General features: G+C 37.9%; 43 protein-coding genes and 1 tRNA gene (1 of these 44 running past the window's edge). 30 read left to right on the forward strand and 14 right to left on the reverse strand.

The features are described 5' to 3' along the window. Positions 1-650 precede the first annotated feature (650 nt). Positions 651-1,013, reverse strand: a complete 363-nt coding sequence (locus IW22_RS18590) for a helix-turn-helix domain-containing protein (RefSeq protein WP_034729525.1) — start codon at positions 1,011-1,013, stop codon at positions 651-653. Positions 1,014-1,315: 302 nt separating this feature from the next. On the opposite strand from IW22_RS18590, the gene IW22_RS18595 reads away from it, so the two are divergent. Next, positions 1,316-1,630 carry a hypothetical protein gene (locus IW22_RS18595; RefSeq protein WP_034729527.1) on the forward strand — a complete coding sequence of 105 codons (315 nt, stop codon included), beginning with the start codon at positions 1,316-1,318 and terminating at the stop codon, positions 1,628-1,630. Positions 1,631-1,660: 30 nt separating this feature from the next. Here the strand turns inward: IW22_RS18595 and IW22_RS18600 are convergent, their stop codons facing one another. After that, a complete protein-coding gene (locus IW22_RS18600; protein WP_034729530.1) occupies positions 1,661-2,509 on the reverse strand; it encodes a putative phage abortive infection protein in 849 nt (282 codons plus the stop codon). Between the two features lie 219 nt (positions 2,510-2,728). Here IW22_RS18600 and IW22_RS18605 point away from each other — a divergent pair, with 219 nt between their 5' ends. Both IW22_RS18605 and IW22_RS18610 read left to right on the forward strand, forming a co-directional pair. After that, the gene (locus IW22_RS18605; protein ID WP_034729534.1) at positions 2,729-2,956 is read left to right on the forward strand and encodes a hypothetical protein; all 228 of its coding nucleotides are present in this window, start codon (positions 2,729-2,731) and stop codon (positions 2,954-2,956) included. A gap of 211 nt (positions 2,957-3,167) precedes the next feature. Beyond that, positions 3,168-3,252 (forward strand) — tRNA-Ser (locus tag IW22_RS18610). A 111-nt stretch (positions 3,253-3,363) separates the two neighbouring features. Here IW22_RS18610 and IW22_RS18615 read toward each other — a convergent pair. Continuing rightward, positions 3,364-4,470, reverse strand: coding sequence for an NAD(P)-binding domain-containing protein (locus tag IW22_RS18615; protein WP_034729537.1), 1,107 nt, complete (start codon positions 4,468-4,470; stop codon positions 3,364-3,366). A gap of 294 nt (positions 4,471-4,764) precedes the next feature. On the opposite strand from IW22_RS18615, the gene IW22_RS18620 reads away from it, so the two are divergent. From IW22_RS18620 to IW22_RS18630, 3 genes are all read left to right on the forward strand, one after another. Beyond that, positions 4,765-5,598, forward strand: coding sequence for a helix-turn-helix domain-containing protein (locus IW22_RS18620; RefSeq protein WP_228384068.1), 834 nt, complete (start codon positions 4,765-4,767; stop codon positions 5,596-5,598). A 67-nt stretch (positions 5,599-5,665) separates the two neighbouring features. Continuing rightward, entirely contained in the window at positions 5,666-6,661 is a 996-nt protein-coding gene (locus IW22_RS18625) for a DUF6268 family outer membrane beta-barrel protein (protein WP_034729543.1), read from the forward strand. Between the two features lie 659 nt (positions 6,662-7,320). Next, positions 7,321-8,235 (forward strand): NAD(P)H-binding protein, encoded by a 915-nt coding sequence (locus IW22_RS18630; RefSeq protein WP_034729547.1) that lies wholly within the window; start codon positions 7,321-7,323, stop codon positions 8,233-8,235. Between the two features lie 240 nt (positions 8,236-8,475). Here IW22_RS18630 and IW22_RS18635 read toward each other — a convergent pair whose 3' ends face one another. Both IW22_RS18635 and IW22_RS18640 read right to left on the reverse strand, forming a co-directional pair. Continuing rightward, on the reverse strand, positions 8,476-9,204 hold the full coding sequence (locus IW22_RS18635) for an NAD-dependent epimerase/dehydratase family protein (RefSeq protein WP_034729550.1): 729 nt from the start codon (positions 9,202-9,204) through the stop codon (positions 8,476-8,478). 111 nt (positions 9,205-9,315) lie between these two features. Then, positions 9,316-10,503 carry an MFS transporter gene (locus tag IW22_RS18640; protein WP_081873979.1) on the reverse strand — a complete coding sequence of 396 codons (1,188 nt, stop codon included), beginning with the start codon at positions 10,501-10,503 and terminating at the stop codon, positions 9,316-9,318. Between the two features lie 88 nt (positions 10,504-10,591). Here IW22_RS18640 and IW22_RS18645 point away from each other — a divergent pair, with 88 nt between their 5' ends. From IW22_RS18645 to IW22_RS18670, 6 genes are all read left to right on the forward strand, one after another. Beyond that, positions 10,592-11,437: an AraC family transcriptional regulator gene (locus IW22_RS18645; RefSeq protein WP_034729553.1), complete on the forward strand. Its 846-nt coding sequence runs from the start codon at positions 10,592-10,594 to the stop codon at positions 11,435-11,437. A gap of 388 nt (positions 11,438-11,825) precedes the next feature. Next, entirely contained in the window at positions 11,826-12,938 is a 1,113-nt protein-coding gene (locus IW22_RS18650) for a hypothetical protein (protein WP_034729556.1), read from the forward strand. Between the two features lie 228 nt (positions 12,939-13,166). Continuing rightward, positions 13,167-14,150, forward strand: a complete 984-nt coding sequence (locus tag IW22_RS18655) for a hypothetical protein (protein ID WP_034729559.1) — start codon at positions 13,167-13,169, stop codon at positions 14,148-14,150. Between the two features lie 688 nt (positions 14,151-14,838). Continuing rightward, positions 14,839-15,372, forward strand: coding sequence for a helix-turn-helix domain-containing protein (locus IW22_RS24465; protein ID WP_165571907.1), 534 nt, complete (start codon positions 14,839-14,841; stop codon positions 15,370-15,372). Between the two features lie 99 nt (positions 15,373-15,471). Further along, positions 15,472-16,587, forward strand: a complete 1,116-nt coding sequence (locus IW22_RS18665) for a nuclear transport factor 2 family protein (protein WP_034729561.1) — start codon at positions 15,472-15,474, stop codon at positions 16,585-16,587. Positions 16,588-17,116: 529 nt separating this feature from the next. Beyond that, positions 17,117-18,439: a hypothetical protein gene (locus IW22_RS18670; RefSeq protein WP_034729564.1), complete on the forward strand. Its 1,323-nt coding sequence runs from the start codon at positions 17,117-17,119 to the stop codon at positions 18,437-18,439. A gap of 81 nt (positions 18,440-18,520) precedes the next feature. Here IW22_RS18670 and IW22_RS18675 read toward each other — a convergent pair whose 3' ends face one another. Continuing rightward, a complete protein-coding gene (locus IW22_RS18675) occupies positions 18,521-21,586 on the reverse strand; it encodes a M60 family metallopeptidase (RefSeq protein WP_034729567.1) in 3,066 nt (1,021 codons plus the stop codon). A gap of 648 nt (positions 21,587-22,234) precedes the next feature. Between IW22_RS18675 and IW22_RS18680 the strand changes: the two genes are divergently transcribed. Next, the gene (locus IW22_RS18680; RefSeq protein ID WP_034729570.1) at positions 22,235-22,846 is read left to right on the forward strand and encodes a DUF6134 family protein; all 612 of its coding nucleotides are present in this window, start codon (positions 22,235-22,237) and stop codon (positions 22,844-22,846) included. Between the two features lie 11 nt (positions 22,847-22,857). Here IW22_RS18680 and IW22_RS18685 read toward each other — a convergent pair whose 3' ends face one another. The 4 genes from IW22_RS18685 to IW22_RS18700 are packed head-to-tail and all read right to left on the reverse strand — an operon-like array spanning position 22,858 to position 27,085. Beyond that, positions 22,858-24,447: an MFS transporter gene (locus IW22_RS18685; RefSeq protein ID WP_034729574.1), complete on the reverse strand. Its 1,590-nt coding sequence runs from the start codon at positions 24,445-24,447 to the stop codon at positions 22,858-22,860. 2 nt (positions 24,448-24,449) lie between these two features. After that, on the reverse strand, positions 24,450-25,496 hold the full coding sequence (locus IW22_RS18690; protein WP_034729577.1) for an HlyD family secretion protein: 1,047 nt from the start codon (positions 25,494-25,496) through the stop codon (positions 24,450-24,452). 10 nt (positions 25,497-25,506) lie between these two features. Further along, on the reverse strand, positions 25,507-26,841 hold the full coding sequence (locus IW22_RS18695; RefSeq protein ID WP_034729579.1) for a TolC family protein: 1,335 nt from the start codon (positions 26,839-26,841) through the stop codon (positions 25,507-25,509). After that, complete coding sequence (locus IW22_RS18700; protein ID WP_034729581.1) at positions 26,828-27,085, reverse strand: hypothetical protein; 258 nt, start codon at positions 27,083-27,085, stop codon at positions 26,828-26,830. The genes IW22_RS18695 and IW22_RS18700 overlap by 14 nt, the downstream gene beginning before the upstream one ends. 89 nt (positions 27,086-27,174) lie before the next feature. Here IW22_RS18700 and IW22_RS18705 point away from each other — a divergent pair, with 89 nt between their 5' ends. From IW22_RS18705 to IW22_RS18720, 4 genes are all read left to right on the forward strand, one after another. Further along, complete coding sequence (locus tag IW22_RS18705; RefSeq protein ID WP_034729584.1) at positions 27,175-27,963, forward strand: helix-turn-helix transcriptional regulator; 789 nt, start codon at positions 27,175-27,177, stop codon at positions 27,961-27,963. Positions 27,964-28,609: 646 nt separating this feature from the next. Next, entirely contained in the window at positions 28,610-30,100 is a 1,491-nt protein-coding gene (locus tag IW22_RS18710; RefSeq protein WP_165571908.1) for a tetratricopeptide repeat protein, read from the forward strand. 107 nt (positions 30,101-30,207) lie between these two features. Continuing rightward, positions 30,208-31,074, forward strand: a complete 867-nt coding sequence (locus IW22_RS18715) for a helix-turn-helix domain-containing protein (RefSeq protein WP_034729589.1) — start codon at positions 30,208-30,210, stop codon at positions 31,072-31,074. A gap of 72 nt (positions 31,075-31,146) precedes the next feature. After that, positions 31,147-32,202, forward strand: a complete 1,056-nt coding sequence (locus IW22_RS18720; protein WP_051891305.1) for a hypothetical protein — start codon at positions 31,147-31,149, stop codon at positions 32,200-32,202. A gap of 110 nt (positions 32,203-32,312) precedes the next feature. On the opposite strand, the gene IW22_RS18725 is transcribed toward IW22_RS18720, so the two are convergent. The 3 genes from IW22_RS18725 to IW22_RS18735 all read right to left on the reverse strand — a co-directional run bounded on the left by IW22_RS18725 (position 32,313) and on the right by IW22_RS18735 (position 34,059). Next, the gene (locus IW22_RS18725; protein WP_034729591.1) at positions 32,313-32,642 is read right to left on the reverse strand and encodes a DMT family transporter; all 330 of its coding nucleotides are present in this window, start codon (positions 32,640-32,642) and stop codon (positions 32,313-32,315) included. Positions 32,643-32,798: 156 nt separating this feature from the next. Beyond that, the gene (locus tag IW22_RS18730) at positions 32,799-33,428 is read right to left on the reverse strand and encodes a DUF6506 family protein (protein ID WP_034729594.1); all 630 of its coding nucleotides are present in this window, start codon (positions 33,426-33,428) and stop codon (positions 32,799-32,801) included. Between the two features lie 70 nt (positions 33,429-33,498). Beyond that, a complete protein-coding gene (locus IW22_RS18735) occupies positions 33,499-34,059 on the reverse strand; it encodes a Crp/Fnr family transcriptional regulator (protein ID WP_034729597.1) in 561 nt (186 codons plus the stop codon). Positions 34,060-34,191: 132 nt separating this feature from the next. Here IW22_RS18735 and IW22_RS24470 point away from each other — a divergent pair, with 132 nt between their 5' ends. From IW22_RS24470 to IW22_RS18795, 13 genes are all read left to right on the forward strand, one after another. Then, entirely contained in the window at positions 34,192-34,350 is a 159-nt protein-coding gene (locus tag IW22_RS24470) for a hypothetical protein (RefSeq protein ID WP_165571909.1), read from the forward strand. A 739-nt stretch (positions 34,351-35,089) separates the two neighbouring features. Then, positions 35,090-36,676, forward strand: a complete 1,587-nt coding sequence (locus IW22_RS18740) for a histidine kinase (RefSeq protein ID WP_034729769.1) — start codon at positions 35,090-35,092, stop codon at positions 36,674-36,676. Between the two features lie 112 nt (positions 36,677-36,788). Then, positions 36,789-39,371 (forward strand): zinc-dependent metalloprotease, encoded by a 2,583-nt coding sequence (locus tag IW22_RS18745; protein ID WP_034729600.1) that lies wholly within the window; start codon positions 36,789-36,791, stop codon positions 39,369-39,371. A gap of 6 nt (positions 39,372-39,377) precedes the next feature. After that, positions 39,378-42,707: a SusC/RagA family TonB-linked outer membrane protein gene (locus IW22_RS18750; protein ID WP_034729603.1), complete on the forward strand. Its 3,330-nt coding sequence runs from the start codon at positions 39,378-39,380 to the stop codon at positions 42,705-42,707. A 12-nt stretch (positions 42,708-42,719) separates the two neighbouring features. Further along, on the forward strand, positions 42,720-44,039 hold the full coding sequence (locus IW22_RS18755) for a RagB/SusD family nutrient uptake outer membrane protein (protein ID WP_034729606.1): 1,320 nt from the start codon (positions 42,720-42,722) through the stop codon (positions 44,037-44,039). 74 nt (positions 44,040-44,113) lie between these two features. Beyond that, positions 44,114-44,878, forward strand: coding sequence for a LytR/AlgR family response regulator transcription factor (locus IW22_RS18760; RefSeq protein WP_034729608.1), 765 nt, complete (start codon positions 44,114-44,116; stop codon positions 44,876-44,878). A 21-nt stretch (positions 44,879-44,899) separates the two neighbouring features. After that, positions 44,900-45,334, forward strand: a complete 435-nt coding sequence (locus IW22_RS18765) for a hypothetical protein (protein WP_034729610.1) — start codon at positions 44,900-44,902, stop codon at positions 45,332-45,334. Between the two features lie 253 nt (positions 45,335-45,587). Then, positions 45,588-46,682 carry a hypothetical protein gene (locus IW22_RS18770; protein ID WP_051891314.1) on the forward strand — a complete coding sequence of 365 codons (1,095 nt, stop codon included), beginning with the start codon at positions 45,588-45,590 and terminating at the stop codon, positions 46,680-46,682. A 473-nt stretch (positions 46,683-47,155) separates the two neighbouring features. Next, a complete protein-coding gene (locus IW22_RS18775) occupies positions 47,156-49,243 on the forward strand; it encodes a type VI secretion system Vgr family protein (RefSeq protein WP_051891306.1) in 2,088 nt (695 codons plus the stop codon). 2 nt (positions 49,244-49,245) lie between these two features. Beyond that, on the forward strand, positions 49,246-50,637 hold the full coding sequence (locus IW22_RS18780; RefSeq protein WP_051891307.1) for a hypothetical protein: 1,392 nt from the start codon (positions 49,246-49,248) through the stop codon (positions 50,635-50,637). A 3-nt stretch (positions 50,638-50,640) separates the two neighbouring features. Then, positions 50,641-54,981, forward strand: coding sequence for a DUF6531 domain-containing protein (locus IW22_RS18785; protein ID WP_051891308.1), 4,341 nt, complete (start codon positions 50,641-50,643; stop codon positions 54,979-54,981). Positions 54,982-54,984: 3 nt separating this feature from the next. Continuing rightward, positions 54,985-55,347 carry an Imm10 family immunity protein gene (locus IW22_RS18790; RefSeq protein WP_034729613.1) on the forward strand — a complete coding sequence of 121 codons (363 nt, stop codon included), beginning with the start codon at positions 54,985-54,987 and terminating at the stop codon, positions 55,345-55,347. A gap of 346 nt (positions 55,348-55,693) precedes the next feature. Further along, a complete protein-coding gene (locus IW22_RS18795; RefSeq protein WP_034729616.1) occupies positions 55,694-56,674 on the forward strand; it encodes a S41 family peptidase in 981 nt (326 codons plus the stop codon). A gap of 75 nt (positions 56,675-56,749) precedes the next feature. Here IW22_RS18795 and IW22_RS18800 read toward each other — a convergent pair whose 3' ends face one another. Then, positions 56,750-57,671 carry the 3' portion of an FAD-dependent oxidoreductase gene (locus IW22_RS18800; protein WP_117616594.1) on the reverse strand. The gene runs 209 nt beyond the window's last position, so only the last 922 of its 1,131 coding nucleotides appear in the window; its start codon lies beyond the right edge, outside the window — the gene reads right to left on this strand; its stop codon occupies positions 56,750-56,752.

The raw sequence follows: 57,671 nt of genomic DNA on the forward strand, positions 1-57,671 counted from the left end.
CGTTACCGAAAAAGAAAGATTTCTGTTTCTACTGAAATCTTCAGCATTAACTATAAATCTTTTCTTTGTAAAACTATGAGAAATTTCGCATTGAAGAGAAGATAAAATATCATTAATATTTTTTCGTCTAGGTTTAACTGATTGATTCACTGTTAAATATACGAAAAAAAGATAACATAAACAAGGTGAATCGTCTGAAAATCAAAATATTAGACCCTTAACTTAATGACATTGGGCTTTAGCCCGTTTAAACTGAAGTAAAATTTCATTCGGCTTTAGCCAAAACCTAATGTTTTTTTTGATCTCCCGCAGATTTCTCAGATGACGCAGATTGTGACGTCCGTTTTGAAGGTTTCAGCCTTCAGGCAGCTCTAAACTGCCTCCTGATGGTCTGTAAACGGGCTCTCTCCGGTTCTTGAAGTGGTTGCAGGCTCTTTGTAAGTGTCTTTAGGCCGTTACTGAACGATCTGGGCCCGGTTGATGAACGGGTTTTACCCACTTATGGAAGGGGAGATACCCCTTGGGTAAGGGGGTAGAGGGACTTAGGTAAGGGGCTGTCAATGGTTATGGGAGAGGGTGGAGGCTTAAAAACAAAAAAAACTGCTTCCGGTGGAGCAGTTTTATTTTATAATGAGTTCTGTTGTGCAGACCTATTTTCTGGATTTTAATTTCTTATTTTCCGCGGTTAGGGCTTCTATCTGTTGTTTCAGGAGGTTGATGTATTCCTGCTGATTTTCTAAGATATAATCGGGGATATTGTAATGGTTGTTAAGAATCGCAGTTCCGGAATTGGTTGACGAGTCATTGAAATTGACGGTATTACCCGGTTTCTCTTCTTTAATGTCTTCTACCTTTACGTCCAATGCATTAGCCAACTTCTCCCACTCATCATCAAATATTCTCACATCACCGCTTTCTTTACGGCTGTAGTTGGATACATCAGTAGCGATAATATTGGACATATACTCCTGCGTATAGCCTCTTTGCTTTCTTAGAGTTCTTAGCTTTTCCATAGAGTGGGGTGTGTTTTGTACAAATATAGAAAAAAATGTGTGGTCTGTAGGTTGTGGAAGTTGTAAAATGTGAAATTAGGTGAGAGAAATTTAAGAATACTGATTTTCTGTAATGTGTGTAATTATAAGAAAAAAAAAGTAAATAATTACATATTTATTAAGTCATAATCGTCACTAATCTAAATTTATATTAAGTATTAAAAAATTGGCTGAATAATATTTTTTTAAAAAATAAATTTACAGTCGCCCTTACTAGAAGAACGGATAATTACTTTTGATTATAATTTAAAAATAATACCATCATGGGAAAACGAACAGGAAAATATGGAAGAGAGAAAATGTCCCAATTATCAAAATACGCACAAATACAAAAGTGTTTAAATGATAATAAAGATCGCCGTTGGCTTACGAAATGGGCGCCATCAGTTGCTTCTATTTGGTTAATATTGGTTATCTCAATACTTTGTCTTAACAATAAGTACTTGTGCTTATCTGATGAAGTACTTGTAAGATTACTTGAAACAACTACATTAAATATATTAGGGCTATCAGTTATTGTACTTAAGAGTTATTTTCTTCCAGCAAAGAAAAATAATTTGCCAGAAGATTATGATTAATAAAAAATAGCCTCCAATTAAGGGTACTACTTATTTTAATTCTTCAATATATTTAAAAGCTGTTTTTTTATATTGAGATAATGGCTTAAGGTTAATTAGTAAGTCTTCATCAATATTATTAAAAAGTGTATACTCTTCAATTAGAGGCTTAAATTTCTCGCTACCATTTTTATGAAGACCATTATATAAAAACAATATAATTTCATGACTGGATAATTGTGCTCTTGCAATTGATATATATTGTCTTTTATCAATATCTGATGTATTATGTATTAATTTTATTATATGATAAAATGTCCTATAATAATGTGCAAGATGTGCTTTGTATGTATGATATTCATCATCATAAAATTTTAATATTTCATCTGTGGAATAATTATTTATTTGATCAGCTAAGCTATCGTTTGTGTTTCCACTTACTAATGCTTTATTTCTAGCTTTATGATGAATTAGGTCAGAAATTCTAGTGTAAGCTGATCTTCCTTCATATACATTCCCACTGTTTTTTATTATTGTATTGTTTGTAATTGAATTGAATAATGAAATCATTTGGAAGAAAGTGTTTTCAAAACGTTGAATTCTTAATGTTTCATTTTGAGTAATGAATTCTTGCCTAGTCTCTTTTAATTCTTCTCGTTGAAGCTTGAGTTCATGACTTTGCAAGTATATGGTAATGATTATTCCAGCAAATGCTAATCCTGAATAAACTGCATTTACTGATCCAAACATATCTCCAAATGTACCTCTAATTTCAGTACCCCTTCCTCTTAAAAGAAAATATGTAGCAAACCACATTCCTAGTACTACAATAGCTACTCCAATAGAAATCCAACCAATATAAAGCTTTTTATTCTCTTCATTTTTTTTGTTATTCCCCATTTTGTTAGTTTGCAACAATATACAAAATATAGGAAAATAAGCAAGAAGTACCTTAATAGAGATGTTTTCCAATCTTATGGTCTTAATAATATTGTTTATACTTTATTGAAAATAATTTTCTATACTTTGAATCCTTGTTAAGCTAATTCTTTTTCTGGGTAAAAAACAGTCCCATAATTAAACTGAAATCCCTAAATTTATCCCCCAATCAAAAACCACATGCACAACAAAATCATAAAAATAAAACACGTCACAGGAACCTACACCATTGATATAAAGGAGGGAAAACTGAACGAAATGCAAACCCAGCTGGACAAATGTCTCAACGATGAACAGGGCGCCATTGTGGTGAAGGGAGAAAACGGAGATCAGTTTGTATATCCGGCGGATCTTCTGAAAAACAGCTTTATTTCTATAGTAGATAGGGAAGAAGTGAGGGGGCTCTAGGCAAAACCAAAGTCCCAAAGGTATTTTGAGACTACAGTTTTAGTTCAGGAACCGAATGCAGGGAGATTGTTTCAACAAATCACTGAAAATAATTCCCCTGATTTTAAGCCTATTATTAAGTTTCGTTAAAATTTATCAGGGAAAAGTTTTGCAGGAATATAAAATCGTTTTATATTTGCACCACTGAAAACAACGGTATAGCCGTGATTCAGGAGAGATGGCAGAGTGGTCGATTGCGATAGTCTTGAAAACTATTGACTGTAACAGGTCCGGGGGTTCGAATCCCTCTCTCTCCGCTGAAAAGCAAGAGTAAAACTCAAAAAATGCTTAAAAACTTTTTAAACCTGCAATTTTAATTAATTGCAGGTTTTTTTGTGAATAAAATTTTATTGAGCAACTCCAATCATTTATAATTTAAGAAATTCAATTAACTCTTTTACAGCTGCCCCACCAGCACGATTAGCCCCAATGGTAGAGGCAGAGGGGCCGTACCCAATTAAATGAATTCTTGGATCCTTGCTGACTTGTGTGGCCAGTCTTCCTGACATTTCAATTCCTCCCTTATCATTTAAAAGATGTAATGCAGCCAGATGATCCAGAGAATGACGAAAGCCGGTATTCCAAAAAATAACGTCGGCATCAATGGTCGTTCCATCTTCCCATCGCACCCCGTTTTCGGTAATTTCTTCAAACATAGGTTTTCTGTCTAAAACGCCATTAAGTAACATCTCTTCAATAGCTGGCGTAACGTGGATCCCCGTTACTGAAACAACCGAACTTGGAGGTAAGCCCTCGCGAACTCTTTTTTCGACTGATGCAACAGCCTCTCTTCGTAGTTCAATACTAAATTCCTCTTTTTTAAAATCTACAGGTCGTCGGGTTACCCAAGTGGTTGTAGTAACTTTTGAAATTTCACCAAGCAACTGAATGGCGGAGATTCCGCCTCCGACAATGATAACATGCTTTCCTATGAATTCTTGAGCACCCTTATATTCACCGGTGTGCAGCTGTCTGCCGAGAAACTTGTCCCATCCGGGATATTTTGGACAATTGGGTGTTTTCCATGTACCTGTGGCATTAATCAAACCACGGGCAGTGAACTGAACGCCATTGGTATGAATCATAAACCGTCCATTTCGATCCGTAACTTCACTTACCCGTACGGGACGAATCACAGGAAGATCAAACTGCTTTTCGTATTGTTCGTAATATTTTGGAAGAGCCAGATTTGCCTGTAATGAAGTATCCATCGTATCAACAGCATCGGCAAATGCCATTCCGGGAAGATCATTAATACCATTAACATTACTTAACGTTAGAGAGTCCCATCTATGCTGCCAGGCTCCACCGGAACCAAACTCATCATCCAAAACCACAAACCCCTTTCCCGGTTCTATTCCGCTTTTTCTAAGATGATACGCTGCCGACAATCCTGCCTGTCCTGCTCCAATTACCGCAATATCAACTTTGTAAAATAAATCTGGACGGATTTGCAAGTTTTTATCAGCTTCCATATAGTACTTGATTTTTTGACCTTACCGATTAATGTGCTTATTATTTTTCGCTTTATATGCTATCAACAGACTAAATGTATGAAATACCATCAACAATAACTAATATTTTAATTAAACGAATATAGGCCTGCAAAGCGGACTGACAATGGATTGATTGCTAAGTTATTGCTTCCATTAATAAGAAATCTTAATAAGGAAATTTATGGATGTTATTATATTTGTTGCTAGTTTTGTAAGGTGGTTAAAATAAAAAGAATAACTCCAACAGATTTCAGGGGACATTATATGCCTGAAATGTCGACTGATTTCCCAATATTAAAAACAGCGGTCCAGATTCATGATATTGGAAAAACATCAGGCTTTATTAAAGTACCTACGCCTTTACACAGGCCTCAGTACAATTTCATTGTTCATGTTACCAAAGGCAATGCAAAACAGCAGGTAGATGCAGATTTAATATCAATAAAAGAACACGAAATCTTATTGGTAAGACAGGGAAATGTCACCTCACTAAAGGAAGTGAGCCCGGATGCAACCGGTCATATTATTTTATTTGAAGACCAGACGCTTAACCAAATCCTATCAAAGCAGGAGCTCATCAAGCTGTTTTCAGTTAATAATATCATTCATTTGCCACAAGAAAATAGCATCTGGCTAACCTCTCTATTTGAACTTTTGAGTACTGAGATTTATTCTCAAAATGCAAACTTAGATATTTGCTATTCACTTCTGCAGGCTGGGTTGCAGAAAATTTTCAGTTCAGGAAGTGAACTGAAGAAAGCAGTTAACCGAAATGCTGAAATTACTTTCAATTTTAAAGAATTGGTATATAAACATTATATTGAACATAAAACGATTTTGTTTTACGCTGCTGAACTATCTGTTTCTGAAAATTATCTTCATAGGTGCATTAAAGAAACGATTGGAGAGAGTCCAAAAGAATGGATTAATAAAGTAAGTATTTTACAAAGTCAATTACTTTTACAGGATTTAACCAAGAGTATTTCCGAAATAGCTTTCGAACTTAATTATGGTGATCCCAGCTATTTTGGACGCCTGTTTAAGAAAATAAGCGGAGTAACCCCTTCAGAATACAGAATGACCTTTATGCAGGATTTGTCCGAGTAAAGAGTGATTTAGTTTTAAAGCATTTCCTGTTTTCAAACCACCTTTGTATTACTAAAATTCAAAGAAAATGAAAACATTGATTACTGTAAGAAATGCCATCAGGAAAGAGGTTGAAATGATTTTTTCCTTTAAACACATCGGGATTATCAAAAGATCCTGCCTTTGTTTAATTGGTTCGGCTTTCTTCCTTTCAAACAAAAGCCACGGACAGATTATTCAGGATGTCGCCGGTATTGCCGTCACGGCTCATCATAAAGTTAGCTTTAAAGATGTACCTTCAGAAAGTTCCCTGTCAGAAAATAAATTCCAACTCAATACTTATGACGCATGGTTAGCAACACCTCCTTTTGAAATTGGTAAAACAAGTGTTTTTAGTAATTTGAACTATCGGATGATGGATTTTAATTATGACAGAAATTCTATACAGGATGCCAATCGTATTGAAAGAATTCACGAGATAAAATCTGTCATTATAATTAAGCACCCACTTTCCGAAAAATGGTCGATTTTAGGAATAGCTATGCCCACTATTGCATCCGACTTTAAAAAATCGGTTTCTTTTGATGATTTAATTCTGGATGGAATAATCGGATTGTCAAAGAAATTCGGGAGGGAGTCGAACCTTGAAGTCGGACTCGGAGTTCATGTTTTACATTCTTTTGGAGAAACTTTGGTTACCCCGGGGATATCAATTGATTACCAAAGTACAGATAAAAAATGGTTAGCCCAGTTTTACTGGCCGAGATTAAACGTGCTTTACAGCCTAAGCCCGAATACACAAATAGGTTTGGCCGGATCGATCGATTGGACACGTTTCAACCTGAAAAATTATAAAGACTATCATCTTAAAGAAGTCGATTACGCTCAGTTTTCTACCATTCATGGAGGCCTTCAGGTTCATCAACGCTTAGTGGGTGGAATTTGGCTGCAGGCGCAAGCCGGAATGGGACTTTTAAATCGTTATGAATTGTTCGATACCCATCAAAAGACAGTCAATGATTTTTCTGCCTCCAATATGGCTTATGGGAAAGTTACTATTACCTATCGTATCGGCAGAAAATAAACAAATAAAAATAATCAAAACAATCATTTTCAGTTTCGTGACCATACCCTGTACCATGTATTGTCAGCGCCTGAAAATTAAGTGAATCAAAACCGATTTTCATCATCAATATCCAATGACAATCTTATGAACAGTACCCATTCTCTTCAGTCAGCTTTTAACTTTAGGGCCCTGATTACTGCAGCTCTGCCTGCTTATATTTTTCCCACTTTAATGTCTTTTATATCTGGTTTTCTGCTCCAGAACAACAATCTTATGACGGCCAGTTATAGCAGCATTGGTTTGTCTTCTTTATTGTCAACACTTTGCAGTTTTATCTTGCTTTGGCGGCTTGAGTCGCAACGAATATTAGTGCGAAACAAGCTGATCAGATCTTTGTTGATCATTGTACTGATGATGGGCTTAGGAACCTTATGTATATGGCTATTCAATTTACAGTACGAATGTTTTAATATTTTACTCTCCACCTTTTTGGGGGCTACCATATTTATCATTCGCGACCTTGTGATCAAACGTAACAGCTAAATCATTTATCCATAAAAACTCATCAACAGAAACATCTCAAACTTAGAAGAAATGAAGAATAAACTCAATAGAATACCCATGAAGAAAAGGGATAATGAACGTTTAATCCTTACTAAAAGAATCAATTTATTTCAATGAAAAAAATGAAACCAGTTATCGTTGTTTTTGGATGTACAGGTGCCGTTGGAACTGCTGTGATGCAGGAGCTCAAGGGTAGGGATTGCATGGTAAGAGGTGTTCTTCGAAACCCTGAAAGACCTTATCCGGTACCATTGGATAAAGGCCCATCGAATATAACCTATGTTAGTGCCGATTTAAATTCTATTAACCAGCTTAAAGAGGTTTGCAAAGGGGCAGATGTTTTGTTTCTTTTAACAGCAACTGGTCCCAATCAGGTAGAACATGAAATTAATATTATTGATGCTGCGAGGCAAAATGGTGTAAGACGAATTGTCAAGTTATCGGCTCCCATAGTTACGATGCCTGCCAAGGTAGAGGTGAGTCAATGGCATAGGAGAATAGATGAGCACCTTTGGCAGAATATGGATGAATTTTGCTGCCTTAGACCACATTCTTTTATGCAAAATTGGGAACGAAATACTTTTACCATTCAGTATTTTGGGAAAATTTACGGAGCACTTGGTACAGCACGAAGAAATTATATCGATTGTCGTGATGTAGCTGATATAGCGGTAAATTACTTGTTGACACCCGAAGAAATAAAAGAAAAATCTGTGGTTCTTACAGGTCCACAAGCCATTAGCCATATAGAAATGGCAGCAAAATTATCTCATGTAACCGGGCGCACCATTGAATATGTAAATGTAACACCAGATGAACTGTTTAACCAGTTAATCAACAGAGCTAAATTGCCCGTATGGCTGGCTAACCATATTGTGGAACTTGATGAGCTGGCCATAAAAATTCCTGAACCGGAAGGGGACAATATTACCGGCTTAATGTCAAGAAAACCACGTATTATGGAAGAATATTTACAGGAAAACAGACATTTGTTTAAACGAAAACCACTGTGGAAGTCTTTATTGTAAGATATGAATACGGAAGATTTGAAGCAATTGATACTATTCAAATGGAACTGAAGAAATAGGATGTTTAATAAAAAATAATGCCTGGCAGCAGTTTGATGAGATTGTGATAGTCCTGAAAACTATTGACTGTAACAGGTCCGGGGGTTCGAATCCTTCTCTCCGCAAAAGAAAACCTTAGAATAATTTATTCTAAGGTTTTTTTTATTTTCAAAAATTTTGCTTTTCAAACGTATTATAATTTTATTTTTTGAGCTTAAATAGATCAAAAGAATTATACTGGGGATCGTAACCCATTAAAAGTTTAGTCTTCTCAATGTCAAGCCGCTTATAGGTATTATTGGAAATGGCATTTACTATTTCAAATTTTATGTTTTTAGATTCAATGCATAGATGCAGGAGCTGATTTAAATCATCGGGATGCAGATAGGCGCTTAAATCCCTGGCATTCATTTCTGTGAAATCTTCCGGAAATTCATAGGCTCCAATTCTAAGACATATTGCACTTAAGTCACTGCTGAAACAATGGTAGGAAAGCAGGGCTTCTCCAAAACATTTAGAAACACCATATAAATTGCCAGGCTTTACAGGCATCTCGGTGTTAAGCTGAATGTCTTTTGGATAACCTTCTATCGTTTGTGCACTACTTGCATAAATAATTTTTTTACAACCCGCCGTAATAGCTGCATCAATAACATTCTTTGTTCCAATGATATTGGCGTCCAGTAAATCATCAAATGTGGCATCGGGATTGGCAATACCACCCAGATGAATAACAATGCTCACATTTTCACAAGCCTTTATGAGGTATTCCTTATCCGTAAGATTTCCTTGAAAATATTCAATGGATGCATCTTGAATCTTGGGAGGATGGAGATCAAAAATTCTAAATTTATATTGATCTGAAAAAGATTTGATAAAGTGGCTTCCAATTTTTCCGGAGCCGCCGGTAATTAATGTATTGTTAAGCATAAGTATTTGTTTATGAAATTATATAGGAAGTGTACGATATTGGAATAGTTGCAATTCCACTGTCATTGCTTGGATCAGTCAAAGGTTACCAGTGGAATAACTGTAAAACACTTAGCTATGTTCACATGCAGATGCTACCGGTTTCAATTGTTTTGCCTCTTCATTTTCTGTAATATTTTTAGGAAAGGTCACAAAACTCAGAAGAAAGGTTACCGTCAACAAAAGTATACTTACCCATAAAGTATAATGAACTCCGTAATAGGCACTGACTAATCCTCCAAGAAATGCACCTAAGGAAATTCCAATATTAAAGGATGAAGTCAATAAGCTATTGACAAATTCTAAAGAATGATGGGGAACAGACTGTGAGGTTCGGACATTGCATACCAAAAATCCGCAGGTATGGACCATTCCCCAAAAGGATACGAGTATAACCATGGGAATATAATAGCCTCCAAAATAGTAAGCAAGTATCTGTACGGCCACTAAAAGTACTAAGAACATCCTGGAAGCCAGGAGTACATTGCGGTTCAATGCTAATCCCATCAACCAGTTTCCCAATGTTCCCATTCCACCGAAAAGGAGTAACATCATACTGATCTGTGCACCGTCCATCTTGGTGATCTCTTCAAGGTAAGCAGTCAGGTAGGTATAACTCGCAAACATGGCAGCTAGCGTGGCGAGGGTAGAAACCAGATTAAGCCATAAAACAGGACTTTTCAAGACTGCCATCTTATTTTTGCCGGATATCTCAGGATTTGGCGGAATAGTCGGTATAAACAACAATAGGCCAATAAAAGCAATTAAACTGATAGCGCTACTAAGGAAAAATGAGGCTTGCCAGTTCTGGAAAAGATCTACAGCATAGGTAGTGAGTGGAATACCGAGTACCGTCGCCAAGCTTAATCCAAGCATAACTGTAGAAACGCCTTTTGCACCCCTTTCTTTGAAGGCAATGGCGATGGCGATATTCCAGAATAAGGGATGTAATATCGCGGGTAAGATACGGGCGATCATCAGGACGGTGAAATTAGTGGAAAATGCTGAAATTAAATTGGACAGAACAAATATACTCATGACCATACATAATAAAAGCTTCCGGTTTATTTTGGTCGTAAATGAGGTGATAAATGGGGAAGAAACCGCGACGGTGATCGCAAAAGCACTTAGTAGCCAACCAGCTGTATCGATGGATACGTCAAATTCCCGACTGATAGTCGGGAGGATGCCAACGATCCCAAATTCTGTTGTTATAATGCCAAAAGCGCCAAGTGCTAACGCGTAAATTGATGTTTTCATTTTTTATTACAATTAATATTTAGCAAATTTAAACAGAAATGTTTTTAAAAATCAGTACATATTCATGATAAATGGGTATTTTTGCCTTATGAAACGCGAGAATATCGATCAACTGGTTAAGGTGGAGTACCACCAGGCAGTACACTGTCCACTTCATGATAACAAGTTTTCCTTTTTTCAGATTGTCTATGTCATTTCTGGAAAGGGATTTCTTAAGATCAACAACAATATGGCTTCGTACAGCAAAGGAAGTCTGCTTCTACTGACACCCAATGATCAGCACTATTTGGAAGTCCTGGAATGTACGGATCTTTTACTTGTGAAGTTCAGCGAGCGGTATGTGAAAAACTATCCCTGGAACAGTATTAATTCGATGGAATGCATACTTTATGGTGCTTCCTTTCTGTCAGGATGTATTCTGCAAAATAAGCCTGACATTGTTTTGGTGAATTCAATTGTGGACTCACTGCTTCACGGCATACATCATCCGGATCTGTATCAGGATGAGCTGACGTTGAATTACGTCAATGCATTGATTGTCATCGCGGCAAGGAATATCTGCAAGATGAGGACAAAGCAGATTACGTCCAATACGGATAAAAGGGTGATTCAGATTATGGATTATATCCAGGGTAACATCCATGATCCTGCATTATTGAAAGTTTCCGCGATCGCTAAGAAATTCGGATTTTCCGAAACCTATCTGGGGAGTTATTTTAAAAAGCAATGCGACGAAACGATTCAAAACTATATACTGAATTATAAAATGCGCTTGATTGAACATCGTGTGCTGTTCAGTGATATGCGTGTCAATGAAATTGTCACGGAATTTGGTTTTTCTGATGAAAGCCACCTGAATAAATTTTTTAAGAAGCGACATCATATGAGTTTGACGGAATTCAAAAAAGTGAAAAGATCTAAAGCGCTGGTTTAATGATGATTCTGCCTTATTTAGTTTTCGAATATTGTGTTTGAATGGGTACTGTCTTTTAATGCAGGAGACAATATACCTGAATGTATTAATTGTAAAATTACGGACTATAATTAGGTTTATTATTTTCTATAAAAGTAATCTGGTACATTCAAATATATGATTACCTGTTTTTTTTAGAGCTCCTACTCATAATCTTTGGTATCCATGAAAGTTTTTTTATTAAGCGCCTAATTCATAAATAAATATTTATCTTAGCGGCCAATGTCACGAAATGTGGATATAGGTATTTTTTTTACGAGGTTTGTACATATCTTTTGTTTCGTGGAAAATATTGCTCGGCGTCATTTTGTAAAAACAGTAACCAAAAAATATTAATTTAAAAAAATCTATGAGTTCAGCCGAAGTAATAAATAATACAAAATGGTTTTCGAAATTTTCATTATCGTTTTTAGCCATTGTTGGCGCTACAAATACTGCTCTTTTTATAATCCTGCCTCTTTTACCTTATAAAATTTCACAGTTTATATTTCCTGTAGGATTTCTTGCGTTAGGATTGGCCATACTATTCTCAATTGGTTTTTCTATTTATTGGCACAGAAAAGAAAATAAAGGAACATTTAATTCAATACCATATATTTCCTGGTTTTCAATATTGCTACGGTATTGGATGGCGTTTCTACTGTTGGATTTTGGCTTTCAAAAAATATTTGAAGTCAACTTTAATTATTCATATCATATAAATGATTCTTTATCAGGCGTATTAACGGGGCCGGAATTAACCTGGAAGTATTATGGGTTTTCTTACGGGCTAGCTGTGATTTTGGCCTTTTTTCAAATAATTGGTGCTGTTCTTTTGTTATTCAGACGTACCACTTTATTAGGCATTACCATACTTTTACCTGTCATGCTGAACATTGTTTTGATTAATGTTTTTTATAGTATTGGCCCCATTACCTTATTTACATCTATCCTCATAACATTAGGTTTGATTAATCTGTTTTTACAGCAAAAAGTTGATATCATAAACTTCTTTAATCAATACAAAAACAGACTGCCATCCATTGGTAATAATTTTTCACGCTCAATCGCCCGTGTGTTATGTATTCTAATTCCTTTACTGTTTGTTATTTATTATAATTATGACGTTCATCTTTCGAAAAAATATTTTGGAAAATGGAAAGTCACATCCATGACACGTAATGGGAAATTGGTTAAAGAAAATCAATGGCAGCAGGATACTTTGGCCTGGAAAACAATTTATATTGAAGAAAGAGGAAAAATGTACTATTGTCCGAATCCATATATGTATGTAGATAGTACTTCACTGTTTATGAAATATCATCACGATGATAAAGAACAGAATTTTAAGGTAATATCCTACGAAAAGAACCCGAAAAAACCTGATACAATTCCTGTTCAGATTAGCAATTTTAGAAATAACTCAATGCAATGGAATATGATTTTCTACAAGGACACTATCCAAATGGAATTAAAGAAATAAAATCTTTAACAAAAAACGTTGCCAGCAGAAGTTTGATGAGATTGCGACAGTCCTGAAAACTATGGACTGTAACAGATCCGGGTTTCGAATCCCTGTCTCCGCAAAAGAAATCTTATTCTAAGTTTTTTTTATTTCTGAATGACATGTACTACTCACTTTAACAGCATACAAACGTTGAGAAGAACGAAAACGTAATATGCCATCTTTTATAATAAACAAGAAAAAAATATGATCAGAAAATTATCCTTTTTATCCCTTTTTATTGTTAGTTCCGCTTTTTCCCAGCAAAAATATGAAGACAGCATAAAAAACATTATTGAAAAAGACTTTGTGAACATTAAGGCAACGGATTTCAAAAATCTGGTTCCTTATGAAACTGAAAAAGGAATGGGGTATTTAAACTCAAAAAACAATAAAGTTGTTGTAAAGCCCAACTATTATCAGTTAGATTTTGCCAAACCCAATTTAAGAGGGAATTACGATAATATTGCCTATTTTGAAATCAACAAAACAACAAAGAAGATGGAAGTCTTTTTACAGAATTGGCAGATTTTTGAAGCTTCTCCAGGAAATGGCCCCATAAAAAAAGCATATTCAAAAGGGTTTTATGTAGTCAATAATTCAATTTTTTCTTTTTCAGACACTTATACGTACTGTCCGGAATTATTTAAATACAGGAATGAGGATTTTGCTATCGCCATTAAGGATAATACATATGCAGTCATAAAACCTGATGGTGAAACTTTAAAAAACCTTGATTTTGATTATTCAAGTTTGCAAATTGTAGACATAGGAAATGACAACATTTGGTTCAAATACAAAACGGTAGGTGGAGAACTGGGTTTCATCAATATGAATGGAGAGAAAAAACTTATAAATGACATCATCAGCAACAGCAGAAGTCAGACAGAAGGTTATTTTTCTTTTATTGATTCAGAACATTCTACAAGAAGAAAATATTATGGGTATTCTATTGAATCCAATGAGGAATCGTATGGAGTACTGGATTTGTTGACCATGACGTGGCTCATTAAACCACAGAAAGCACTTAAAATTGATGAAATTAATTACACAACAGATCAGAATGTAGACGAAAAATATGATTTAGAAGATAGAAAAAAATTAAAATTTTATTTTTTGGTTCGGGAAGAAAAAAAAGAAAGAGCATACTATATTGACGACAAATTAAAAAAATATGTACCCAAAAAATAAAACGGCGTTTACAGATAACGAAGTGGGACCCATACTGTTTAGCGTAAAAACACCCGATTCATAAAAAAAATACTTATCTCATTGATATTTTTATTAGTATTGTAAAAACTAATTCCACCGGTTGAGCGGGCCTATTGAAGTGAACGGCAAACCATCCCAAAAAGAAAGTATTTTCCAACTCATGAATATTGACGATCAAATATTATTTTTTTTAAGTGCCCTAGGTGTTTTTAATAGTGTTGTTCTGAGTTTTTATTTTTTATTCTTCAAGCACCACAAAGCCCAGTCTGATTTGTTTCTTGGGCTTTTATTATTGTCTTTAAGTGTAAGGATAGGAAAGTCCGTATTTTATAACTTCAATCCGCAGCTGTCAAAAACGTACTTGCAAATAGGTTTGTCGGCTTGTTTTTTAATTGGTCCTCTGTTGTATTTTTATATCAGATCAATACTGCAAAATCTTAATTATTCTTTTGCAAAATATAGTCTTACGCTAATCATTATCATCATAAGCGTGCTTGGTTTTCTTTTTCCATACAAGGATAACCCTGTCCTATGGAAAGGAATAATTTACTACCTGATCAATATTCAATGGTTTATTTTTATTGTACTCTCCATTTATGAAGCGATACATATTTTCAGGAAGTTGGTGACAAATCGCAAGCAAATCAGCTATCACGAAACCTGGGTGTTGTCGGTTATTTTTTGGGTTTCTGCTATTTGGCTTTCGTATACATTAGCCAGATATACATCCTATATTTCCGGATCCCTGGCTTTTTCCTTCAGCTTTTACATTTCCTTCCTTCTGATTTATTATGTGAAAAGCAAAACATCAGTTTCAGTGACTCATAAGGAAAAGTATATCAATAAAATAGATGAAAAATTAGTAAAGGAAATTCAGGAACAAATCAGTGTCCTTTTTGAAACGAGAAAAATATATACCAATCCGGATCTTACATTATCAATTTTAGCAAAAGAATTAAATATTCGCCCTCAATTGCTGTCACAGTTTATCAATGACAATTTGAAGAAAAGTTTTACCCAGTTCATCAATGAATATCGGATTGATGAAGCAAAACGGTTATTAAAAGAAAATACTCAGTTCAAAATAGATACAGTGGGCTTTGAATCCGGGTTTAATTCCAGCAGTACATTTTACAGTTCGTTTAAAAAAATCACAGGAATGACGCCTTCAAATTATCAAAAAGATAATTTATACTCCTAAAATATACATCCGGACTTCATATTCATAAATCTGGAACGTTTTAAAAATGAATCAATATAATTTTGAGAAACATTTTTAAAACGTTAAAATCCTAAGTTTATGAGAAAAATCTTTCTTTCCATCCTGTTTGCATTAGTATCCAATTTATGTTTTTCACAATCGGATCAGGTTCTGATTGAAAACTGTATTGAAAACTATATTGAGGGCACTTCCTATAATAAGCCCGACCATATCAGCAAGGCTTTTTATGCTGAAGCCAATCTTTTTCTGAGCCACAAAGAAAAACCTTTATGGATCGTTCCCATTTCAGAATATGTTAGCTGGTTTGAAAAAGGAAGTAAAGGCGTATTTAACGGTCGTTTAGGGAGAATCATCTCGATAGAATCTTATAATGATATTGCTGTTGCAAAAGCTGAAATACTCATCCCTGAAAAAAAACAGGAATTTATGGATATGTTCCTGCTCAAAAAAATTCAGGGCGAATGGAAAATAATCAGCAAATCTGCAAGCAGCAAAACAAGCAATAAATCCGGAAAAAAAATACTATTCATTGTTTCTAATGCCCATTATTACGGAAACTCAACCATTTCAACAGGAAACAGCTTTGCCGAAATCGTAAATGCTTATGATACTTTTGTTCATTCAGGGTATACTGTTGAGTTTGTAAGCCCAAAGGGTGGTGCTATTCCTTTGGGCTATATCAATACTTCTGACAGCCTGCAAAAGCAATATGTATATAACCGGGACTTTATGTACGCCTTAGAACATACGGTGAAACCTGAAGAAATTGATTATACAATGTACAAAGCCGTTCATTATATCGGAGGCGGAAGTGCCATGTATGATGTTCCTGAAAATTCAGCTATTCAACGGATTGCTATGCAGGTGTATGAAGATAATAATGGCATTATTTCTTCAGTATGTCATGGAACGGCGGGTATTGTTAACCTGAAAACTAAAAATGGTAAATTCTTAGTGGAAGGGAAAAAAATAAGCGGTTATCCTGACTCCTTTGAAAAACAGGATGGCGAATATTTTAAACAATTCCCATTCTTAATTCAGAAGACCATAGAAGAGAGAGGCGGTCATTTTAAATTTTCAAAGAAAAATGAATCGTATGTTGAACAGGATGGCCGGATTATCACAGGACAAAATTTTCAATCATCCAATGGTGTTGCCTTAAAAATTATTGAATGGATTGAGAAAAATAATTAGTAGAATTGATCAACACTCAAGAGATAACAACCTTTAGATTTAATCTGGAGGTTTTTTTTAATAATCAATTTCTTTGTGTCAAATTAAATTTTATCCCCAAAAATACTTGGAAACATCAACCCAATCATCTGTACTTATCTGTATATTCTGCGGAAGATTATTTTTAAACCATTAAGATCGATGAAGATGATAAGAAAAATTAAGAGAAAATCCGATGGATTTTTAAGCTATGCCACATCACTTAAAGCGAATTTAAACTTCATATTCTTAAAAGATTAACATAGAATTTTCATGGCTTGAATATTTTTCCTGCAGATTATGCAGATCAAGCAGCCTGATAAACGTAAACATCTGTGAAAATCCGTGGTTAATTATTAAAAAAAGCTTTCCCAGTTTTGAAATTGATCCTTTATAATCTCTGAACATTAAACTATTGATTGAATGATCTTTATTGTTTGCATAATAGATTTTAACAAAAAATTAAGTTATCGGAATTTTAAATTCTAACTTAGGTGAAATATTTGACAGCATGAAAAATAACTACCGAAAATCAAAAATTTATGAAAAAGGATGTTTACTGATCATCTTTTATTTATTTTCGTTTCTAATGCTCACTTCCTGTGAACAGAATGAACCGGAAGGGAATGGTACTTTGGGTGCGCCTGAAACCCAAAATCTGAAAAAAATGGGGGATATTACCCTGCAGAAAAATGTGATTATTCTGAATGAAGAATCGATATCGGCCATTTCTTCTACCGATAATCATAAAATTATATTCAGCAGATCTTCACCACAAACAGACAGTATCCACACGGGAAACATCATTACCGGAACCCAGTTAGAAGGGGATCAGGTACATACGATTCTGGCCAAAGTGACTTCCGTATCTAAGGTGCAGAATCAGATCTTCGTGCAAACGGAAAGCGCAAAACTTGAAGAATTTATTTATAGCGGAACCATCAGCGGAACCTATGACCCGGCTGAAAATAAGCCGATCAATATTAATGGAAAGATGGCTAATTATGTTCCTTTGCAAGGTTTTACGACTCCCAATCTGGTGAACGGCATTGAAAATCTTGAAAGAAAATCAGCAGACGCATCACAAAAACTGATCGAATTCAACCGTTTCAACTTTGATAAAACCATTCCTTTGCCTACCCAACAGGCAGGTCCTGTATCTATAGCATCCAATATCCATATAAAAGGAGGATTCACACCAAAAATTGATTATAAAATTGATTTTTCTTTCGGAAGATTAACCAATTTTGAAGTCAACTTTATCATGGATGAAATAGCCCTGCAGACTTTTGCGAATATTCAGGGAAGTTTAGGGTATACTGTCAGTGTAACAGATTATCTTAATATTCCTATTGCGCCAATAGTACTGGGACCTACAGGTCTAATATTGAGCCCGACCGTTTCAGCGGGTCCTTATGTGGGAATAGCCGCTACAGGAAAAGCACAGATTAAACTTCTTGATATTACCGGAAATGCCAATATTTTGGTGGGAAGAAATCCGTCCATGAATGTTTCACTGAAAAAAGAAGATGATCTGAGGATCACCAATCTGGAAGGCAACATTAATGCGGAGGCTGGAGTAGAAGCCAAAGGTGCTGTCGGCCTGATGTTTATCACCGTTCCTTTAGCCAATTCGGGTCTGAAAGGAAGAGTGTCTGCCGTTCCTTCGCTTGGGGTAGTTCTTATCCCTGAAAGAAAAGGTGTTATTGATTTGAAAGCGAGAATTCAGGCCAATCTGTTTTATGGATTCGGGGTCAATCCTTTCAGGTATGAAGGCACGTTTCCTCTTATCCAGAAAGAATATCCAATCTATCACAGGGATTTTTACTTTTAAAATAAGTTTTGCTATCCTTTATAAATTAAAAAAGCACAGACCAAAATCTGTGCTTTCTATTTTAAATAAGTTCAAAAAATATTATTTCCTGATGATCTTTGCCGTTTTAAAGACATTGCCCTTATCATCTTTAAGAGAAAGTAAATAAGTACCGGCTGGATACTTAGAAAGATCTGCATTGATCGATTTTTCAATAGATTCAAGACTTCCTTTTGAACTGAATAGTATTTTACCATCCATACCGGAAATCTGTGCACTGTAATTTCCTGAAGCATTTTTTAATTGAATATGAATGGAGCCATTCTGCTCCACAGGATTAGGATAAACAATCAATTCAAAATCTTTATTTTCCACTTCCGTAACTCTAAGTGTTGCAGGTGGCGTAGAAGGATAAACCAGAATTTTCTGGCCATCATAACCCACTGCATAAACAGCTGCCGCGTTAGAAGGGTAGTATACTTTTGTCGTCTGGTTGGTGATGTCACCCGTACCCGTTACAGATACATAAATCAATTGATTATTGGCATTGAATGTCTCATAGGCCACTGCATTTTTCCAGATACTGTGTTGTACCGTAAGATAATTATTACTTAAAGCAGCTCCCTGACCTGTCTGCCCGCTTAACGGAAGCTGGTTGCGGAAAGCCCCAATGCTGCGGGATGAAATATAATGCATCACCGGTGAAACAGGCTTCTGATAGTTCTTAGCCTGTATGGATGCAACAGTAGCATCAATCTGAGCCTGCGTAATCGTAAGCTGTCCGATACCGTAATCATCAATAGATCTGTTTATTGGTTTTAAAAACCCGGTTTTAATGAAGAATCCGGTTAAATCTTCCTGTACTGCATCGCAGGTATTTTTCACAAAATTCAGAAGCAATTCGCCATTTGAAACCCCTGAAGCATTATAACTTCTTGCTTTGTTGGCAACCGTCCCGAACCAGTGTGCATAATCTACTCCCGTATAATTGGTTGGATAATTTAAGGAAAGAACCGGCGCATTTCGTGAAGCTCCGGCCAGTTGATAATACAGTTCAAGCTGCCAGAAAGGCACCAGCACTTTAAAAACATCCGTATTGGCATTCCCCTGTAAAGCTTCCTGATTGATAGTGGTATTCAAAATGGCTCCGTTTATTCTTCCTCCCGCGATACTGGTCATTCCAGTGGCTGGTTCTACAGATTCTCTTTCCAGACGGGACATTCCATCGTTTTGTGGATTCATATGATAATCTACCCATGTACTGTGCATATTATTGGTAACTTCTGTAGTTCCAATCCATTTGATATCCGGTCTGATCTGATTGACATGTCCGAATTCATGCGCAAGCCCCCATAAGGACAATTGATTGACATCTGCCATACTTTCTTCGCCCCAGTCAGAATCCATATTGATCCCTAATCCTCCTGCATACCAGCCTCCGCCATTATTACTGTAGCTGAACATACGGTTTTTTGGAATTAAATTATATTTATACAATCCCATCACAAGCCACTCATTTTTTACAATAAGGTCGTATTTTGAAATAAGTTCTGAAGGATTAAAAGGAGCATAATTTTTCAGCATACTTTTTTTATAAACCAAATGAGAATGCTGTCCCACAACGTCAATCATATGATAGGCTGAATTCGTAAGATCCGTTTGCCAGTCACTTTGTGCAGAGGTCTGATAATGATAAAGGCCATTGACCTTACCGGAAACAATATTGATCTTAATATCAGCCAGTGACGTATTGGTATTATAATAACTGATGTACCCCAGACCACTGTTGGTCAGCTGAAATACATTCAAACCATTATGAAGTTCATAATAGGAGGTGGTACCGCCAAGAACGGTAGAAAAATCCTTCACCTGCAACGAAATACTGGCTCCTGACGGGATATTCTGCACAAACATAGCCACCTTATTTCCCTGTGCAAACACCATACCTGTAGGATTTTCAAAACTGTCGTAGCCGGTTCCCACTTTTAAATTACCTGTCGTAACAGCAATGGGTGGATAAACCTTATAATCCTGCACCCTGTATTTATTAATATAAGTTCTGTTGAAAAGACACTGCGCCAGGCCTTTATAAAACGGCGATGTCATCCCGTCGATATCTGCCTGAGTAACGGCAGGTTTTAATGCTGAATAAAGAGTGTTGGCAAAAATATTAGTGTAAGGATTTGCCGCTCCTGAAGAGCCCGCTGTGTAAAAGCCCATTTCAGCACAACTGGCAAAATTTCCCTGTCCGTTATTTACCGTAATTCTTACATTTAGAGGAGTAATCTGGCTTGGAAAATAGACATTCACAGGAGAAGAAGAATGCTGAAAATCAAACGACATCAGGGTAACAAAGGTGCTGTTTGCCGTAGTATTATAACTGATGCTCACACTTCCAAACCGACCGTTGTCGCCGCTGGTTCTGGGCGTGTATTTTAGATAATCAATAGGAGTAACTCCGTCTAATCTGTAATTTAACACTACCGGAAAAATAGTATTGCCATACGAAGAGTGATACAGCGTGTTTACATTATTATCATAAGACTTATCAATATTTTCTCCGGACTGATAAGATGATGCTGTAGTTCCTGAAGGAATGATGGTGGCCTTTATATCGTTGGCGCCATTTACACTTAGTTCTGAAGTATTGATGGTACAATCTGTACCGTCAGCAATTACAGGTTGTGTTTCAGAAAAGAATTTCATCTCGGCACAGCTCGAGAAGTTTCCTACACCGGCGTTTACCGATATTTTAATAATGTAAGGATTCTGGATAGCTGTTGGAAAAATAACTTCCTTATCCTGAGCATTGGTTGCCCAAATTAAATTATTGCTTACCGGAATGAAAGTATTGGGAGCCGCCTGCGTACTGTAGGAAATACTTACATTAGTCCACATACCATTGGTACCGGATTGTCTGGGCGTGTAAACCAGTTTTTTGATGCTGGTAACATTGGAGGTAAAATAGAATTTAAGCTCATCCGGAATACCGCTCTGAGACCATTTGGAATGATAAATAGTGGTATTGTCACCGTCAAGCAACTTTGCAAATTCAGCTCCGGACTGTGCCGGCTGCAAAGAGGTACCTGAATATACGGGAACCTGATAAAGCTGTGAAAATACAAGCGATCCCCATAAAACAAAGAAATACAATAGTAATTTTTTCATAATGATATATTTAAAGTCATAAGTTTGGTGTATTAAAAAAACTAATAATTTATGAGAACTATATGTCGGTGAATCTATAATTTCATAAATTTTCCATCCCTTCCTAATCAATTTTGATATACTGTTTCATCACATCCATATTTCCTAAAGTTAATCTATATATCCATGTTAGGGCTTGTCTTTTTTTTCATTATTTGATACTATATTGTCATTTTTCACAACATGTTGATGTATTTAAAAGGATTAGAAGAATTTTGTTTTTTGAATTTCAAATTTATCTTTAATATTTTCTTGTACGGATAGAGCAGATTAATAAAAGTGAAAATCTGCGTGAGATCTTTTTTTTAATCTGTGAATATCTATTCCCTTGCTCAGAATCAATAAAATTGATGTCATCTTTGCTTGCTTTATCAATGAGATCATAATTTTCTTTACATGCGATCCGGTTCAGGATTATAAATCTGAACGTAACTTTGTATTTAAGTTGCTTATTTTTAGTTTGTTGAGCTGTGTCTATTTAATGTGTTCACATTTATCCTGCGGAACATTTTAAGCTTTTCCCAAGCCTAATTTTGCATCATCTTCAAAATCTGTCAATATAAAAAACACTAAGACAACCCCTGATTATTTCTGAAAAATAAAAAAACAATGAAAACACTCCTGATTTTTTCAATGATGTTGCTCCATTCTTTTCAACCCGGTACAGCAACACCCACTAGCAAAGAATATCTGAATTATTCTATTATAAAAGATGATAAAACCATTGGTAATATCCGCGTGGAACGTTCTTTGAAAGACGATGTTACCGAATATCTTTTTGAATCCCGGGCTAAAGTGAAAATCCTTTACAGTATTGAAATTTACGACAAGATGGGAGTCACGTTTAAACAGAATATGATGCAGCAGGCCAAGCTGTACCGAACAATGAACGGGAAACTCAAAGTGAATAATACCGCAACATGGAACGGAAGTTTTTATAATCTTTCGGACAAAGATGGCGCCAGCGGTTCTTTGAAACAGTCTATTTTCAGCTCAACGGCAAGTCTTTATTTTAATGAACCCGGAAATATAAAATCTGTTTTTTCGGAAAAATTCCAGAAAATGATTCCTATTCAAAAGGTTAATTCCAAAAAATACAGGATTGATCTGCCAAACGGAAACACAACTACTTATACATACAGCAACGGAATTTGCACCTTAGTGGAAGCCAATACAGATTTTGCGAACCTGAAGTTTGTTCTTAATACCAAAACCTCTTAAAATAGGTGCCCCTAATAAGGTATATTTCCTTTTCTCAATCTAAGAACCACATTCTGAATTTGTGGAAGTAATAATAGTATCAGAATAACACACACCACACCAATGAGCATCAGATCATAATAATCCCGGGTGGCGCGGGCGAATATCTGCTGTCCTACCATTTGATTAAAATATCCGTTTGAAACGCCTTTTGCGGTATAAATATCGTTGCCGGCATTGATATATCGGTTTTGAATATCCAGTAAAGTAGCAGGCAATTGCGCGTTAGTTTCCGTTACTGTTTCCCGAAGCTTTTCCCTGACTGCAGATTTGGAAAATAATTGAATTTCGTTATTAAGAGCCATACTGGCTGTAAAACCAGTGAACCTCGCCAATATTCCGATAAGTGAAGCATTGAACGCAATCTTTGGTGGTGCTGCGGAGCTGGTGAATGAAACAATGGGAACAAATAAAACGCCCGTTGCAACTCCATAGATAAACATAGGCAGAATGAAGTCATTGGTTTCTCCCTGTACCGACACAAAAAGGATCATGTAGGCATAATACAATGCCATACAGCCAAAACCTACTATGATAATCCTGACCAAATTAAAACCCATCAGGATAAACCGGGAGGTAACCAACATACTCAGTATGGTTCCGGCAATTACTGCGATCCAGATTGGAATTGTACTTAGCGGATCATTACCCAAAATGATTTCAAGATACCCATAGGCAAGCCCGGTGCTTCCTTTGAAAATGTAAAATGTAAAAAGCAGCAGCAGGCCGATGACGAAATTCTTCACCCTGAAAATCTGTAAGTTGATCAGGGGCCGTTTAAGCCTTGATTCTCTCATAACAAACAGCATAAGGATGACTAAATTGCCAAGGCAGAGCAGAACGATTAATGAACTGTCAAACCAGCCCGATTGCCGCCCGTAGATCAGGATGTATCCTAAGATCAAAATAAAAGAGGCATAGAACAGATAGCCCACCCAATCTACCTGATAAAGCGGTATTTTTTTTGTAAACCTTGCTTTGCCATTCATCGTCAGCAGAACAATCAATGTCAGAAGGATGAGCATGATACCGAAACCCAAAAACAACCAGTTGAAGTCATAAAAATAAAGTACAGCACTGGAAAATATAGAATAGAACGGAACCGAAATCTGTATACTTCCATAAAGCAGACTGTACCCAATCACCCGGGCACGGGTAGACTCCAGCCTTGGAAAAGTGAGCTGCAGAACAATACCTGACATTAACGCACAGGTAACTCCCTGTACAAACTGACAAATCACAAATAGAGCCCAGTCTTTGGAATAAAAACAAACGACAGAACATACCGCATTGATAGCAAGTGCCGTCACCAGATATTTTCTTGGTGCAAAATACTTTACAATCCGAAAGTCCAGAGCTAAAAAAGCCACGGTTGAGCCATAGATAACCACCATGCCATATTGAACATCAGTAGGCTGTACCCCATAAAAGCCCATGACCGTTACAGGATTGCTATACAGAGAAAAGCTAAAAAGGCAGGTCATGAGAATGGCAAATATCACAGATCTTGCCATCCATTCGGATACCCATGGTTTGAAAACCGGAATTTGATGTGCTTGCATGATTAATCTTTTAAAACGTCCACATTAGCATTCATTCCTGCAGCGAGTCTGGCTAATTTTTCAGGGTTGTCGGTAAGCTTTATTCTGACGGGAATACGTTGTGTGATTTTTACAAAGTTACCGGTGGCATTATCCGGTGGTAACAATGAATAACGGGAACCTGTAGTTGGGGAAAGCGATTCGATGACTCCGCTGAATTTTTCGTTTGGAAAAGCATCTATGGTTATGGCTACCGGCTGCCCTGTCTTGAAATGGCCAACCTGTGTTTCCTTAAAATTTGCCATGACCCATTTTTCTTCAGCGTTGTTCACCAAAAATGCCAGCGTTTGTCCCGGCTGTATTAATTGACCTTCCTGAATGGTCTTTTTACCGATCTGCCCGTCAAAAGGTGCAGTAAGCACAGTATATTTAATGTCCAGTTCCTGACGTCCGAGCAGGGCTTCTTTAATTTTTATTTCTGCCCCTATGGCCTGACGCTGTGCACGCAGATCATGGAGTCTGGATTCGGCGACGTGTAAAGAAGCTTTTGTCTGATCATAATCGGATTGTGTGATTGCCAACGATGTGCTGATGTTCTCAAACTTTTGGGGTGTGGTAGATTCATCAGCCAATAGATTTTTATACCGGTCGAATTCTCTTTGCTGCTGGTTTAGCTTCGCTTTTGCCCCTGAAAGCTGGGCTTTGATGACTTCAATGCTCTTGATTTGTGTTTCTTCATTCGCCGCCAGAATAGGCAATTTGGCATGCGAACCCATCAGTTCTGCTGAGGCGGCATCTCTTTTCAGGCCGTACTCATCGAGCTCTATAACCACAAGTGTGTCTCCCTTTTTAACCAGCTGATTGTCTTTGTAATAAATTTTGCGGATGTAGCCGCCTACTTTTGCATTTACGGGTGATAAATACGCGTCTACCTGGGCGTCATTGGTTTGTTCATAGCGGTGTCCTTTTAAGAAATAGAGGATTCCCCAAATGCTGATTGCTGCCAATAAAGCGATTCCGAACCATTGAGTAAGGATCACAATTATTTTATCTGTCCTGTTTTTGTTCATAATTTTTGTATTAAATAATTCCTGCGATGGCCAGTAGCCGGATATGGCTGATTTTTAAATTGGTTTGTGCGGTGGTTAGATTAAATTTCGCCTCCAACAAGGCGTTTTCTGCTTCCAGAAGATCAGTCAGAAGGGATTCCTGATTGAGATAACTGTTTCTGATAACCCGAACGGTTTCGGTGGTTTTAGCGATGTTTTTTTCTGCCGTTTCTACGCTTTCCGATGCCTGTTGCTCTTGTAAATAGGCTTCTTTTACCTGAATGGAAATTTCATCCTTTTTGATATTGGCTTTTTCTTTGGCCTGACTGTTGGTGACCTGTGCGCGGGCAATGGTATGTTTGCTTTTGTATAGATTATCAACAGAAAACTGCACCATAATTCCTGTTTGGCCAAATCCCCATAAATCATTCGAGTAAGGATAAAATGAAATCTGCGGATAGGTATAATTATAATTGGAGTACAGGGAAACTTTAGGCAACAGAGTCGCTTTAATTTGTTTGATATTCATCTCACTTAATCTGATGTCGCTATTCACCATCTTATACTCTGGCGATTGATTGAGTGCTATATCTACGTAATCTTCGTAATGAGAATCTGTAATGGGATTCATTTCAAAACTGCTTTGATAGGGGATCTCAAGCTTTTCGTCATAACCGCGACCCATCAGGATGTTGAGACACTGTGTGGTAACAGCAATTTTCTTTTCAATATCGGAAAGGCTTAATTCCAGCTGTGACAATTTCACAGAGGTTCTCAGCACATCACTTTTTAAGACAATCCCGTTTTTGTGTAAACTTTCAATGAGTGACAGTTGTTTTTTCTCTGCAGCAACCTCTGCAGCAATAAAATCATGGAAGTTCAAAAACTTATACAGATCAAAATAAGCAACAGCAACATTGTATTTTACGCTGTTTTTTTGCAGATCAGCTTCATATTGCTTATGCGTTCTTTCCTCCTGCCTTATTTTGATATTTCTTCTGTCCTTACCACCATTGAAGAGATTGTAATTTAAGTTGTATCCTACGCCGTAGCCGTAGTTTTTTACAGGCACATCCTGTGGGGCTGAGAATAATCCGTTGTCGTAAATGAGGAATTTAGATTTGAGTTTTACGTCTCCAACTATTGAAAGTTCCGGAAGCAGACGGTCTTTGGCTTCCAGAATTTCTAATTGGCTTTGCTGAAGATTTAAATCCGATAATTTTAGCTGCCGGTTATGGGTTTCTGCGATTTTCCATAGGTCTTCCAAACCCAATTTACGGGCATTTTCTGTATCCTGAGCATTGAGTGATTGTGAGAATAACAGCAGTATAAGTCCCAAGATTGGAATTATTTTATATGGTTTCATGGATTTTCTTTTTATCAATGATTCTACATTCTCTTTTATTGAAGAGCCATTTTTTCACTATCTTTTTTAATTCATCGAAGACAATGGTTAAGTCCGTCATGGGCATGAACGGATAAGAGTAGTCAATCCGGTAGATATTATGTGCCTCATATTCTTCCACTGAGTGCGATACTGTATCATGACAAGGTTGGTCCTGTGCTCCGGGCTGGATGTCTTTATTCGGATGGATGGTGTTCTGTTTCATAATGACTGTATTATTTACACAGCAAAATTATTCATACGGGCAAAGTGTCTTTTTATATAATTAGCCTAATATTTGTTATATTTGGCCATATGGAAATTCTTAAGCAACTTATCGACAGTGTTGACCAGAATCCGGACTCTATTTTGGTCGTAAGGCAGCAAACCGAGCAGCGTTTGCCTTCCCATCAGCACGATAAGGCTCAGCTTCTATTGGTTTTTGGAGGAATAGCATACCTGCAGACAGACGAAAAGGATTTCTATATTCCGGCCCATCATTATATCTGGATCCCGAAAAATTATCCGCACAACCTAATGTTTAATACACAGGATCTGCATATTATCAATATCTATTTTCCGGGGAAAAGTCCCGGTGGTTTTTACGACGAAATGGGAATTTATCCGGTGAGTAAACTTTTATCTGAAATGCTTTCTTTCAGCGAAAAATGGCACGGCGATTATTACAGAGAATCGTGGGAATTCGAGTTTTTAACGACACTGAGAAATGTGTTGCCCAAAGAAAATCTCAAAAAGTTTTCGATCCAGCTTCCTACTACAGAAGATCAAAGGCTCAATGCTATTGTGGAGGGACTTCGAAATACACTTACTGAAAATCTTACTTTAGAAGAAACAGCAAAGCAATGGGGAATTAGCGTGAGAAGTTTGACCCGACTGTTTCAGACGAAACTTCATATCACCTTTATTCAGTATGTGAAAATGTTGAGGGTGATCCGGGCTATGGAACTGATCAAAGACAGCAACCTGAATATGACAGAGATTGCTTATGAAATAGGGTATTCCAATATATCTGCATTCAGCAATAATTTTTACCAGTTGACCAATATGAGACCCACTCAATTTAAGGCGATGTCTTCGTCATAAACAGATCTGGGAAGGGGAGTCTGTAAAGGTATTTGGTTATAATTCATCATAAATAAAATTGGACAACTTAAAAAATAAAAGATTTCCCGGCCCAGCATAATAGATTAATATACCGATGGAGTTTAGCTATCTTCTTTCTATTAAGTTGAGAGCAGAAATTCATTATGTTTGCAGGGTCAACTTTAAAGAAAAGATGAGTTAGGTCCTAAATATCGGAGATAGTGTAGAGATGAAATTAGGCTTATTATCTAAAGCTTGATTAGCATATTCCTGTTTGTTCTGCTTATTGGTTTAATTTATTATTATTTTTTGCTGTATTTATGTTTTTTATTAATAATTTTAAGTAATAATTAATGGTTTCGGCTTTATTTTTGAATGTTATTTTGTATTAGTACCCATACCGATGATAAAAAAATATTTTCTGCTCCTATTAGCGCTTATTTCTATATTGTCCTGCCATTCTGCCAGAAAAGATCAGGCAAATGAGTATTTTAGGACCACTGTTGAAGATATATTTTATAAACCGTATAAAAGAAATGAAATAATTGCGATTAAAAATAGAGAATTGGCAAAATATAAAAAGACAGGTGATCGCAAGTATTTGATCGCAAGTAGGTATGTGGAACTTTTTGAAAATAGAGAGGGAATGGAAGTAGAACAAATTCCCCACACTTATGATCTTTTGCTTTTTAATAATGACGAATATGATTTTATCACCATACGGCTTAATTATATGCTTGCTAACCAGTTTGAAAAATACTCCCCCCAAATTTCAAAAGAATTTCTGAATAAAGCCACTGTCTTATCTGAGAACACTAAAGAAAAATTTTCTCTGCCTCTTGTTTATGCTTTCAAAGGTGCATTATATTATAGAGCGAAAAATTACCAGGAAGCTATAGTCTATTATAAAAAGGGGCTTGAAAAGTTTTCTTCAAACCATAAAAATTTGGTATTGATTTCCTCAATGCATAATAATATAGGATTGGCCTATGAAAATATGGGGAAACTGGATCTTGCTGTGAAAGAAATGCAGATGTGCGTACAGATTTTAGAACGCATAAAAAATCGCAATACAGCACAGCAGGATTTTCTGGTCAATGTAAAAGCAAATATTGGATTTTGTTATTACAAATTAAAAAAGTATGATCTCGCAGAATCTCTTCTGCTTGAGGAATTTGATTTTAATAAAAATAAAAATAAGAATGATTTTACTGACGAAGATGCAGAGAATATAGTAGAACTGTTTAATTTATATCATGATACGGAGCAAAATGCCAAGATGCAGGAATTAATGAATTACGGGATGTCGATAGAATCTGAAATGAAAAATATTCCGGGTAAAATTCTGATTAATGAAATGTTTCAGTCTTATTATCTTAAAACCAATGATCGTGAGAAGCTGGAGAAGGTCAGTAAAAGACTGATTGAGCTTCATGCCGCAGATGATAGACAAAAACAAAAAGAATTCAACGAGGTTTCAGGCATCATGAGTAAGTATATCATCAAAGAACTTAATTTAAAACAAAAGGTTGCCATGGACCACCAAAAATTTAATAATAAGCTTGCGATGGCAGCAGCAGGTATTTTTATTATTATTCTTGGATGGACTATATACTTTATCCGAAATTCCAGTAAAAGAGAAAAAGAACTTGCAGAAAAAGAAAAAATAATTCTGATCAAAAATAAGAGAATCCTTGAGCAGGATGTCAAAGAGCAGGAAGAAAAGATCACAAGGATGCATCTTAATCTCAACCTTAAAGTAGAAACCGAAAGAACATTTTTAGAGTACATAAAGAAAATAAAAAAAACTAAAAATGGAGATTCTGAGCAGACCATTAATGAACTTTTTATAAGAATCAATAATCTGATCCAGATTGATAAAAGTAATATTGACTTGGTCAGTGAAAGCTCTGCTGAAAACAGACAGCTCATCAAAAAACTTTCCGCAGAATTCCCTGATCTTACCAATAATGAGATCAAATTTTGTATTTACTATAAACTGGACCTGTCTTCCAAAGAAATTGCTATTTTGGAAAACATTACGGAAGGAAGCGCCCGGGTGTACAAAACCAAGATAAAAGCCAAGATGAACATTGGAAAAGAAGCCAACTTAAACCTGTTTTTGAAAAATATGTAAACAATGAATCTCATCACTATTCTGCAGTGCATATTGTTTTTTCGGGAATACGGACAGCGGAAATTTGTACTTTTAGCTCATTTGTAAAGCAACAAGGATTGTAAAAAATGGCATCAATTACAAAAATTAAAACATATCATTTTCTCCCAGACAAATATGGTTCGGAACTGTTATTGGATATTGGACGTATTGAAACACTGAAAAATTATGTGCTGGATACCACGTTACACCAGCTTAGTTTCTACGAAATTCTTTTTATTGAAGAGGGAACGGGTACTATTACATTGGACGAAAACAAGATCGTAATAGCTCCGGGAACTGTGGTTTTTACAAGTCCGGGACAGGTGCGGTGTTGGGAAATTGAAGAAAAGGTAAAGGGCTATACGCTGTTTTTTGAAAAAGATTTTCTCCATCTTTTTTTCTCGGATGAACTGTTCCTGTATCGGTTTCAATATTTCCATCAATATTCAAGGCCTAGCCAGATGCAGCTATCCGGCGTATCATTTGAAAAATGTCTGGAACTTTTAGAGGGTATACAACAGGAGTTTGGCCAGCTCCAAAATGATAGCAGCCATTTGATCAGATCACTTCTGTATCAGTTATTGGTCATTCTCAATCGATTTTATGCAGGTGTGCATAATGTTCAGAGAGATACCTATGTTCATTCAGATTTTTACAGATTCCGGTCTTTGCTGGAAAAGAAATTTGTGGAGGATCGAAGTGTTGAAGGGTATTCTAAAATGTTGAATGTGAGCCCAGGATTTCTTAATAAAATCTGCAGACAATTTAGCGGATTATCCGCCCAGCAAATGATTCATTACAAACTGATTTCAGAAATAAAGAAACAACTGTATCAAAACAAATCCGCAAAAGAAATTGCCTACGAGTTTGGATTTTCAGACCCATCTAATTTTAACCGTTTCTTTAAAAAACTTACGGGTACCACACCACAACAATATCGGAAGAAGATCTAATTGACCATTTTAAAGATATAATGACCATTTTTGGAGGATAGGAATATTCTAATTTTACAAAAAAAATAGGATATGATAAAATACACATTTAGTCTTCTATTGTTCGTCATGAGCGTACTGTTGGTACAGGCAGAACAGCTATACGTGAATCCTCAGACTGGCAACGACACCAATTCCGGATTAAAGACACATCCGTTAAAGACCCTTCTGGAGGCCGCGAAGCGCGTCAATTTAAACAAAGAACAGAGCCCAACTACAATTATCCTTTCAGAAGGTATACATCTTTTAACGCAAACTGTCATGTTCACCAATGATAAGTATACCCTTACAAACCGTCTTGTCATTCGTGCAGAGATTATGCCTGATGATGCGAACTGGACACCTCAAAAAATGCCGGTTGTAGTAACAGCAGTACCGCTTATGCCAGGCGTGGGCGGAGAAGAAGCGAAAGGAATACAGCCGGAGGTGAGCCATGTAACCATTGAAGGTTTACGATTTTCCGGCAGCCCGGATTACTCATATATAGATGGTGATAATCTGCGCCGTTCCTATCCGATATGGCGTGACGGAAAAAAATTGGATGATCTGCTCGTAACACAATGTCTGTTTGCCGGAGATAGGGATGTATTGCCTTTGCACGTGGGAGTTATAGCTAATGGTTATGGTTTGGTTATCGATCATTGTGTCTTCTTCAACTGCAAAAATCCGGTTGTTTTCTGGAAAACCGACGGAGGGACAGGCAGCCGTAATGCCATGCGTTATTCACTGGTATATGGCAGTTATTTCAGTGGGGTCTGGACAACGCAAAGTACGGATGGAGACTATTTCGATTTTCATCATAACATCATCGCAAACAGCAATACGGTATGGATAAGAGAAAAAGGAAGTACACGCCGCTACAAAGCGTCTGATTCCCTTTTTGCCGGCTTTACCAATCTGGCAGGATATGGAAGTGGTCCGTTAAGTGGTGATGCTGCCACTTCAACTGATTTTCTGACCATGAAAAACGTGCAAACTACCGGAACTGTAAACATTGAAAAAGACCAGAGTAAGCGTAATTATCTGCAATTGGCAGAAGGTTCGATAGGTTCAAACATAAAGGCAGGGCTTTTCAAAAAGAATCAGTAACTGTAAATTTAAAATAATGAAAAAGAGATAAATTAGGGTGTAGTTCATTTCAATAGGAAAAGAGGATCTTCTGCATGAAGGTCCTCTTTTCTTGACTTTAGAGAAATGAATTAATGACCTGAGGATTTTGAAAATACATTGATTACAACAACACCTGATACAATTAATAGCATTCCTAAAAGGGCAGGAGTATCTAATTTCTGTTTAAATATCACTACAGAAACTATTGCGGTAAGCACAATTCCTAAGCCTGCCCAAATGGCATAGGCAATACCCAAAGGAATAGATTTTAAAGCCTGAGAAAAAAGAAAGAAACAGGCACTGAAAGCGATTACGGTTATAATGCTTGGGATCAATTTTGAAAAACCATTCGATTTTGATAAAAAGCTGGAACCTACTACTTCAAAGCAAATTGCCAGTCCTAAAAATAAATACTTCATTTCTTAGTTTGTTTTTTCGGCCAAATCAGCGACGAATATTTTAATATTTAATAAGGCAAAGGTCGATCACAATTTGAACGCTTTTTTTGATGTAAATCAAAATCACTTATGGTTTTTTGAATTGGGTTAAATGTTTCTTTATGTAGTTGAATAAATCTATGGATTCGTCACATCCAGTGTGAAGCTTCCTACACCCACCGGCGCAAGGCCATTGACGGCTTCAATAACTTGAGCAGCACCGGAAGCAGTGAATCCGCCGTACAGTTCAATCAGTCCAAAGCCGGATTCCGCAAGTTCTGCAGCAACTTTAGCTCCTGTAGCTTCGTCCGGGACAGGAATGAAGGTCGTGTGCTGAGGATCGAATGCCTTCTCGAAACGGTCGCGGCCAGGATCACTGCCACTTTCCAGAATAATAAATGCTTCGCGGGGCGGATTGCCTTCGTGGAATGAGGTGCTGAAATGGGCAGCTAATACCAATGATTCGAATCCGAAAGTAACCGAACTCACCCTAGCCCGATTGCCGATTGCTTCGCTAACCTTCGCTCTCCAGGTGGGAGAAATAGCACCGCAGAGTTCAATAAGTTCTGCGCCTTCATCCACCAGTGCTATAGCGGCAGAAAGAGATTCTGAAGGATCACCGATCGCCACAATGGTGAGCCGACCCGATGCGCTTTCACGGACAAATCTGGTTTTGTCAGGCTCTGCACCATAACCTTCATAAATAATAGCTTTGTTGAGGCTAACCGTACTTTCTTTTTCCTCTGTACTTAATTTTTTGTTTTGCATATCTTTATTTATGGATGCAAAGTTGGTGGGAAATAAGGATGAATTTTTTGATGTACATCAAAACAATCGATCAGGATTTTCTGATTCTGCTCAGCGTTTCCTGCGTGATACCCAGAAAAGAGGCAATATGTCCAAGATTGATACGCTGCTGCAGGTATGGCATTTGAATAATCAGGTTTCGATATCGTTCTGTAGCCGTTTCGAAGTGCAATGAATTAATTCTTTCTTCAAGAATAACACAGAGTTCTTCCGCGATTTTTCTACCAATCAGATTAAGTTCGGGGTATGTTTTGTATAAATTCTCTAAATCATCAACTGAAATAGAATATACTTCGGAATCCTCCAGAAACTGAATGTTTTCGGGAGAAGGTTTGTTAGCGTACATCGGCATTATCGCTCCGAAAATCTGGTTTTCTGCCCCAAACCAAACATTAATCTCCTTTTCATTCCGGTAAATATAAGATCTGATAATCCCTTTATTCAATACAAAATAGCTGGCCAGAATTTGTCCCTGTTTCAGCAGGTGGCTGTTTTTCTTTTTCTGAAAATGTTTCGTTTTCTGCTCAATTGCTTTTTCAGCTTCAGTGGTAATCGGGCCGTATTTTTTGAGTTGTTGAATCAGTGGGTTCATGGCTTCTTATGATCAATATCAGACATATTATACATACATCCAATTTAAATTTTTTTACTAAGAAATGCAAGAGGATAAATACGCACTATTGTACCATAATATCAGCCTTATCCTTCAAGAAATTTCACAGATATGATGAAGTGGGAAAGTGGAAGAAAAGCCCCGGATAATAGGGTCTGGCAACATATAGAGCAGTTTTTCGTGGATATTTATTTGATTTTAATGGCGTTCAGTAAAAGAAGCTTTCAATATTTTGTAGTATATTTGCAGCCTATTTTTAATGGTATCTAAAAAGGTTAAAAAGGGCATTAGGTGCCCGAATGTAATCCACCCACCATCTCCGCTGAAAAAACTAATTCCATTAGAAGGCTAATGGAACTTTTTTATGGAAAAAAGTCACGGATACAGGATGTAAATTTTGGAGGATCAATTTCAAAACATGATAGCAAGTTTTTTTTAACATTAAGAAATTAAGATCATAAGTTATGAGGTGCTTAAACAACTTAAAGAAAAATCAATTTATTGATTTCTTCATTGATAAGAATAAGCATTATGCTTAAATCCTTAATGTTTGAAATTAAGAAATAAACTAAAGTTTATTGAGGTTAAGAAAATGATGATCAATTTTAAACAGACTTTTATAGGTTTAAATGTACTTACTTCACTCCCCAAGTTTGGAGATTGATCTATTTTTGGAGATCAGAATGTCGGCTGATTAATCAGGTAAATAAAATAACCGCTTAGTCAAATCAATATAATTGATTCCCTCTTTGCATCCTTAAAATATGCACTATGAGAATAAAATTTTGCGTTAAAAAAGCGTTTTGTTTTATAAATCTATAACCATAAGTTGTTCCTTTTGTTTGACTGCGTCGAATCTTTGATTTCAAGACAAAAGAACATATAACACACACCTTACAAAATCACGCCAAAAGAAATGCATCCAACTGGATGTATAAGAATAATCTTATGATAAGATTCTAATAGATTGACGATTAAATCGAATGGTATAGAAGGAAAGGAGAAAAGAATGAAGACCAATTTTAAACACATATTAGCTCAGAAATCTATTTATATAGCGGCTTTATCGGCCTGTTTCATTGCGGTAGCTGCATTTGCAATTCTGAGCTTCCTCATTACCCGTGACAGCCGGAAAAACAATGAAGGATTTGCTAAGAAAACCTTTTTTCAGAAATATGAAACGCTGGAAAAAGAATTTAGAAATATAGAAGAATACCAGTACCTGCTGCGTGCCCTGATTCAGAAAGACGGCTTGAAAAACTACAAAGAATATTCTTCCGTCCTGAATAATATGAACCGGAAAGAAAATCTAATGCCCTACAGCTGGTATTCCTACTACGATGCCGTTTCCGGGAAATCTGTTAGCAACAGTAATCTATCTGATGTGCTCACAAAAAAATCGGTAGAGGCAAGGTATACCAAAATTGAAAACAACAGATCCGGACATTTCAGAGATTTCCTCACCACACGCAAGGACACCACTTATTGGGTAAGTTATGATTCGCTGGTGCTGCCAAAGAAAAATATCCTGTATTATGGTTCTGCGGTAAGCCTGAACGATCTTCACGAGTATTTTTCCAATATTGACAAAAGCCTGAACAATTATGCCTATGTTTTCACCAAAGAAGGCATTTGCATTTCCCATCCCGAAAAGAAATATCTGGGAAGAAATATTTTTGATTTTACGGATGTTCAGCCCAAAGATACCATATGCAGTACAACAAAATCCGGCTACACAGAAGGAACCGGGATTTCAGAGTATTTTGATTTGGAAATAACCCGTTTCATAAAACCATTGAAGACGGATAATTTTGATGGTTATGCAGTCGTCAATCACGTCAATTTCCTGATCGATGAAAGTGTCAGCAATACGAAAATGTACACCGTATATATTTTCCTGGCGGCTTTATTCCTGATCGTGACCGTTTTTATCCTGTTTCAGAGGGCGGCCAATATAGCCTATCAGGAAAAAGAAAAGATACAGTCCGAGAAAAACCTGCTGTTGGTTGAGAATGAGAAAATGCATAGGGTAGAAGCCCTGCACCAGCTTCAGCAGCTTAAAAATAACATCAATCCGCATTTCCTTTTCAACTCATTAAACTCTCTTTACATGCTCATTGGGATCAATAAAGACAATGCCCAGCGGTTTACGATGAATCTCTCCAAGATCTACAGGTATCTTATCGTACCGCCTCAGGAAAACATCGTTCTGGTAGCGCAGGAAATTAAGTTCATCCAGCAGTATATGGAGCTTCTGAAAAGCAGGTTTGATGAAGAACTCACCTTTGATCTGATCATCCATAATCCCAAAAGTCTGGAAAAACGCATTCCTTATCTGTCTCTTCAAATGGTGGTAGAAAATGCCATCAAGCACAATATTGCCACCATAGATCATCCGTTGGACATTCTCATCACCGTGGAAGACGAAGGAATCATCGTGAAGAATACCAGGCAGCCCAAAACGGATGAAGATGTACAGGGAGCCAAATTCGGAATTGATTATTTGAATCAGGTTTATGATTTTTTTAAAAAGAATTCTGTTAATATTTCCGTAGATGGTGAATATTTCATATGCATTTTACCATTATTAGAATAAAAAATGAAATCCATTCACTCCCGAAATACGTCCTCTCACTCCCTAACGCTGTTGATATTATTTCTTTCCGTATAGTTTTGCGGGCTGAAACTGAGATATCTAATAATTTGGAATGAATCGGACTATGGTAATGAAGAACTACAGACTTGCATTGTACTTAGGACTGGCATTAGCCTCACCGGCAGTACTGGCACAGAAAAAAGACACTTTAAAAACAGATAAAGAAAAATCGGAGAAAACAGATACTTCATCAAAAAAAGCAAAGAAAATTGATGATCTGATTAAAAAAGGAACTTATAAAAAAGGCCTTTTCAATACCATCCAGGTGAAGACCGATGTGTATTTTGAAATCCCGGACAGCCTGATGGGACGTCAGTTTTTGGTGGTCAATAAACTGTCTCAGGTACCGATGCAGGTGAATGAAGCGGGGCTGAACAAAGGAATGAACTACGAAAACAAAGTCATTTCCTTTCACCGCGATGCAGTAGCCAAAAAGGTGTGGGTAAAAACTGTGGTTCCACAGGTATCATCACCTAAAAATGATGTGATCACCAAATCTGTGAAAGACAATTTCTCAGAATCTGTGATTGAGGTTTTTGATATTGAAGCCCAGAACAGCGACTCTACGTCTGTAGCCATTAAAGTGAATAAGATTTTTGACGGAAATCAGAAAAGCTTTAATGATGTTTTGGCTAATGTAGGTCTTGGAGGATCTGTGAAATCCAATCTTTCCTACATCGAAGGGGTGAAAACTTTTCCTCAAAACCTGGTCGTGAAATCCCAGCTGACGACATCCGTGAATGAAGGTGGTGTAGATCTGCCGGTAACCCTTGGAGTAACGACCAATCTGGTGTTGCTTTCCAAAGAACCGATGCAGCCGAGAATTGGAGATGCAAGAGTTGGATTTTTCAGTGAAAAACATTGGGCATTCAACGACCGTCAGCAGAAAATGGATGAAAAACAGTTCATCACCAGATGGCGTTTGGAACCTAAAGATGAAGATAAAGAAAAGTATTTGAAAGGCGAACTGGTAGAACCCAAAAAGCCGATTATTTATTATATAGACCCTGCAACGCCTATCCAGTGGCGCGAGAAGATTATTGCAGGTGTTTTCGACTGGCAGGCCGCTTTTGAAAAGGCAGGTTTTAAAAACGCAGTTATTGCAAAAATGCCAGATGAAAACGATAAAGACTTTGATATTGATGATGTAAGATATTCGGTGATTACTTACGTGGCTTCCCCAAAATCGAATGCGATGGGACCTTCCGTAGTAGATCCGAGAAGCGGTGAAATCATTGAATCGGATATCATCTGGTGGCACAATGTGATGACTTCTCTTCAGGAATGGATGAGAATTCAGACCGGACCAATAGATGAAAAAGCACGTGGAAATGTATTCAGCGATGAGCATATGGGCGAGGCGATTCGTTTTGTATCGTCACATGAAGTGGGACATACCTTCGGATTGAAACACAATATGGGATCTTCCTTTGCTTTTCCAGTAGAATCTCTTCGTTCAAAAGAGTTTACAGATAAAATGGGGGGTACTGCACCTTCCATTATGGATTATGCGCGATACAATTACGTAGCACAGCCGGAAGACGGAGTAACTGCGATTACTCCAAAGATCGGAATTTACGATAAACATGCTATTGAATGGGGTTACCGTTGGTATCCTGATGCAGCATCAGAGAAAAAAGCGCTAAGGGATTTAATAGAAAAGCATGAAAATGATCCATTGTATTTCTATGGCGAACAGCAGAGCTATCTGGAAACCATCGATCCGCGTTCACAGTCTGAGGATTTGGGAGATGATGCGATGAAGGCCAGCGAGTACGGAATGAAAAACTTAAGAATCGTTGTAGACAACCTTCTGAAGTGGACTTATGAAGACGGAAAAACGTACACGGATGCAGGGAAATTGTATATGGGCGCTATCGGGCAGTGGGATCTGTACACAGGCCATGTTATGGCGAATGTAGGAGGGATTTATCTGGATAATACAGTGTTCGGCAGCAAGAAAAAAGCTTATGAAGCTGTACCTGCAGAAATTCAGAAAAGAGCGGTGGATTATTTGGTTAAAAACTCCATCAACCTTCCGGAATGGTTGTTTTTCAACCCGATTACGGAGAAAACGTATTCTGTGAAAAACTCCCCGATGGGACCATTTGAGCAGACGCCGTACACCTTAGCAAGAGGAATGCAGTATGCCAATATCTATTCCCTTCTGATGGACGACAGACTTCTGAGAATGATTGAAAATCAGTTAAAAAACGAAGTTTCAGGTTCGAAGGAAGAAATCTACACCGTGGAAGATTTATTCGACCAGCTTCGTGGATCGGTTTTCAGTAAAAAAGGAAGCCTGACGATTCTTGAAAAGATGACGCAGAAAAATTATGTAGATGCCTTGATTGTTTCCGTGAATAAATTGTTTGAAAAAACGGCAGTGAAAGCCTTAAAGGTGGAAAATACACTGAACATTCCGATGATCTGTAATTTCCATGAAGAAGACCACGGTCTGAGGAATATCAACTACTCATCGATGAAAAGAGTATCTGAAGTCACTACCTACAAAAGGGCGGAACTACAGAAAATATTGAACTTATTAAATAAAAGTAAGAATAAAGGAGATGAAGCTTCCAGGGCTCATTATGCAGACTTGATCATCCGAATAAAAGAGGCTTTAAATAAATAATCAGCTATGAAAAAAACTCTAATACTTTTACCTCTTTTGGCGGCTCAGATTGCATTGGCCCAGGAAAAGAAAACCATTACCGGAAAAATAGAAGACGGAAATACAACGACAGTGATTTCCGGGGCTACGGTGAAGATAGAAACCCAGTCCGTTTCTACAAAAACAGATCTGGTAGGCATTATTGAAAGTGTATCTGTAGGAACAGTAACCGACAGTAACGGAAAATTTATTCTGGAAATTCCTGCAGACACCAAGTCTGTACTGGTGAGTTATCCGGGCTATGAGTCCAGGGTAATTCAGATCAGTGAAGGACAGACCAATTATACGGTAAGACTGATTCCTGAGGTTTCAGACAAAAATAAAATTCAGGAGGTCATCATTACCGGATATCAGAAAATTGAAAAACGTAAGCAGACTTCAGCCGTTACTACGGTGAAGATGGATAATATCAACCAGGCTGGTGTTGCAAGTGTAGACCAGATGATGGCAGGACAGATCGCTGGAGTAGTGGTGACGCCTGAAACCGGAGCTCCCGGAAGTCCTGCAAAAATCAGAATCAGAGGAACAGCTTCTCTTTCAGGTCCGCAGGATCCGCTTTGGGTAGTGGATGGTCTTCCTTTAGAGGGAAATGATGTTCCCAACTTTAGCGATAAAGACAATATAGACCAGCTTCAGAATTTTTCTATTGCAGGTTTAAACCCTAATGATATTGAGGATATCACCATTTTAAAAGATGCTGCGGCGACTGCTATTTATGGAGCCAGAGCAGCCAACGGGGTGATCTCTATTACTACCAAAAAAGGAAAAAAAGGAAGCATGAGAATCAATTTCTCAGCGGATACTTTTGTAACCTCCCGCCCGGATTTTGATAAGCTTAATCTTCTGAATGCTTCTGAAAAAGTAGACCTGGAATTAATGCTTGCCAGCCGTGCAGATCTAACCTACCGTGCAGACAAAGGGGAAGTGATGAGAATTTTAACGAAAAACGGACAGCTGGATGCGTACAGAAGCGGAGGTCTGGGCGCGTTGAATTCATTCACCCGTCAGCAGTTGGATGGATTAAGAAACAATAGCACAGACTGGGGAAAATTATTGTACAGAAATGCCATCAATAAGCAGTATGGATTAAGTGTTTCTGGAGGAAGTGACCGTTCAGACTACTATTTCTCTTTGGGATATTATGACGAGCAGGGAACAACAATCGGAACAGGTTTCGAACGTTATAACCTGACGTTAAAAAACAATTATAAACTAAGTGATAAGTTAAATGCAGGAATCTCTATTTTCGGGACCAACAGTGAACGTACATCGTTTGTAACGGATGCTGATGCTTCTATTAACCCTATCAATTATTCAAGAAATGCCAATCCTTATCTGAGCCCCTACAATGCAGACGGAAGCTACAGATATGATCAGGATATCGATGGTTTGAGAGATGCCTATGTGCCTTTCAACTTCCTGGAAGAAAGGGAAAATACAAACTATACCCTAAAAAACCGTTCAATAAAAGGGATATTGGATTTAGAATATAAAATCACCAAAGACCTGAAGATTACGTCTCAGTTCGGGATGCAGTATGACAGCAATAAGACAGAAAAATTTGCCGCTGAAAATACATATTCCACCCGAAAGATGAAAGAGGGAACGCGCTATTATAAAGATGGAGCATTCCGTTATTTCCTTCCTGCCGGAGGGGTAAAACAAAACTGGGATAATGAATTTTTCCAGTACAACTGGAAATTACAGGCAGCCTACAGTACAAAAATCAATTCAAAACATGAAATTGATTTGATGGCCGGATCAGAAATCCGAAGAACTAATGACAATACAACACTGACCAGAGCTTTTGGGTATAACAGCATGACAAGAACCGGGACACCTATCGTTTTCCCAAGTTCAAATTTTGCCGGAGATAAGAAATATGAAACCTACCGTGAAATGGCACCTGTTGAAAATGCCTATGCATCCATGTTTGCAACGGCTTCCTATACTTTCGACCAGAAATATACATTCTTCGGAAGTGTGAGATATGACGGAACCAATTTATTCGGGGTGAATAAAAAATACAAATACCTGCCGATATGGGCCGTTTCAGGTTCATGGCTGGTAACGAAGGAAAACTTCATGAAGGACCTTACGGCTATTTCTAACCTTAGATTAAGAGCTTCTTACGGTCTGCAGGGAAATATAGACCGTAACACGTCACCGTTCTTTATCGGTGAATACAAGGAAACTACTATTCTTCCGGGAAATAAAGAGAATATCATTAACGTAATCAGTCCTCCAAACGATAAACTTCGTTGGGAAAAAACTACCAACGTTAACTTTGGTCTTGATCTGGGAATGCTGAAGAACCGCGTGAACCTTACCGCAGATATCTACAGCAGAAAAGGAACGGATATGATCAGTATGAAAGAAACGCCACTCGAAACCGGGTTTGAATATACGATGATGAACTGGGGAAGCTTGACCAACAAAGGTTTCGAACTGGCGCTATCTACAAGAAATATCGATAACGAGAATTTCAAATGGAATACCACCATCAACTTTGCGCACAACAAGAGCAATGTATTGAGCGAGCAGCCTCGTAATAACGCGTTGCTTCCTTCCAGAGAAGGTCTTCCTGTGAATGCTGTATTTGCTTTAAAAACAGCCGGAATGGATGAGAACGGAAATCCGATGTTCTGGAAAGGAAATGAAAAGGTAAAAGCAGAAGAATTTTTCAAACTGTACGATGTATATGCAGACTTCCTTCCGGGGCAGCTTGTGGATACTAAACTTTCCAACGAGGAACTGAGAAATCTCTTCACGTATGTAGGAGACAGAGATCCAAAATTTACCGGAGGTATCATCAATACATTCAAAATACACAGCTTTGATCTGACGGTTTCCGCCGCTTTCAATTTTAAACAGACGGTGATGAGAACGCCTTCTTACCGTGGAATGGATCTGGACAGAGGAAGAAATTATACCAAAGATATCTACGAAGCAGGAACTACACTTCCGGGAATCACCAGTGCGGATATGGAAAGCAATCCGGGATGGATGGCCAATAAATGGTTTGCGGACAACCGTTCCAATGCCTACAGTCTGCTTGATGTATGGGCAAAAGAGATCAGCTATGTAAGAATCAGCAGCATCCGTTTGGGATATACACTGCCTAAAGAATTTACCAGTCCTATGGGAATCAGCAGTCTGAGACTGAGCGTTGAGGGACGTAACCTTTTTGTATTCAGTAACGGGTACAAAGGCTATTTTGATCCGGAAACCTATGGTAATATTTATGCACAGCCCATTGCCAAGTCAGTAACAGTAGGATTTAATGTTTCTTTTTAAAACTTGAAAAAAATGAGAAAAATTACAACATTCATTGCGATCGCAGCCTTAAGCTTTTCCAGTATCGGATGTGACCGTTTTTTAGATATTCAGCCTGAAGGGAAAATTATCCCGATGAACGCAGAGGATTACCGCAAAGTGCTTACATCAGCCTATTCTCAATATCCGGTACACAAATCTTTGACCGCTCTGAGAACAGATGAGCTGACGATAGATGAAACCCTGAATGAATTTAATGTCTACCGCGAAATAGCGATGTGGAAAGATTCCAACAACGATCAGGCCACAGCCGAGTTTCCATGGGTAGCTTTTTATTCCGTAAATTTTTATCTGAATCAGGTCATCAACGAAGGAAGCAAGACCATGGCAGACTCTCCTGAAAAGAATCAGATTCTGGCAGAAGCTTATGCGCTTCGTGCATACTTATATTTTGATTTGGTTAATTTGTACGGAAAGCCTTATAACAGTGCAACAGCCGCAACAGACAGAGGAGTGCCGATCAGCCTTGAAATTGATCTTGAGCAGGTATTGAAACCTTCTTCTGTGCAAGCAGTATACGATCAGGTGCATGCAGATATGGCAAAGGCAGAAGGACTAATGGTAGAGGAGAAGCAGCCGGCCGGAATCAATTACAGATTTTCAAAGACAGCTCTGAAGGCATTTCAGGCGAGAACCGCTCTTTATCAAAACGATTGGAACAAGGCCTTAAGCTATGCACAACAGGTAATTGCAGTGAAAGGAGAATTAAGCAATCTGAATACAACACCTACTGCGCCTAATCATTATGCTTCGGTAGAATCTATTTTAGCTTTGGATAATGCCCTGAATATTGCCGTGCAGAACGTATCTTATGCTTCCCCGGAACTGACTTCAAAATATAATACTACAACAGATAAAAGATTTAGTCTTTATTTTGAAAAGAACGGCAGCAAATACAAAGTGATCAAAGGAGGAACTACAGATTTCAGAGTGTCTTTCAGAACTGCGGAAATGTATTTTATACAGGCTGAGGCATTATTAAAACTGAACAGATTGGCTGAGGCTAAAGAAGCCATCCTAAAAGTTCTGAAGAACAGATACACACCTGACGGATATCTCACAGTTCAAAACCAGATCAATCCAATGAATACTTCAGATTTCATGAATTTTATTCTTGAGGAAAGGTTCAGAGAATTTGCTCTGGAAGGTCACCGCTGGATGGATTTAAGAAGAGCAGATCAGAAAAAAATCATTCATAATGTGAATGGTACAGACTATATTCTTCAGCAGAATGATGTGAGATATACCATAGAATTTCCAATGAGTGCTAAGAAGAATAACCCTCTTTTATAAACATTCATATTAACAACCCCTGAAACCGCTTGAACTTAATAGTTTTAGCGGTTTTTTTGTACTTTTGTAATGTTATGAAAATTGCCATTATAGAAGACGAATTGCTGGCTGTGAATTATCTCAGAAACCTGTTGGACCGGCAAAGCATCGTTCCTGTGACGGAGATGGTGATTCTGCGTTCAAAAAAACAGGCCATAGACCTCTTCGAAAACCATTCAGCGGATCTTATCTTTATGGATATTCATCTCGGAGACGGGATGAGTCTGGAGATCTTTGAATCTGTGGAACTGTTCACGCCCATTATTTTCATAACCGCTTTTGACGAATATGCCATGAGAGTATTCAGGCATTTCACGATAGATTATCTTCTGAAGCCTTTTGAGGAAGAGGATTTGCATAAAGCATTACAGAAATTCATTTCCATCCGGTCTAATTACGACCCCGAACCTGTCCTTAAATCGATGTCGTCATTACGCCAGGCGGATAGCCCTGATGTGATGAAACGTTTTATGGTACGTGACGGGAATAAACTGAAATCTATAGACGAAGACCATGCAGCCTATTTTTTCGCTTCCGGAAAATACCTTTTTCTGACAACAACGGACAACCAGACCTATATTTATGATGATACCATTAAAGACGTCATCCATAAACTGAACCCACAACTTTTCTTTAAAATCAACCGCAAATTTATCATCAATAAAAATGCAATTGTGGAGATCATCAAACATTCCAGCCAGAAAGTAGAACTGAAACTGTCACCTGCCCCTGAAATCAATTCAGATGTATTCATCAGCAAAAGACAGATCACGGAATGTTTAAGCTGGCTGAAAAGCTGATGGATTCTTATGAAAAATTGTATGGACACCAAGGCAAAAAAACATCCTGTGATGGATCAGAATGTTATCAATAAATATGCGGTTAAGTTCGAAAATAAAACGATGAGCTGGGAAGGATTCCGGGGAAAGAAAAACAGTAAAATCATAGATACCAATCATTATTGTTTAACCTGTTTTTTAATCTATTGGAACTCAGCATCACAAATCAACGATTCATTGCTGCAGGATATTAATGCAGCTTTGTCGGATCCTGCCTTAGAAATTGAAAGTGATACGGCGACAGTAGATATCATCATGTGTAATCATCTGGTAGATTTTTATGATCGTCAGGGCTATGTAAACAGTATACCTTTGAAGGATTTCAAGGAAATTGTAACCTTATGGAGAGATTTTCTGACTACCCGTCCTCTGAACGGCGCAAAAATTTACTTTACCTTCTTTGGATTCTCGTTCTGATTTTTTTGTGATTCTTTAGCCAGGCTAATCTGATCATCATATTTTGACGTGTAAGTTTAAAATATCAATCAAAATCCTGGATTTCCATACGCTACTCTTGGCTAGGAATGAAATTTATCTATCTTAGTAGTTCCTGTAACGTAATTCCGGACACATTGTATTTTTATGTCAAAACGCATCTGTTTTATAGTTTTTTCTATTCGGATTCACGGGAAATGTAAAAAGTTTGGTATCATACAGAAATAAACAGCCTATGAAAAATCCAGATCAGGTAAATCCTTACCAATCGACGGTAAAAAAAACAGATTTTGGAATATTGACAACCCTAGTGTCAGAAGCCGGTGTTTCTACGCATGGAAGTGTTTCTTTCGGAGATAAAACCCTTTCAGCCAACTACGTTTATGATAGAATAGGAACCTATCAATTGGTCTACACCATCATCGATACAGACGGAAATACAGAAAGTTTTGCAGAAGATAATGGGATTTTGCCCACATTATTTTTAAGTCCGGCCCAGGAAAATTATGTTTCGTTTGTTCCTTATCATCCCGATAAAGAAATGGAGATCAGTGTTCCGGTTTTTAACCGTGACAGTACAGAAATACCAAAGGGAAACAGACCTTTTACCGGAAAATTCATAGGAACGATCAATCAGTTTTCCATCTTTCATGAGGCAGATATCTGGTCTGAAACGAAGCCTGACAAAATGCTTTCCATCGAATTTAAAAACGATGCGATCAAAAAGAAGCACAACATTAAAATAGACCTTCCGAGGAATAATAAAATATTCATCAATAATGGGGAGATTCATTTATTGGCTAATGATAAAAAAGGTTGGCTGCACAGACAGATTGATGAGTTGGGAAATGTAATACGTGAAAGGTTTATTAATCCCAATAAAGAATGGTTTTGGGAAATACTCAGTCTGTCCTTTGAGGAAAATTCATACATTCTTTGTGAAGAAGAGGGAACAATATCGGTTGAGGTGATCACACCGGATCTTCAGTGTACGACTAAAGATATCGCGGATATAGACAATGAATTTTTCAATACCTGGCAGCCTGTAAAAATTGCTGAAGATACTTTTACCGCGAACTTCAACGGAGAATTCGGAAACGGCTGGTTCACAATAAAAAATGATAAATTGTTGGAATTATTTTACAGCAAAAATGAAAAAGGCTACAGAAATATATTGACCGATGAGGTTTTGCCCATGGAGAAGGAAGATATGATTATTTCAAGCATCAATAAAACTGGGGAAGGGAGTTATGCCGTTATTTTTTATCCATTGGATGACCGGAAGACGAAAAATAAAGAGTTGCTTATTTTGAACCGGAAGATTAAATAATTTCAACCGAAAAAAAATTAACATAAACACTTTAAAATACAAAACTTAAACAGGTTTTCTGTAAGATAATCTAATTTAAATTTCCTATTATCTGTAATTCGTTAATTCATAGTATTTTATTGTCTCAAATTGATCCTGTGTTTTCCCCTGAATTCAATCGTAGAATTACGACAATTTTCCAAAAAACAGCTAATTCATTTGCCTGTGATTTTTTTATGTGATAAATTTCAAAACCAAACCACAGAAAAAACTTATGAAAAAAAACCGAATTGATCTAAAGCTATTACTGATAAGTAGTTAAGGCAGAGTTTATTCGAGAAAAGCTCTGATAGAACCATCTCAGAACAATCAAAACTGTACTTGCAAAAGGAGACCGATGCTGAGTACCGGTTGTTTATATGAGCAGAATGGTCTCATTTCTCTTAAGGAAGAAATTCCGTTTTCACATCCACACTACCGAAAAAAAGTATACTATGTTTCAAGAAGGAAAGAATCTGTCCAAGAAGGGACTAGATTCAGCTAAAATAGATATAGCCGACAACATTCAGGACGTTGTAAAAAATAAGGATTCACAAAAAGCCGTGTCACAGATAAAAACAGTGAGTGATACAGCGCAAAATTTTATGAATCAGCCTTTTATGCAAAATACTCCGACTGTTATAGAGAATAAAGTATGGGCAAAGCAGCCCACCTCCAATATCTTCAATGCCCAGGCCATCCCTGAAAGTGCCATTGCAGGAATCAACAGAGTCGTGAAACTTGAAATTTTTGTTGAAGGAAAACCAATCAAATTTTTCAAACACTTTAAGCTGACCCAAAGTGCCGTTAAACACCATGAATTTAATCTGACGCTTGCCCACGATACCCTCGGAAGCGCCGAAAACCATAACCTGGAAGAAGCCCAAAGCTTTCTGGGAAAAAGAATCACTGTCGTCTTCAAATACAAAGATGTAGAAGACGGACCTGAAAGAAACTTCGTCGGTGTTATTACCGAAGTAGGATTCGATCAGGATAACGGAAGCCTTGGAAATGTCATTCTTACAGGCTACAGCCCAACGATCCTGCTGGATTCTGCTCCCCATACCCAAAGTTTTGGAGGCAAGCAGGAAATCAGCCTCAACAATATTGCAGATCATGTCATCAAAGAAGGTTTAGGAGCCAGTAAATTTGATGTCCGGGTAGATGCGCAGTATGGGAATATTTCTTACAGTTCCCAGTATCATGAGACCCATTACAATTATCTGGCAAGAATGGCAGAAGCCTATGGAGAACAGTTTTTCTATGATGGAGAAGTTCTGCATTTCGGAAAACTGCCCCCTCAGCAAAAACCGGTAAAGCTTACGTACGGAAGCAATGTAGCTGATGTGAAAATTAAGATGTTAGCTCAACATGTGAAGCCTTCTTTTTACGGATATAACAGCAGTAAAAACGAAAAACTCACAGCCGGAGCTTCAAAAATAAACCATACCTCAGATATTGCGAGGCGTGCTTACGAAATTTCAGAAAAGACGTTTATCACTCCATCATTAAGCATAGCTCCTATAAAGGCTTCAAAAGTAATGGATATTGATGTTTCCCAAAAAGGCGCTGCCGGAAGCAATTCAGTAGATGTATTCACCACTTCCGGAACCACTTCCGTACCGTTTTTATATCCGGGATGTACGGCAGATATCGAAATGCGTAAACCGGATACCAATGAAACTTCCTATTTTACAAAACTGATGATGACGGAAGTAAGACATGAAGTAGACGCACGAGGATATTATACAGGATCTTTTGACGCGATTGCTGCAGATACCGGTTTTATGCCGAGACCTCAGTTCAATTATCCAAAAGCAGAACCTCAGTTTGCAAAGATCATTTCCAACACGGATCCATTAAACCAGGGAAGGGTACAGGTACAGTTCGACTGGCAAAACGGTCCCGATACGACAGAATTTATCAGGGTCATGACTCCCGATGGAGGAAGCAGCGATAAAGTAAGTAAAAACCGTGGATTTATGGCCATTCCGGAAGTAGATGATCAAATTATGGTCAATTTTGTTCACCAGCATCCTGACCGTCCTTTTGTGATGGGCGGAATGTTTCACGGTGGTGCCGGAGGCGGAGGCGGACAGGGCAATAATATCAAAAGCCTCAGCAGTAAAAGCGGACATATCGTAAGCCTTGATGATGCCGGTGCGATCACCATTAAAGATAAATCAGGCGGCAACATCATAACGGTAGACGGAACCAATACCATTTCCGCAGTAGCCAGTAAGAAAATTTCTTTGGACAACGGAAAATCATCCATTGTCATTGAGGATGAAACCATTACGATTCATGCTAAAAATATTCATGTGGTAGGCGAAACCATTGTGTCTATGGGAAGTGGTAAAGCGGGAGTAGAGCTGAGTTCGAAAGAAAATGTAGCAGCCGTAAGCGGAGTGACAGTCACTGCATCCGGAAGCAAAGAAGTTCAAATCACAGGAAAAGAGACAAGCATCAGCGGAGCTAAGGTTTCAATGAATGGAGATGGGGAGACTATCATTACAGGAGGTTTGGTTAAACTGAATTCTTAATTATGGAAACATCTTCAATAGCACAGGAATATTATAAATTGAGAAATCTGTGGTCTGCAGCCGAAAAAAAACAGTCATGGAAACTGGCGGTTTGGGTGGCACAGTATGCAGATGTGGAGATCATCGATAAGTTTATGCAGATCGAACAGTCTCCTGTGGGAGAAGCCAACGATATTTTTTTTCGTTTCGAAACCGAATACAACGGCAACAGGGAATGGTTTGAAGAACAGTTATGGAATGAATTTCTCACCTGGTTTACCCCCCATCCGGATAAAAATAAAGACCTTCACCGGGCGCTTTGGGAAAATAATATGATCAGGGAAGCATTCGTTCCGGATGATAAGCTTCCACCCAATATATCCAGTCTCTTTAGTGAGCTGGAACGCCTTAAGATGAGTATAACAGATCAAACGGAAGATTTTTATTTCTGTCTGTATTTTCCTCTTTTGGCCCATTCCAAACAAAATATAGCCCACTGGTTTCAGCAGGTCATCGAAACGGTACCGGATGATCTACGCCTCATAACCATGGATCTTGCAGAAGAAAGACGCGTGGAACTGCAGGGTAAAAAGAACGGAGAATCTCTTTATCACTATCTGCATCCAAAGCTCAAAATGGCAGAAGCTATTAAAAATGAGATGTACAAAGCAAGCGACAGCTATAATACTGTTGACCCGGATGCCAGATTCAGAAAACAGGTCATTGTGGTCATGGATTCTACTACCAAGAAAATACAGAACCGTACAGATGTAGAAGTAAAACGCCTCTTGAATATTACAGAAGAGATTGACACTGTATCTTCAAAAATAGCAGGTTTACTGGTCGCATCACAGGCCTATTTTTCCATACAGAATACTAAAAAAAGCGAAGAATATACAGATAAAGCCCTGGAAGAATCCTCAAAAGCGATGCAGGAAGACGATGCTACGGGATATCCGGTCTGGAAATCGTGCATGCTTTTAAAGGCAGCATTATTATACGGAAACAAAAAAACGGATCCAGCTTTATTGATTTATGAAGAGCTGTCCGAAAAAGCCTCCGAGCGTCAGGATGTCTATTATATCATGGAGGCGAACAGACTTATTGCTCATATTTATTACGAAAAGAACAATGTGCAGAAAGCCTTTGAAAATGTACTGTTTTCTTTGGCAGCAGGAGCCTATTTAGATATCAGTGTAAGAAGACAGTCTACTTTTTTACATGCAGCATTTATGGCACTTTATTTAGGCGGACAGATCAAAACACCCACAGAAGTAAACGAAATAAAACTGCAGCTGGCAGATTGGTTAGGTGATGACTGGGAAATGTTATTGGCGCAGGCTGGAGTAGATTCAGCAGCGTTAAAAATGGACCAGTCCGTTTGGAAAAAGCAATTATCAAAACTTAAAAACTAACCTATGTCTGATTTAATAGGAAAAGTAGCCACATCACCCGCCCCGCGAAGAGGCTTCGGTGAATTGTTTGGAGAAGCCAAAAACAAACTGGATCATTTGCAGAAAGATATGGCCAGTATTCTTCCAGCCATGCCCGGAATGCCTGTAGGAAAATATTTTGATCTCGCGATTGGGATAGATTTCCACGAAACCATTTTTCCGCCAATGCCTTTGTTGCCGGTACCGCATATCGGGATGGTTTTCGATATCATGAGCGCCATAATGAATGCCATTTCAAGCATTTTACCCGAACCTCCGGCTCCTCCCGCAGATGGTTCTGAACCTCCAACAAGCTTAGCTTCTATCTGTACAGCGATTGTCAACGGAATGAAGCCATCCGTTCAGGTTCACGGACAATGGGTAGCCAATGCAGGTACGGGGATTCAGCATTTGCCAGGGATCTTTTTACATATCCCGTTTCCCATCGTAAAACCTATTGCAAGCTCAGAAATGTTCTTGGGAAGCAGCACTGTTTTAGCAGATGGCGGGCCGTGCAGTACCCAGTTTCACCTTGCTTTATCATGTAACCTGATTGGGATTCCGGCACCGTTCCGTATTACAAAACCAAAACCAAAGGTTGCTTTAATGGCGCCTACTTCCATGCTGCTGATCATCACTTCAGCCGGAAAGCCTGTTCTAGCAGGTGGTCCGCCAACGATTGATCTTTTCCAGCTGGCCATGAGTCTCGGTTTAAAAGGAATGGGAAAATTATGGAAAAAAGCAGGCAACAAATTACAGGATTTCATTCACAGGGTTCAGCCTAATAAACCTAAGCTGGCCAAAGTATTACAGCCGGTAAAATGCCGTTTGTTCGGTGAACCTGTAGATGCTGCCACTGGAAGAGTATATTCCACCAACACCGATATTGAATTGCCGGGACCTATTCCTTTTGTATGGCAGCGTACCTACTACAGTGATGCTGAGGTAAACGGACCATTGGGCTTTAACTGGCATCACAGCTACAATATGGGGCTTTTTGACTTGCAGAATGATTTTGCATCCGTGCGTTTATCAGACGGACGGGAAACTGTAGTTCCGTTGCTCGATTTAGGCGAAAAATATTTTAACAGAAAAGAACAGCTCACCTTTAGCAAAGATGAAAAAGGATATGTATTAATTGATTCCAATAAACTGCAATACCGTTTCAATGGGGCACTGAATCAGGAAGGTTATAGAATGCTTTCTTCAATAGCCACCGCAGAGGGATTTACAATAAGTTTTGATTATCATTCCAATGGATGTTTAAAAAAGATAACAGACAGCACAGGCAAAATCATAAAGGTAGAAACCGATTCTGATCATCGCATTATCCGTCTCTACACCGTTGCTGAAAACCGTGAGATCACCTATATCCAGTACAGTTATGACGATCTGGGAAATATGGTATACAATAAAGATGTGATAGGAGCAGAAAAGCATTTCCGCTATAAGGGTCATTTATTGGTTCAGCTGACCAACCAGACCGGGCAGAATTTTTACTGGGAATATGAAGGAGCAGGTGATGATGCCAAATGTATCCATACCTGGGGCGACGGCGGTGTACTGGAATATTTTACAGAATATAATCCGGGACAAACCATTACCAAAAACAGTTTAGGCTTCACGGCAGAATACTTTTATGATGACAGCAAACTGATCTATAAAATAATAGACGAAAACGGAGGCGTTACTCATCAGAAATACAATCAGTATCAGGAGCTTGAATTAGTGATCAATGCAGAAGGTTTCACAAAGAAATACCTGTACACTGAAAACGGTTTATTAAAAACAATTGAGAACGAAAATAACGGGCAGAACCAGTTTCAATATGACGATGCTTTGAATTTAGTTAAAATAACAAGTCCGGGAGGTGCAGAAATAGAATGGACCTATGATGAATTCAACCGGATTGTTCAAAAGAAGCTTCCTTCTGGGGAAAAGCTTCATTATCAGTATAAAGACAGGCACCTCAGAAAAATTACGGATGACAAAAACCGTTCGGTTCACTTTTTCTATGACCAGTCGCATCAGCTGGTACAGATGATTTATCCCAATGAAACTTACAGCAAATGGGATTATGATGAACTGGGAAATGTGATAAGCGAGCGTGATCCAAGGGGAAATTTAACGTTTTTTCAATATGATGATGCCGGAAATGTGATCTACTTAAAAGAACCTGACGGAAACGAGCATTATTTCGAATATGACACCTCATACAATATTATTCATGCGAAGGACGACTTACATGATGTGAGGTTCAGATATGGCAGCTTGGGGATTTTACTGAGCCGCACACAGAACAATCGTACAGTAAAGTTCGGATATGATACGGAATTACAGTTAAAAAGTATCAGCAATGAAAAAGGTGAAGTATACCGCTTTGCGCTGGACGGAGTAGGTGATGTGATCAGTGAATGGGGATTTGACGGATTGCACCGTCAGTATGAACGGGATGCAGTAGGCAGAGTGAAAAAAGTAGCCCGCCCGGACAACCGCTGGACAGAATATGACTATGACGGCATTGGAAATATCATTGCAGAACAGCACAGTGATCTTTCATTCACCGGATACAGCTACAATAAAGACGGATTTTTAATCGGTGGATTAAACCAGGATATCAGCATAAAAATACAGCGTGGAAAAGATGGCCGCATCATTAAAGAACAACAGGGCCAGCATTGGGTTAGTAAAACAGTTGATCAACAAAATGATTCTTTATTGACAGCAAGTTCATTGGGAGCCCACATTACCAGTCAGTATAACCATTTCGGACAGCTCAATACCATGGAAAGCGGAAGCTGGAAATCCCAATGGCAATACGATGCCACAGGACTGGAAATACAGCGCGATCTTACCGGCGGTATCAGTCAGATTACAGAACATGATCAGCAGGGCAGAGTAGTTCGCCGAAGTATCAACAGTCATAATGTGGAGAAAAGCCGTACACGGTATATGTGGGGAACTGCGAACCGCTTACTGAAAACTGTCAATGAAATCACCGGAACGAGTGCCAGTTTCAATTACGATGCCTGGGATAATCTGGTGAGCGGAACCTACCAAAGCGGTAAAGAAACGGATACCATTTATAAGGCTCCGGATGCTATCGGTAACCTTTTTGAAACTCCTAACCAAACTGACCGAAGCTATGGACCGGGAGGAAAACTGCTGACCGATATACGGTATAATTATTACTACGATGCAGAAGGAAACCTGATTTTTAAAGAATTCAGGAAAAGTACCCAACGGGCAGCTATTTCCTCTTCCACCGTAGAGCATAAGTATGGAATCAGCCTGATGGGGAGCGGTGTAGGTTGGCAGTATGAATGGAAAGGAAACGGAATGCTTGCCAAAGTAATATTGCCACAGGGGGGGGAAGTCAGTTTTGCATATGATCCTCTGGGACGGCGTATTGCCAAACAGTATAAAAATAAAGTAACTCGCTGGTTATGGGATGAAGATGTCCCTTTACATGAATGGCAGTATGACGGAGAATTCCCACCAAAGCTGAGTATTGATCAAGAAAATAATGTAGAGGAAGCTTCTGAATCTGCAGAAAATGTAATAACTTGGCTCTATCAGGACGGAAGCTTTGTGCCTTGTGGAAAAATTGTTGGAGAAGAAGAGTTTAGTGTCATCAGCGATTATTTGGGAACACCAACGCATGCTTATGATCATGAAGGTATTCTTGTCTGGGAAAGGGAATTGGATGTATATGGTTCTCTGCGAAAAGGGGATAATGAGTTTGTTCCGTTTTTATACCAGGGACAGTATGTGGATGGAGAAACAGGGTTGGTTTATAACCGTTTTCGGTATTATGATAATGAGAGTGGAAATTATATAAGCCAAGATCCCATTAGGTTAGCCGGCGACATTCTTAATCTTTATAATTATGTTAGTGATAGCAATATTTGGGTTGATAATTTAGGTTTACATTTTGGTTCGGGTAAAGGGCAACACTCAGCAAAGTTTTTCTTATATGATGAAAATGGCAAGCTTATCGATAAAGGTTCCATGAAAAGTGGGGGAATGACTGTAGAAGAGAGAGCATTAGGTTTTCCCAAATCCTCTCTTGCAACTCATACTGAAGCAAGAATTACTAAAAACGTTCCATTATCTAAAGGACAACGTCTAGATATAATTGGGCAATATCCTCCTTGCTGTTCGTGCAAAGGAAAAATGCGTTCAGCTACAAATGGTACAGGCGGCATTGTTTCTTATACTTGGATGGATGACAACGGTAAAATGCAGATAGTTCAATGGCAAAAGAATAAGAAAGTAGTAGATAGTACAAGTAAAAATAAAAAATTACATCCAAAACATCATTAAAATATGTACAAAGTAGAAATTAAAGCAAAATTTGCGCACGCATCAATTGAAAAAAAAGACAATTATTATTTAGTGGGCCTTGCTGAAGATGAATTTGATTATGAAAAATATATAATTTTCCAAAAGCCGTATAAATTAGGTAAAAATGATGATCCAAATGCAAAAATTAATGGTATATATGTTGAGTGTAACGGTGATTCGTGCTTTAATTGTTGTAGCGAAATAAGTATTGATAATAAAAAACTAAGACTTATCATTCAGGATAGCGAGATACTAATAGATATTGAAGAAGTAAATTTACCTGAAAATTTTATTTCTTACTTAAGGGAAATATTTGGTGATTTATTACAAATAAATTGGAAATAAATTATACTCCTCAGCGGCACTTCAAAATTTGAAATTCCTAAGCCACTTCAAAGGCGTAATCCGGAAATATGTTCCAGTTTAGAATTCGATTCCGAAGTTGAAATATGTAGTATATCAACAGTTTATGGAGAAGTATTTTGTTCAGTGTTGAGATGTTTGCAAGATATTTTTAGGAAAATAAATATAAGTCAAAAATTAGATGTTTAATCTGTAGATAAAAGAATTGTTTACTTTATAATGATAATAAGGGAGCGTTAAAAAAGTAAGCTGTGCAAAGTCCTACTCTGCACAGCTTATGTTTTACCAAAAAGATTATCTTTACGAAATTCCAATGAATCAATACATAATGAAACGATTTTACTTTCTGATCACCGGTTTTCTGATGTTTACAGGGATCAATACAAATGCGCAGTCCGACAGCGTAAAGAACTATGTAGTCAGCGCGCTTGATCTTATGAAGGCCAAATCAGTCAACAAACACAGGATCAACTGGGATTCGCTTTACACGGATTCCCGTAAAAAGACAGAAAGCCTTCACACGGTTAAAGAGACCTATCCGCTTATTAAAAATATACTCGGTGCCCTGAAAGATGCCCATTCCAATTTTTTTCCGCCGGAAATGGTTAAGGCCTATACATTGGGTTACAGAGCTACGGGACAGGAATTTCCTGTTATTGAAACAAAAATGACGGAAAATCAAATGGCTTATATCAAGCTTCCCGGGATTGCCTGTTATCATTTTGCAGAATGGGATGAGTTTGTCAACACATTTTATAAAAAAATAGAAGAGCTGAATGCACACAACCCAAAAGGCTGGATTTTGGATCTCAGAGACAATGGCGGAGGCATGTTTTATCCCATGTTTGCAGCTTTGTCACCGATGCTGGACAAGAAAAATGTGATAGGAACCGTAGATGCAGAAGGAAAATATGCTTTTTATGATTATGATGACAAAGGAAATCTCTATGAGGGTAAACAGCTTGCTCATCATTTTAATGTCAAAAATATCCCTCAGCGCATCACAAAACCAATGGTTGTAATGGTCAACAAAAAAACATCAAGCTCAGGCGAATTCTGCACGGTTGCATTTGCCGGACAAAAAAACACAACGGTTATCGGTCAGAATACCATGGGACTGACCTCAGGAAATCAGGAGTACAAACTTTCTGACGGAGCATTTCTTATTTTGACAACAGGAAATATCGTAGATCGTAATAAAAAGGAGTATGCCAAAGTAGGAGAGGGATTTACGCCAAATATACTGCTGAAAGACCTTTCAGAAGCTCAATACATGAAAACGGCATCCGAGATATTGCTAAAAAAGTAATCATTAAATTTTTATAGAGTTTTTCGGCGCGAAGTCTTCGACTTCGCGCCGAAAAACTTACTTTTTATAATTTCTCTAATGAATCAGCTGCTTAAAAGAAAAATCCGGCTGGCGCATCTCAATTTCGTTTGTGCTTGAGGCAAGTTGTGCTTCTCTGGCATAGATAAACATTTCAGCTTCATAGCTTTTGATAGCAGCCTCCAGCGATTCATAGGATTCATGAGTGAGTTTTTCAGATAGGATCAATGCATCCAACAGACCGGTATTCACACCCTGACCTGCAAAAGGAGGCATCAGATGAGCGGCATCTCCTATAAGCGTTACAGGCAGAGGACGGTCATTGTTCCACGGTCGGTCCAGTGGGAATTTTCTTGTCGGAAGACAGCTAAACGATGTTGTAGAAAGGAATAACTTTTTGAATCTATTATCCCAGGCAGCGAATCTTTCCAGAAGAAAGGCACGGATGAGGTTCGCATCCCGAAAGTTGTGTTCTTTGTAATTTGTCCATTCTTCAGGCTTTCTAAAAATAACACCATAGGTCAATACTCCATTATTGTTGGGATTGGCCACTAATAAATTACCTTCATAAGCTGCCATGAGCCTTTTTCCATCGCACCATTGATAAAATTCAGGAGTATGAAGCTCCGGATCAGGAATATCTCCCTGGATGATCATGGTTCCGGTATCTTCTACTTTCGTGTCTGTAACAAAAGATCGTATAGCAGACATTCCGCCATTGGCCCCGATGACAACATCTGCTGTTTCCTGAATTCCGTTCTCAAAATGCAACAGCCATTGTCCGTCTGAAGCTTCAAGTCCGGTACATTTTCTGTGCCAGACTACAGTATCAGCGGTTAAACTCTCTAACAACATATTCCTCAGAATATTTCTGTTGATTTCAGGATTGTCATATTGATTTTCGGGAGTAGACTCTTTCGTAAATAAAGTTTCTCCTTTTTCATCCGTCATAATGATACCCATGGGTAATGCCAGCGTA

It is taken from the genome of Chryseobacterium sp. JM1 (assembly GCF_000737715.1).
Classification (GTDB): Bacteria; Bacteroidota; Bacteroidia; order Flavobacteriales; family Weeksellaceae; genus Chryseobacterium.

Excerpts from the sequence above, each read along its gene's own strand:
- IW22_RS18590 (WP_034729525.1), bottom strand. The coding sequence starts at position 1,013 with ATGGAAAAGCTAAGAACTCTAAGAAAGCAAAGAGGCTATACGCAGGAG.
- IW22_RS18595 (WP_034729527.1), top strand. The coding sequence starts at position 1,316 with ATGGGAAAACGAACAGGAAAATATGGAAGAGAGAAAATGTCCCAATTA.
- IW22_RS18600 (WP_034729530.1), bottom strand. The coding sequence starts at position 2,509 with ATGGGGAATAACAAAAAAAATGAAGAGAATAAAAAGCTTTATATTGGT.
- IW22_RS18605 (WP_034729534.1), top strand. The coding sequence starts at position 2,729 with ATGCACAACAAAATCATAAAAATAAAACACGTCACAGGAACCTACACC.
- IW22_RS18615 (WP_034729537.1), bottom strand. The coding sequence starts at position 4,470 with ATGGAAGCTGATAAAAACTTGCAAATCCGTCCAGATTTATTTTACAAA.
- IW22_RS18620 (WP_228384068.1), top strand. The coding sequence starts at position 4,765 with ATGTCGACTGATTTCCCAATATTAAAAACAGCGGTCCAGATTCATGAT.
- IW22_RS18625 (WP_034729543.1), top strand. The coding sequence starts at position 5,666 with ATGAAAACATTGATTACTGTAAGAAATGCCATCAGGAAAGAGGTTGAA.
- IW22_RS18630 (WP_034729547.1), top strand. The coding sequence starts at position 7,321 with ATGAAAAAAATGAAACCAGTTATCGTTGTTTTTGGATGTACAGGTGCC.
- IW22_RS18635 (WP_034729550.1), bottom strand. The coding sequence starts at position 9,204 with ATGCTTAACAATACATTAATTACCGGCGGCTCCGGAAAAATTGGAAGC.
- IW22_RS18640 (WP_081873979.1), bottom strand. The coding sequence starts at position 10,503 with ATGAAAACATCAATTTACGCGTTAGCACTTGGCGCTTTTGGCATTATA.
- IW22_RS18645 (WP_034729553.1), top strand. The coding sequence starts at position 10,592 with ATGAAACGCGAGAATATCGATCAACTGGTTAAGGTGGAGTACCACCAG.
- IW22_RS18650 (WP_034729556.1), top strand. The coding sequence starts at position 11,826 with ATGAGTTCAGCCGAAGTAATAAATAATACAAAATGGTTTTCGAAATTT.
- IW22_RS18655 (WP_034729559.1), top strand. The coding sequence starts at position 13,167 with ATGATCAGAAAATTATCCTTTTTATCCCTTTTTATTGTTAGTTCCGCT.
- IW22_RS18665 (WP_034729561.1), top strand. The coding sequence starts at position 15,472 with ATGAGAAAAATCTTTCTTTCCATCCTGTTTGCATTAGTATCCAATTTA.
- IW22_RS18670 (WP_034729564.1), top strand. The coding sequence starts at position 17,117 with ATGAAAAATAACTACCGAAAATCAAAAATTTATGAAAAAGGATGTTTA.
- IW22_RS18675 (WP_034729567.1), bottom strand. The coding sequence starts at position 21,586 with ATGAAAAAATTACTATTGTATTTCTTTGTTTTATGGGGATCGCTTGTA.
- IW22_RS18680 (WP_034729570.1), top strand. The coding sequence starts at position 22,235 with ATGAAAACACTCCTGATTTTTTCAATGATGTTGCTCCATTCTTTTCAA.
- IW22_RS18685 (WP_034729574.1), bottom strand. The coding sequence starts at position 24,447 with ATGCAAGCACATCAAATTCCGGTTTTCAAACCATGGGTATCCGAATGG.
- IW22_RS18690 (WP_034729577.1), bottom strand. The coding sequence starts at position 25,496 with ATGAACAAAAACAGGACAGATAAAATAATTGTGATCCTTACTCAATGG.
- IW22_RS18695 (WP_034729579.1), bottom strand. The coding sequence starts at position 26,841 with ATGAAACCATATAAAATAATTCCAATCTTGGGACTTATACTGCTGTTA.
- IW22_RS18700 (WP_034729581.1), bottom strand. The coding sequence starts at position 27,085 with ATGAAACAGAACACCATCCATCCGAATAAAGACATCCAGCCCGGAGCA.
- IW22_RS18705 (WP_034729584.1), top strand. The coding sequence starts at position 27,175 with ATGGAAATTCTTAAGCAACTTATCGACAGTGTTGACCAGAATCCGGAC.
- IW22_RS18710 (WP_165571908.1), top strand. The coding sequence starts at position 28,610 with ATGGAAGTAGAACAAATTCCCCACACTTATGATCTTTTGCTTTTTAAT.
- IW22_RS18715 (WP_034729589.1), top strand. The coding sequence starts at position 30,208 with ATGGCATCAATTACAAAAATTAAAACATATCATTTTCTCCCAGACAAA.
- IW22_RS18720 (WP_051891305.1), top strand. The coding sequence starts at position 31,147 with ATGATAAAATACACATTTAGTCTTCTATTGTTCGTCATGAGCGTACTG.
- IW22_RS18725 (WP_034729591.1), bottom strand. The coding sequence starts at position 32,642 with ATGAAGTATTTATTTTTAGGACTGGCAATTTGCTTTGAAGTAGTAGGT.
- IW22_RS18730 (WP_034729594.1), bottom strand. The coding sequence starts at position 33,428 with ATGCAAAACAAAAAATTAAGTACAGAGGAAAAAGAAAGTACGGTTAGC.
- IW22_RS18735 (WP_034729597.1), bottom strand. The coding sequence starts at position 34,059 with ATGAACCCACTGATTCAACAACTCAAAAAATACGGCCCGATTACCACT.
- IW22_RS24470 (WP_165571909.1), top strand. The coding sequence starts at position 34,192 with ATGATGAAGTGGGAAAGTGGAAGAAAAGCCCCGGATAATAGGGTCTGG.
- IW22_RS18740 (WP_034729769.1), top strand. The coding sequence starts at position 35,090 with ATGAAGACCAATTTTAAACACATATTAGCTCAGAAATCTATTTATATA.
- IW22_RS18745 (WP_034729600.1), top strand. The coding sequence starts at position 36,789 with ATGAATCGGACTATGGTAATGAAGAACTACAGACTTGCATTGTACTTA.
- IW22_RS18750 (WP_034729603.1), top strand. The coding sequence starts at position 39,378 with ATGAAAAAAACTCTAATACTTTTACCTCTTTTGGCGGCTCAGATTGCA.
- IW22_RS18755 (WP_034729606.1), top strand. The coding sequence starts at position 42,720 with ATGAGAAAAATTACAACATTCATTGCGATCGCAGCCTTAAGCTTTTCC.
- IW22_RS18760 (WP_034729608.1), top strand. The coding sequence starts at position 44,114 with ATGAAAATTGCCATTATAGAAGACGAATTGCTGGCTGTGAATTATCTC.
- IW22_RS18765 (WP_034729610.1), top strand. The coding sequence starts at position 44,900 with ATGGACACCAAGGCAAAAAAACATCCTGTGATGGATCAGAATGTTATC.
- IW22_RS18770 (WP_051891314.1), top strand. The coding sequence starts at position 45,588 with ATGAAAAATCCAGATCAGGTAAATCCTTACCAATCGACGGTAAAAAAA.
- IW22_RS18775 (WP_051891306.1), top strand. The coding sequence starts at position 47,156 with ATGTTTCAAGAAGGAAAGAATCTGTCCAAGAAGGGACTAGATTCAGCT.
- IW22_RS18780 (WP_051891307.1), top strand. The coding sequence starts at position 49,246 with ATGGAAACATCTTCAATAGCACAGGAATATTATAAATTGAGAAATCTG.
- IW22_RS18785 (WP_051891308.1), top strand. The coding sequence starts at position 50,641 with ATGTCTGATTTAATAGGAAAAGTAGCCACATCACCCGCCCCGCGAAGA.
- IW22_RS18790 (WP_034729613.1), top strand. The coding sequence starts at position 54,985 with ATGTACAAAGTAGAAATTAAAGCAAAATTTGCGCACGCATCAATTGAA.
- IW22_RS18795 (WP_034729616.1), top strand. The coding sequence starts at position 55,694 with ATGAAACGATTTTACTTTCTGATCACCGGTTTTCTGATGTTTACAGGG.